The 49,746-nt window shown below is 67.0% G+C and carries 48 protein-coding genes; 23 read left to right on the top strand and 25 right to left on the bottom strand.

What is annotated here, in order from left to right:
- Window positions 1-294: 294 nt before the first annotated feature.
- The 4 genes from DXK93_RS20900 to DXK93_RS20885 form a co-directional block, all read right to left on the bottom strand.
- Entirely contained in the window at window positions 295-1,035 is a 741-nt protein-coding gene (locus DXK93_RS20900) for an aldolase (RefSeq protein ID WP_054451191.1), read from the bottom strand.
- 58 nt (window positions 1,036-1,093) lie between these two features.
- Window positions 1,094-1,498 (bottom strand): YchJ family protein, encoded by a 405-nt coding sequence (locus DXK93_RS20895; protein WP_119451014.1) that lies wholly within the window; start codon window positions 1,496-1,498, stop codon window positions 1,094-1,096.
- Between the two features lie 21 nt (window positions 1,499-1,519).
- Window positions 1,520-1,792 (bottom strand): GNAT family N-acetyltransferase, encoded by a 273-nt coding sequence (locus DXK93_RS20890; protein WP_054451193.1) that lies wholly within the window; start codon window positions 1,790-1,792, stop codon window positions 1,520-1,522.
- Window positions 1,793-1,886: 94 nt separating this feature from the next.
- Entirely contained in the window at window positions 1,887-2,837 is a 951-nt protein-coding gene (locus DXK93_RS20885) for a 3-hydroxyacyl-CoA dehydrogenase NAD-binding domain-containing protein (RefSeq protein ID WP_054451194.1), read from the bottom strand.
- A gap of 119 nt (window positions 2,838-2,956) precedes the next feature.
- Here DXK93_RS20885 and DXK93_RS20880 point away from each other — a divergent pair, with 119 nt between their 5' ends.
- Window positions 2,957-3,589, top strand: coding sequence for a hypothetical protein (locus tag DXK93_RS20880; protein WP_054451195.1), 633 nt, complete (start codon window positions 2,957-2,959; stop codon window positions 3,587-3,589).
- A gap of 46 nt (window positions 3,590-3,635) precedes the next feature.
- Here DXK93_RS20880 and DXK93_RS20875 read toward each other — a convergent pair whose 3' ends face one another.
- Window positions 3,636-5,036 carry an MFS transporter gene (locus DXK93_RS20875; protein ID WP_119451013.1) on the bottom strand — a complete coding sequence of 467 codons (1,401 nt, stop codon included), beginning with the start codon at window positions 5,034-5,036 and terminating at the stop codon, window positions 3,636-3,638.
- A gap of 114 nt (window positions 5,037-5,150) precedes the next feature.
- Here DXK93_RS20875 and DXK93_RS20870 point away from each other — a divergent pair, with 114 nt between their 5' ends.
- Window positions 5,151-6,020 carry a LysR family transcriptional regulator gene (locus DXK93_RS20870; protein ID WP_054451197.1) on the top strand — a complete coding sequence of 290 codons (870 nt, stop codon included), beginning with the start codon at window positions 5,151-5,153 and terminating at the stop codon, window positions 6,018-6,020.
- Between the two features lie 89 nt (window positions 6,021-6,109).
- Entirely contained in the window at window positions 6,110-7,525 is a 1,416-nt protein-coding gene (locus DXK93_RS20865) for an amidase family protein (RefSeq protein WP_119451016.1), read from the top strand.
- Between the two features lie 53 nt (window positions 7,526-7,578).
- On the opposite strand, the gene DXK93_RS20860 is transcribed toward DXK93_RS20865, so the two are convergent.
- From DXK93_RS20860 to DXK93_RS20820, 9 genes are all read right to left on the bottom strand, one after another.
- The gene (locus tag DXK93_RS20860) at window positions 7,579-8,367 is read right to left on the bottom strand and encodes a 2-keto-4-pentenoate hydratase (protein WP_119451012.1); all 789 of its coding nucleotides are present in this window, start codon (window positions 8,365-8,367) and stop codon (window positions 7,579-7,581) included.
- A 4-nt stretch (window positions 8,368-8,371) separates the two neighbouring features.
- On the bottom strand, window positions 8,372-8,749 hold the full coding sequence (locus DXK93_RS20855) for a hypothetical protein (protein WP_175161796.1): 378 nt from the start codon (window positions 8,747-8,749) through the stop codon (window positions 8,372-8,374).
- A gap of 138 nt (window positions 8,750-8,887) precedes the next feature.
- Entirely contained in the window at window positions 8,888-10,168 is a 1,281-nt protein-coding gene (locus DXK93_RS20850; protein ID WP_054451200.1) for a glutamate-5-semialdehyde dehydrogenase, read from the bottom strand.
- Between the two features lie 115 nt (window positions 10,169-10,283).
- Window positions 10,284-11,339 carry a DNA polymerase III subunit delta gene (holA, locus tag DXK93_RS20845; RefSeq protein WP_054451201.1) on the bottom strand — a complete coding sequence of 352 codons (1,056 nt, stop codon included), beginning with the start codon at window positions 11,337-11,339 and terminating at the stop codon, window positions 10,284-10,286.
- Window positions 11,340-12,002: an LPS assembly lipoprotein LptE gene (gene lptE, locus DXK93_RS20840; RefSeq protein WP_054451202.1), complete on the bottom strand. Its 663-nt coding sequence runs from the start codon at window positions 12,000-12,002 to the stop codon at window positions 11,340-11,342.
- Window positions 12,003-12,013: 11 nt separating this feature from the next.
- Window positions 12,014-14,671 (bottom strand): leucine--tRNA ligase, encoded by a 2,658-nt coding sequence (gene leuS / locus DXK93_RS20835; RefSeq protein WP_119451011.1) that lies wholly within the window; start codon window positions 14,669-14,671, stop codon window positions 12,014-12,016.
- 85 nt (window positions 14,672-14,756) lie between these two features.
- On the bottom strand, window positions 14,757-15,977 hold the full coding sequence (locus DXK93_RS20830) for an MFS transporter (protein ID WP_119451010.1): 1,221 nt from the start codon (window positions 15,975-15,977) through the stop codon (window positions 14,757-14,759).
- 41 nt (window positions 15,978-16,018) lie between these two features.
- Window positions 16,019-16,531, bottom strand: coding sequence for a MarR family winged helix-turn-helix transcriptional regulator (locus tag DXK93_RS20825; protein WP_054451205.1), 513 nt, complete (start codon window positions 16,529-16,531; stop codon window positions 16,019-16,021).
- A 154-nt stretch (window positions 16,532-16,685) separates the two neighbouring features.
- Window positions 16,686-17,156, bottom strand: coding sequence for an HU family DNA-binding protein (locus DXK93_RS20820; RefSeq protein ID WP_054451206.1), 471 nt, complete (start codon window positions 17,154-17,156; stop codon window positions 16,686-16,688).
- Between the two features lie 304 nt (window positions 17,157-17,460).
- On the opposite strand from DXK93_RS20820, the gene DXK93_RS20815 reads away from it, so the two are divergent.
- From DXK93_RS20815 to DXK93_RS20800, 4 genes are all read left to right on the top strand, one after another.
- Window positions 17,461-18,621 (top strand): D-alanyl-D-alanine carboxypeptidase family protein, encoded by a 1,161-nt coding sequence (locus DXK93_RS20815; RefSeq protein WP_082400716.1) that lies wholly within the window; start codon window positions 17,461-17,463, stop codon window positions 18,619-18,621.
- A gap of 12 nt (window positions 18,622-18,633) precedes the next feature.
- Window positions 18,634-19,182, top strand: a complete 549-nt coding sequence (locus tag DXK93_RS20810; RefSeq protein WP_119451009.1) for a hemerythrin domain-containing protein — start codon at window positions 18,634-18,636, stop codon at window positions 19,180-19,182.
- Between the two features lie 81 nt (window positions 19,183-19,263).
- Window positions 19,264-20,136 (top strand): phosphonopyruvate hydrolase, encoded by an 873-nt coding sequence (locus DXK93_RS20805; RefSeq protein WP_119451008.1) that lies wholly within the window; start codon window positions 19,264-19,266, stop codon window positions 20,134-20,136.
- 128 nt (window positions 20,137-20,264) lie between these two features.
- Window positions 20,265-22,022 (top strand): SulP family inorganic anion transporter, encoded by a 1,758-nt coding sequence (locus DXK93_RS20800; RefSeq protein ID WP_054451209.1) that lies wholly within the window; start codon window positions 20,265-20,267, stop codon window positions 22,020-22,022.
- A gap of 19 nt (window positions 22,023-22,041) precedes the next feature.
- Here the strand turns inward: DXK93_RS20800 and DXK93_RS20795 are convergent, their stop codons facing one another.
- From DXK93_RS20795 to DXK93_RS20770, 6 genes are all read right to left on the bottom strand, one after another.
- On the bottom strand, window positions 22,042-22,806 hold the full coding sequence (locus DXK93_RS20795) for an ABC transporter ATP-binding protein (protein ID WP_054451210.1): 765 nt from the start codon (window positions 22,804-22,806) through the stop codon (window positions 22,042-22,044).
- Complete coding sequence (locus tag DXK93_RS20790) at window positions 22,803-24,692, bottom strand: ABC transporter permease (protein ID WP_119451007.1); 1,890 nt, start codon at window positions 24,690-24,692, stop codon at window positions 22,803-22,805. The genes DXK93_RS20795 and DXK93_RS20790 overlap by 4 nt, the downstream gene beginning before the upstream one ends.
- A complete protein-coding gene (locus DXK93_RS20785; protein ID WP_054451212.1) occupies window positions 24,692-25,915 on the bottom strand; it encodes an ABC transporter substrate-binding protein in 1,224 nt (407 codons plus the stop codon). The genes DXK93_RS20790 and DXK93_RS20785 overlap by 1 nt, the downstream gene beginning before the upstream one ends.
- 180 nt (window positions 25,916-26,095) lie before the next feature.
- Entirely contained in the window at window positions 26,096-26,263 is a 168-nt protein-coding gene (gene rpmG / locus DXK93_RS20780) for a 50S ribosomal protein L33 (RefSeq protein ID WP_003810296.1), read from the bottom strand.
- 37 nt (window positions 26,264-26,300) lie between these two features.
- Window positions 26,301-26,537, bottom strand: coding sequence for a 50S ribosomal protein L28 (gene rpmB / locus DXK93_RS20775; protein ID WP_006385639.1), 237 nt, complete (start codon window positions 26,535-26,537; stop codon window positions 26,301-26,303).
- A 354-nt stretch (window positions 26,538-26,891) separates the two neighbouring features.
- Window positions 26,892-28,040 carry a Bcr/CflA family multidrug efflux MFS transporter gene (locus DXK93_RS20770; protein ID WP_054451213.1) on the bottom strand — a complete coding sequence of 383 codons (1,149 nt, stop codon included), beginning with the start codon at window positions 28,038-28,040 and terminating at the stop codon, window positions 26,892-26,894.
- Between the two features lie 206 nt (window positions 28,041-28,246).
- On the opposite strand from DXK93_RS20770, the gene DXK93_RS20765 reads away from it, so the two are divergent.
- The 5 genes from DXK93_RS20765 to DXK93_RS20745 all read left to right on the top strand — a co-directional run bounded on the left by DXK93_RS20765 (window position 28,247) and on the right by DXK93_RS20745 (window position 33,871).
- Complete coding sequence (locus tag DXK93_RS20765) at window positions 28,247-29,509, top strand: class I SAM-dependent methyltransferase (protein WP_119451006.1); 1,263 nt, start codon at window positions 28,247-28,249, stop codon at window positions 29,507-29,509.
- A 516-nt stretch (window positions 29,510-30,025) separates the two neighbouring features.
- On the top strand, window positions 30,026-31,027 hold the full coding sequence (locus DXK93_RS20760) for an ABC transporter substrate-binding protein (RefSeq protein ID WP_054451214.1): 1,002 nt from the start codon (window positions 30,026-30,028) through the stop codon (window positions 31,025-31,027).
- Window positions 31,028-31,262: 235 nt separating this feature from the next.
- Window positions 31,263-32,120, top strand: a complete 858-nt coding sequence (locus tag DXK93_RS20755; RefSeq protein WP_054451215.1) for a proline/glycine betaine ABC transporter permease — start codon at window positions 31,263-31,265, stop codon at window positions 32,118-32,120.
- On the top strand, window positions 32,117-33,376 hold the full coding sequence (locus DXK93_RS20750; protein WP_054451216.1) for a glycine betaine/L-proline ABC transporter ATP-binding protein: 1,260 nt from the start codon (window positions 32,117-32,119) through the stop codon (window positions 33,374-33,376). The genes DXK93_RS20755 and DXK93_RS20750 overlap by 4 nt, the downstream gene beginning before the upstream one ends.
- Before the next feature lie 120 nt (window positions 33,377-33,496).
- The gene (locus tag DXK93_RS20745; protein WP_054451217.1) at window positions 33,497-33,871 is read left to right on the top strand and encodes a tautomerase family protein; all 375 of its coding nucleotides are present in this window, start codon (window positions 33,497-33,499) and stop codon (window positions 33,869-33,871) included.
- Between the two features lie 77 nt (window positions 33,872-33,948).
- Here DXK93_RS20745 and DXK93_RS20740 read toward each other — a convergent pair whose 3' ends face one another.
- The 3 genes from DXK93_RS20740 to DXK93_RS20730 all read right to left on the bottom strand — a co-directional run bounded on the left by DXK93_RS20740 (window position 33,949) and on the right by DXK93_RS20730 (window position 36,724).
- Window positions 33,949-34,914 carry a tripartite tricarboxylate transporter substrate binding protein gene (locus tag DXK93_RS20740; RefSeq protein ID WP_119451005.1) on the bottom strand — a complete coding sequence of 322 codons (966 nt, stop codon included), beginning with the start codon at window positions 34,912-34,914 and terminating at the stop codon, window positions 33,949-33,951.
- Between the two features lie 89 nt (window positions 34,915-35,003).
- The gene (locus DXK93_RS20735) at window positions 35,004-35,480 is read right to left on the bottom strand and encodes a MaoC family dehydratase (protein WP_054451219.1); all 477 of its coding nucleotides are present in this window, start codon (window positions 35,478-35,480) and stop codon (window positions 35,004-35,006) included.
- Entirely contained in the window at window positions 35,477-36,724 is a 1,248-nt protein-coding gene (locus tag DXK93_RS20730) for a CaiB/BaiF CoA-transferase family protein (protein WP_119451004.1), read from the bottom strand. The genes DXK93_RS20735 and DXK93_RS20730 overlap by 4 nt, the downstream gene beginning before the upstream one ends.
- A 71-nt stretch (window positions 36,725-36,795) precedes the next feature.
- Between DXK93_RS20730 and DXK93_RS20725 the strand changes: the two genes are divergently transcribed.
- A complete protein-coding gene (locus DXK93_RS20725; protein WP_233564579.1) occupies window positions 36,796-37,692 on the top strand; it encodes a LysR family transcriptional regulator in 897 nt (298 codons plus the stop codon).
- Between the two features lie 8 nt (window positions 37,693-37,700).
- Here DXK93_RS20725 and DXK93_RS20720 read toward each other — a convergent pair whose 3' ends face one another.
- Window positions 37,701-38,693, bottom strand: coding sequence for a tripartite tricarboxylate transporter substrate binding protein (locus tag DXK93_RS20720; RefSeq protein ID WP_119451003.1), 993 nt, complete (start codon window positions 38,691-38,693; stop codon window positions 37,701-37,703).
- A 58-nt stretch (window positions 38,694-38,751) separates the two neighbouring features.
- Window positions 38,752-39,951 (bottom strand): CaiB/BaiF CoA-transferase family protein, encoded by a 1,200-nt coding sequence (locus DXK93_RS20715; RefSeq protein WP_054451348.1) that lies wholly within the window; start codon window positions 39,949-39,951, stop codon window positions 38,752-38,754.
- Between the two features lie 160 nt (window positions 39,952-40,111).
- On the opposite strand from DXK93_RS20715, the gene DXK93_RS20710 reads away from it, so the two are divergent.
- The 10 genes from DXK93_RS20710 to DXK93_RS20660 form a co-directional block, all read left to right on the top strand.
- Window positions 40,112-41,161 (top strand): AraC family transcriptional regulator, encoded by a 1,050-nt coding sequence (locus DXK93_RS20710; protein ID WP_119451015.1) that lies wholly within the window; start codon window positions 40,112-40,114, stop codon window positions 41,159-41,161.
- A 107-nt stretch (window positions 41,162-41,268) separates the two neighbouring features.
- Complete coding sequence (locus tag DXK93_RS20705; protein ID WP_119451002.1) at window positions 41,269-42,801, top strand: class I adenylate-forming enzyme family protein; 1,533 nt, start codon at window positions 41,269-41,271, stop codon at window positions 42,799-42,801.
- Window positions 42,798-43,982 (top strand): lipid-transfer protein, encoded by a 1,185-nt coding sequence (locus DXK93_RS20700; RefSeq protein WP_054451223.1) that lies wholly within the window; start codon window positions 42,798-42,800, stop codon window positions 43,980-43,982. The genes DXK93_RS20705 and DXK93_RS20700 overlap by 4 nt, the downstream gene beginning before the upstream one ends.
- Before the next feature lie 10 nt (window positions 43,983-43,992).
- Window positions 43,993-44,436 carry a MaoC family dehydratase N-terminal domain-containing protein gene (locus DXK93_RS20695; protein ID WP_054451224.1) on the top strand — a complete coding sequence of 148 codons (444 nt, stop codon included), beginning with the start codon at window positions 43,993-43,995 and terminating at the stop codon, window positions 44,434-44,436.
- A 9-nt stretch (window positions 44,437-44,445) separates the two neighbouring features.
- Window positions 44,446-44,865, top strand: coding sequence for a MaoC family dehydratase (locus DXK93_RS20690; protein ID WP_054451225.1), 420 nt, complete (start codon window positions 44,446-44,448; stop codon window positions 44,863-44,865).
- A gap of 19 nt (window positions 44,866-44,884) precedes the next feature.
- Entirely contained in the window at window positions 44,885-45,709 is an 825-nt protein-coding gene (locus DXK93_RS20685; RefSeq protein WP_054451226.1) for an SDR family NAD(P)-dependent oxidoreductase, read from the top strand.
- Between the two features lie 14 nt (window positions 45,710-45,723).
- Entirely contained in the window at window positions 45,724-46,878 is a 1,155-nt protein-coding gene (locus tag DXK93_RS20680) for an acyl-CoA dehydrogenase family protein (RefSeq protein ID WP_119451001.1), read from the top strand.
- Between the two features lie 40 nt (window positions 46,879-46,918).
- Complete coding sequence (locus DXK93_RS20675) at window positions 46,919-48,580, top strand: long-chain fatty acid--CoA ligase (RefSeq protein WP_119451000.1); 1,662 nt, start codon at window positions 46,919-46,921, stop codon at window positions 48,578-48,580.
- Window positions 48,581-48,941: 361 nt separating this feature from the next.
- Window positions 48,942-49,457 (top strand): sigma-70 family RNA polymerase sigma factor, encoded by a 516-nt coding sequence (locus DXK93_RS20665; RefSeq protein ID WP_054451229.1) that lies wholly within the window; start codon window positions 48,942-48,944, stop codon window positions 49,455-49,457.
- The coding region (locus DXK93_RS20660) for a DUF4880 domain-containing protein (RefSeq protein WP_119450999.1) at window positions 49,454-49,746 on the top strand (293 nt) is incomplete at its 3' end. The genes DXK93_RS20665 and DXK93_RS20660, both read left to right, overlap by 4 nt.

Genomic DNA, 49,746 nt, shown 5'->3' with positions numbered 1-49,746 from the left:
ACTCCTTCCCATCCCGAACAGGACAGTGAAACGACTTTGCGCCGATGATAGTGGACGGACGTCTGTGAAAGTAGGTCATCGTCAAGCTTTTATTCCGCAGAACCCCACAGGTAACCCCTGTGGGGTTTTGTCTTTGTGGCGACCGAATGTATTGCGCTCGGGATCTTTCGTGCGATACCACCAGCCGCAATTCCAATGAAAAACCCCTCGCAGGAATATCCTGCGAGGGGTTTTGTTTTTGCGGCGCTCAGGTAAAAGCTTTTGAGCCAAAGCGGTAAAGCCGCTCAAGAGCGGCTAAGGCAGTTGGCGTCGCAAAGCGGCGAAGAACAGTTCGGATTGCAGGCGTTCGCCTTGGACCTGTGCGGCCACCTTGGCCGCCAGGTCAGGGTTGACCGGCAGCAGCGGGCGTCCCGTTGATTGCGCAAGCACCTGGGCGGTACAGGCGCGCTCCAGGAAGAACAGATCGTCATAGGCATAGTCCAGTCTTTCCCCGCAGACTACGACGCCATGGTTGCCGAGGAAGACCACGTCTGCGCCCTGCATCGCATGGGCGATGCGTTCGCCTTCGCTGACGTCCAGCGCCAGGCCGTTGTAGTGTTGGTCGATTGCCAGGCGGCCGTGAAAGCGCATGGCGTTTTGCGACAGCGTGGTGTCGAGCGCGCGATCCGAGGTAAGGGTCAAGGCCGTGGCGTAGGGCATGTGCGTGTGCAGCACACAGGCCTTGCCGGCGATGCGGTGGATGGCGGCATGGATGAACATGGCCGTGGGCTCGACTGCATGCCGGCCGGCGAGCTTGTTGCCTTGGGCATCGATCAGCACGATGTCGTCCGCTTGCACCTCATGCCACATCAATCCGCGGGGATTGAGGAGGAAATGCTCCGAGTCGCCGGGCAGGGCCACGCTGAAGTGATTGCAGACGCCTTCGCCCAGACCATGCGCGGCTGCGGCCCGTAATGCGAGCGCAAGGTCGGCGCGCAGTGCCGCGACAGGTTCTGCGTGAAATAGCGCTTCGGCGTGGCGAGGATCCTGGTTCATGTCTGCCTTTTCTGATGTCTGGGTTTGTTAGGCCTGGTGCGGAACTGCCGGACCAGGATCAGTACAGGTCGCCATCCACATAGAACCACTGGCCGTCTTCGCGCACGAAGCGGCTGAGTTCGTGCAGGCGGTGGGCGCGGCCGGCCTGGCGGCTGCGGGCGACGAATTCCACCGTGGCGTGCTCGGGGTCTTGGCTGCGTGTCTGCTTGATCGCCAGACCCAGCCATTTCAGGCCGGGCGGATTGGGCTCGAGCGCGCTGGGACGGGTGCTGGGGTGCCAGGTCGCCAACAGATAGGGCAGCTTGTCCAGCACGAAGGCGCTGTAGCGCGAGCGCATCAGCGCCTCGGCGGTGGGCGCTTGCATGGCTTGCGGGCCTTCGTGCCAGCGCTCGCAGCATTCGGAATAGGGCTTGGGACCGCCGCAGGGACAGGCTGTGGAAGGGAGCTTGGATTGCTTGGTCACGGTGCGAAATGCCGACAGGGTTCAGGCCAGCAGATCGCTGTACTCAGGGTGGCGGCGAATGTAGGCGTCGGCGTAGGAGCACAAGGGCCGCACTTTCCAACCCCGGGCGCGGGCGTCGTCCAGCGCATATTTGGTCAGCGCAGCGGCGATGCCGCGTCCGCCCACCTGGCTGGGCACGCCGGTGTGCGTGATTGCCATGGTGCTGCCTTGCAACTGGTAGTCGAGCACGCACAGGACGCCATCGACGGTGGCGGTGTAGCGGGAAAGGGCGCTGTCATGTGTTACGGAAATCATATGGAGCAATCCTGCTATGGCAGAGGGCAGGCGCAGTGGCCGGCCGGTATTGAGGGATATGGCGCATTCCAGCCCGCTGCGGGCCGCCGCCGTTTCAGCGCTGCAGTGCTTTCAGCAGTGCGGTGAGTTGCGCATCGCGCTCCTGGACCAGGTCGGCGATGCTGCGCTCGCCTGCTTCGGCGTTGACGCCCGCGATCAGGCGCTGTTGCAGTTCGGGGGTGACTTCCGGCGCGCCGAGATCGTCCCACCAGGTCTGGACTGGGCCCAGCAAGTGGTCCATGAAATTGGCCAGCCCGCCCGCGCCGCCGCCCAGGTTGAAGGTCATGTGCGGGCCGAACAGCGCCCAGCGCAGGCCCGGGCCTTGCGACACGGCGGCGTCGATGTCGGCCACGCTGGCGACGTTTTCGGCCGCCAGGTGTATGGCTTCGCGCCATAGCGCAGCCTGCAGCCGGTTGGCGATGTGGCCGGGGACTTCCTTGTTCAAGCGGATGGGGTACTTGCCCAGGCTGCGGTAGAAGGCGATGCAACGATCGATGGTGTCGGCCGAGGTTTGTTCGCCGCCGACCACTTCGACCAGCGGAATCAGGTGCGGCGGATTGAACGGATGCCCGATGACGAAGCGCGAGGCATGGCGGCACTGCGATTGCAGGCGGCTCATGATGAGGCCGGAGGAGCTGGACGCGACGATGACCTGCGGCGGCAGCACGGCGTCCATGCGCGCAAAGAGGGCAGTCTTGAAGTCTTCGCGCTCGGGCGCGTTTTCCTGCACGAAGTCCGCGCCGGCCAGCGCGGCCTCCAGGTCAGGCTCGAAGCGCAGCGCATCAGCGGAGGCGCCGGGCAGCACGTGTCCAAGTTCCGCCAGCACGGGCCATGCTGCCTGTACGCGGGCGCGCGTCAGCGTTTCGGCGTCGGCGGCGGGATCGCTGACGACGACCTCAAGGCCACGGGCGAGGAACAACGCAGCCCAACTGGCGCCTATGGTGCCGGCGCCGACGATGGCGACGCGGCGGATGGCGGGCGGGTTGGACGTGGCAGGGCTGGACATGCGGGTCTCCTGTGAGCACGGATAGGAGCATTGTGAAGCAAACGCCGGCCCGTTGCCACGCGCATGCCGCGCGGGCAAGATAGCGGCTCCCTTTGACCTCCAGAATCCAGGAGTCCTGCATGAACGCGACGCCAGCCTCCCGATCCGCCGTGCCGTATTTTTGCCAGTGGGAGTCGGCGCATCGGGCCAGCGAAATCATCCAGGGCACGCTGGCCCTGGCCGATGACCCGGCCTGGCGCGGCTCGGGCGCGCGCGACGTGGATGAGTACGCGCGCTGGGCCAGCCACGTCTGCGGCATGGCCTGCCTGAAAATGGTGCTGGCGGCCCGCGACGGGCGGCAGTATCCGACGTTGGAGCTGGCGCGGGGCAGCTTGGCTTACGGCGCCTATACGGTGGAAGGCGAACAGATCAAGGGCATGATCTACGCGCCGTTCGTGCGCTACGTGGACGAGGCATTCGGCCTGGCGGCGCGCGTGCATGTCGATCTGCGCGCGGACGAACTGCCTGGATTGATGTCCCAAGCCGCCTATTTCATGGCGTCGGTGCATCCCTGGATACGCTGGCCCGAGCGGCAACCGCCCAGGAAGGGCGGGCACCTGGTGCTGGTGACTCGCGCAACGCCGGACTCGGTGACCTTCCACAATCCTTCGGGGGAGCCCGGCACGCAGGCCGATGTCGAATTGCCGCTGGCCGTCTTCGACGAATTTTTCGCGGGGCGCGGCGTGGCGATACTCCCCGCCGCGAACGTTTGAGCGCTGCGGCCTTCATGGCCTGTGAAGGCCGCAGCCTTGCCCGCGTTCAGGCATTGCGCGCGCGTTGCAGGTAGCGCCATGCAAGCACGGCAGCGAGCAGATAGCCTGAGGTGATGACGATGTAGGCCGCGGGCAGGCTGGCGCTCCATTGCGGCAGCAAATGCAGGATGGTGCCCATCAGCGCGACGCCTACCAGCGCGCCGGATTGGCGGTTGGCATTCAGGGCGGCGGCGGCGCTGTTGGCGTGGCTCTTGCCCGAGACCTGCATGACCACGCTGGTCATGGCGGGAACGGCGACGCCCACGCCCAGATTGGCCACTGCGACGATGACGGCGAACGGCCAGTAGGCCATGTCCGGCGAGAACATGACGATTCCCGCGGCGCTCATGGCTGCGGCCAACGATACCCCGCCCAGCAGCGCCGCCGGCACGTTCCAGCGCGCCGATACCCGGCTGGACAACAGATTGCCCAAGGAGAACACGGCCAGCATGGGTACCAGCTGCAGGCCGGTCTCCAATGCGTCCGCGCCGCGTGCATGCTGCAGGAACAGGCTGAGCAGGAAGAGCTGGCCGTAGGCTGCCAGATTGATCAGAAAGCCGACGCCGTTGGCTGCCGCGAATTGCGCGGTGGCGAACAGGGCGCGCGGGATGATGGGGTCGGCATGGCGGCGCTCGCGCCGCACCAGCAGCAGGGCGGCGGCCGCGCAGAGGACCACCGTGCCCAGTATGAGGTTGGAGGACCAGCCGTAGGCGTTGCCCTGGATCAGCACGAAGCACAGCGAGGACAAGGCGATCACGCCCAGCAGGTGGCTCAGCGGATTGAGGGCGCGCGGGCGGCGCGCAACCGCCTGGATGCGGCGTCGCGCCAGCCACAATCCGGCCAATCCCAGCGGGATATTGATGAGGAAGATCCCGCGCCAGCCAAATTGGTGGATCAGCACGCCGCCCAGGAGCGGGCCGGCAGCGCCTGCCACCGCCACGATCGCGGACCAGGCGGCCAGCATGCGGTTGCGCACCTGATCGTCGTCGTAGGCATGGGTCAGCAGGCTGAGGGAACTCGGCATGAACAGGGCCGCGCCCAGCCCCTGCAGCATGCGGGCCAGGATAAGCATGTCCGCGTTGGGCGCCAGGCCGCAGAGCAGGGACGCCAGGGTAAAGACGCCCAAACCGGCCAGGTAGATCGTCTTGGCGCCATACCGGTCGGCCAGCGCTCCTGCCACCAGCAGCAGCGCCGCGAAAGTGAGGGTGTAGCCGTCCACGATCCAGACCAGATCCGTCAGGGGAACGGTGAACTGCACTGCGATGCTGGGCAGGGCGACGTTGACGACGGTGACGTCCAGCATCGCCATGACGAAGCCGATGGCCAGCGTGACTAGCGGCAGCAGGCCGGCCGCGGCGGGTTTGGCGGCCAGCGAGGGCGCGGTGAGGTTGGGGCAGGCGGAACTCATGGCTGGTGGTGTGGCGAGGCTGTCGAGGACTGAAGCTTAGACCTCTGTTTTGATGCAAAAAAGCCGAATAATTGCTTTATAGTGATGCAAAAATGCATCCTTAGGGCGAACGCGATGGACTGGGACAACGCCAGGATCTTCCTGGCCATCTACCGGGTGGGAACCCTGCGGGGCGCCGCCGCGCTGCTGCAGATCGACCAGGCAACCGCCGGGCGCAGGCTGGCGGCGCTGGAGTCCTCGCTGGACGCGCGGCTGTTTCTGCGCACGCCGAGTGGATATGTGCCCACGGCGGCCGGCGAACTGGCGTTCGCGGCCGCGGAGCGCATGGAGCAGGCGGCGGACCAATTGCAGCGCCAGATGCAGGGGCTGGATCATCGCCTGTCCGGCGTGGTGCGCGTGGCGACCTCGGAAACCGTGGCCAGCTACTACATCATGGAAGCGGTGCGGCGCGTGCATGCCCAGCACCCCGACATCCGCGTGGTGCTGTCCACGGCCATCCAGATCAGCAACCTGACGCGCCGCGAGGCGGACCTGGCGATACGGAACATCAAGCCGGACAACCCCGATTTGATACACCGGCACCTGACGCGCAAGGAGGTCGGGCTGTACGCTTCGCGCGCCTACCTGGCTGCGCATGGCGAGCCGCGGCCGGGCACTGCGTTCGCGGGGCACACGCTGGTGACGTACCAGCAAGCGGTGCTGCCGGGCTGGTCCGACACGTTTTGCGGCGAGCCCACGGGCAACGGCCGCATCGGCGTGGAGCTGAACTCCGGCCTGATGATTCTCGAGGCGGTCGCGGCCGGGCTGGGCATCGGCGAGGTGCCCACGCACATGGCGCCGGGGTATCCCGAGCTGGTACGTATCTGGCCGACGCGCAGCGAACCCTACGATTTGTGGTTGGTGATGCACGGCGACCTGAACCGCACGGCGCGCGTGCGCGCCGTGGCCGACGCGATAGTCGAGGTCTTCGAGGAGGACGAGTAGCGTTCCGGGCCGGCGGCGGCTTGTGGGCAGGCGCGGCAGGCGCTAAGGTTTGCCTGATCTTCCATGCAACCATGATTCAGGAGTCGCGCGTGTCCGATCTTTGGCGTTTGTCCGCAGTTGAGCTTGCCGCCCGCATCCGCAAGCGCGAGGTGTCCGCCCGCGAGGCCGCGCAAAGCGCGCTGGGCCGGCTGGATGCCGTCAATCCCGCGATCAATGCCGTGGTGGACCACCGCCCGGACGATGTGCTGGCCCAAGCGGCGCAAGTGGATGCGATGCTTGCGCGCGGCGAAGACCCGGGGCCCTTGGCCGGCGTGCCCGTTACCGTGAAAATCAACGTGGACCAGGCGGGTTACGCCACGACCAATGGCGTGAACCTGCAGAAGGATTTGATCGCGGCGGAGAACAGCCCGGTCGTGGACAATCTGTTGCGCGCGGGCGCCGTGATCCTGGGCCGCACCAACACGCCCGCGTTTTCCTTGCGCTGGTTCACCGGCAATGCGCTGCATGGCGATACCTTGAACCCGCGCAATCCGGCGCTGACGCCCGGCGGCTCGTCGGGCGGCGCGGCTGCCGCGGTGGCGGCTGGCATCGGCCATCTGGCGCATGGCACGGATATCGCCGGCTCCATCCGCTATCCGGCCTATGCCTGCGGCGTGCATGGCCTGCGGCCGTCGCTGGGGCGCGTGGCGGCGTACAACGCGGCGCTGCCGGAACGCTCGATCGGGGGACAGTTGACCGCGGTGTCCGGCCCGCTGGGGCGCAGCATCGCAGATCTAAGACTGGGCCTGGCCGCGCTGGCGGCGCGGGATGTGCGCGATCCTTGGTGGGTGCCCGCTCCCTTGGTCGGGGCCGAGACGCCGCGCCGGGCCGCGCTGTGCCTGAATCCGGACGGCATGGACACCCAGCCCGCCGTGGTCAAGGCCTTGCAGGAAGCCGCCCGCCGGCTCAGCGAGGCAGGCTGGACGGTGGATACGCTGGATGCCGTGCCGCCGATGCAGGAGGCGGCGGACCTGCAGATCCGCATGTGGCTGGCCGATGGCTACGACGCCATGGTGGCAGCCGCGGAAAAAGAAGGCGACCGCGGAGCTCTGGTGGCGCTGGCTGGCCAGCGCGACAAGGCGGCGGGGGCCGACCTTGCGAGTTTTTCCGCCACGCTGACGCGGCGGGCTACGCTGACGCGCCTGTGGGAGTTGTTCTTCGCCGAGTATCCCGTGCTGTTGCTGCCCGTGTCGGCCGAGCTGCCGTTCCCTGACAAGCTCGATCTGCAAGGCGATGCGGCCTACGCGCGCATCTGGCGCGCGCAGATGACGCAGATCGGCGTGCCGTTCATGGGGTTGCCAGGCCTGTCGGTGGCGATGGGCAGCGCGATGAGCGAGGCAGGCGCGAGCCCGGTGGGCGTGCAGGTGCTGGCGGGACGCTACCGCGAGGACCTGTGTCTGGATGTGGGGGAAATCATCGAGGCGGGCGCAGCGCCCATCGAGATCGCGCAGCCCGCGGCCCGCTAGTCCGCAAGAGCGGACCAGGCGGGCAGGGGACGGAAGTTCGGTGTGCGGCCGGGCTAGGGCTTGCTGAAGTGCAGGCGCAGGACGCCGAGGTCGCCGTAGGCGAGTTCGAGATCGCGGTTGGCGGGCACGTCCAGGAAGCCGGCATAGGAGCCGGTGATGACGTGCTGGCGGGCGCGTAGTCCCAGACCTTGTTCGCGCAGGAAGTTGGCCAGCCAGTAGAGCCCGGCCTTAGGACGATCGTTCGGGTGGATGCCCGCGTGCTGCTCGGTTTCAACTCCGTCCACGGACAGCGTGATGCTCAAGGCGCCGGGGGCATCGTGCGGGGATGCGATGCGCGGACCCAGTACCAGCCCCTGGTTGAACATATGGTCGGCCAGGAGTTCCGGCAGGCTGGCATGTTCCGGAGCCGCATAACGGCAGCCCAGTACTTCCAAGGCCAGGCGCGCGCCGCCGATGGCCGCGTCCACTTCGGACTCGGTGTAGGGCTCGGGGCGCGCGGGCAGATCCCGGGCAATTTCGAACGCGATCTCGGGTTCGATGCGCACGGTCTGGGTCCGGGCCGCAACAGGGCCGGCTTCGGCGTACGCGATGGTCGAGGCATAGATCGGCGCGACCACGCTTTTCTCGGGCGTGGGCAAGGCGCTCTTCCAGGCGCCGATGTCGTCCTGATGCTTCTCGAGCAGCAGCTGCGCGGTGCGTTGCTGCACGGCGAAGGCCTGGTTCAGCGATTGGGGACGGCAGTCGGCGGGCAGGCGCGGGCCGGCGATGCCGGACTCGCGCGCGGCGACCAGATAGCGGGCCGCCTCGAGGCTGCCGGGATAGTCTTCGATTCTGATCTGCATGGGTTCAAGCTCCCAGGAACAGCATGATCCAGAGCACGATCATGGCGATCAGGCCGAGCCAGCACGAGCCCCAGAAGCCGACGATCGGCCATTTCAGCGATAGCGGCGTCTTCTTCGGATCGACGTGGGAGAGCAGGTCGTTGGCGTTGCCGATCAGCCAGAAGCGCGTGCCGGGAAACATCAGGCGGAAAAAGTAATCCAGCATGATGGACGCCTGGATCGCAAGCGGATACTGATTGAATTGACGGTGCTGCAGGTACGGGTGCTTCAATTTGGCGTTGATCTGCTTGCTCTTGAAGAACAGCACGACGCCGCTGAGCGTGCATGTGATGAAGCACAGCAGGAAGAGGCTGAAGGCCATGGCCATCGCGGGTGAGTACATGGGGATCTCAGGAAGACGCGGCGCGCCGCGTTCGGATGAAAAGAATGCCTGCGAAAAACTGCTGGCCGTATTGTAGAAGGCTTGCCGCGGCCCCGTGTTCAGGGCCGCGTCAGTCTGCGTGCAGTCGGAGGCTCGGGATCAGCCGCGCACCTGGCCTTCGCCGCTGAGCACCCACTTCAGCGTGGTCAGGCCTTCCAGGCCGACCGGGCCGCGCGCGTGCAGGCGGTTCGTCGAGATGCCGATCTCGGCGCCCAGGCCGTATTCGAAACCGTCCGCAAAGCAGGTCGGCAGGTTGACGTACACCGAGCTGGAGTCGACCTCGCGCTGGAAGCGCTGTGCGGCGGACAGGTCCTCGGTGACGATGGCGTCGGTATGGCCCGAGCCCCAGCGCGCGATGTGCTCGATGGCGTCGTCCAGCGTGTCGACGATGCGCACCGCCAGGATGGGACCCAGGTACTCCGTGGCCCAGTCTTCTTCCGTGGCCGGTTTGGCGTGGGGCAGCAAGGCCAGCGTGCGGGGGCAGCCGCGCAATTCGACGCCGTGCTCGGTGAGGGCCGCGGCCAGGCTGGGCAGGATGGAAACGGCGGCGACCGCGTCGACCAGCAGCGTTTCCATGGCGCCGCAGATGCCGTAGCGGTAGGTCTTGGCATTGAAGGCGATGGCGTGCGCCTTGTCCGGATCGGCCGCCGCGTCGATATAGACGTGGCAGTTGCCGTCCAGGTGCTTGATGAGCGGCACGCGCGCCTCTTGCGACAGGCGGGCGATCAGCCCCTTGCCGCCGCGCGGCACGATGACGTCGATGTGCTCGGTCATGGTGATGAGCTTGCCGACGGCGGCGCGGTCGGCCGTGGCGACGACCTGCACCGCGTCCTGCGGCAGCCCTGCGGCGGCCAGGCCGGTCTGCACGATGCGGCCCAGCGCGATGTTGGAATGCAGGGCTTCGCTACCGCCGCGCAGGATGGCGGCGTTGCCGGACTTCAGGCACAGCGCGGCCGCGTCGATGGTCACGTTGGGGCGGGATTCGTAGATGATGCCGATCACGCCCAGCGGCACGCGCATCTGCGCCACGCGCATGCCGTTGGGGCGTACGCTGGTGGCGGTGATGCTGCCGATGGGATCAGGCAGGGCGGCGATCTGGCGCAGGCCCTCGGCCATGTGCGCCAGTGTCTTGTCCGACAGGGTCAGGCGGTCCAGCAGCGCCGGCTCCAGGCCGTTGTTGCGCGCTGCGGCCAGGTCTTTTTCGTTGGCGGCCTTGAGTTCGTCGTGGCTGGCGGCCAGGGCGTCGGCCATGGCGAGCAGCGCCTGGTTCTTGGCGGCGCCGGTGGCGCGCATCATGGCGCGCGAGGCGCGGCGGGCGTTTTCGCCCAGGGTGAGCATGGCTTGTTCGATGGAGGACGTGGACATGGCAGCGTCGATCATGAGGATGGGGCGGCGCGGACGCCACCTGGAGATTCAGTGTATATCCGGCCGCGAGGCCGGGCGAATGCCAGCGCATGGGCTGGCGCGGGAGGCGAAGGCGGCGGCTATGCCGCCTTCACGGTCGTCCGCCGGCGGCGGCGACACGCAGCGCGAGCCGCGTCATTTCTTCCCAGGGATCGGACAGGCGTCCTGGCACCGACAGGCCCTTGATCAGGCGATCGACCTCATGGGCATGCTGCACGGCGGCCGGCCACACGTTCGGCTGCACCCGGTTCAGCGCCTGCAACGCCAGCCGCTCGTGCGCGCCGAAAATGCGCAGGCGGCGCATCAGGCCGTTGACGTCCTGGCCCAGGGCGCGCGCTTCGGCGATGCGGGCCAGCAGGCGGATTTCCTCGCCGACCGCCCATAGCACCAGCGGCAGCGCTTCGCCTTCGGCGCGCAGGCCGTCGATCATGCGGATGGTGCGGCCGGTGTCGCCGGCGAGCATGGCGTCGCGCAGGCCGAAGACGTCATAGCGCGCCACGTTCAGCACCGCGCGCTCCACGTCCTCCGCGGCCAGCTGGCCTTCGGGGTAGAGCAGGCCCAGCTTCTGGATTTCCTGGTGGGCGGCCAGCAGATTGCCTTCCACCTTGTCGGCCATCCATTGCAGGGTGGCGCCGTCGGCGCGCTGGTTCTGGCGCGCCAGCCGCATGCCGACCCAGGCGGGCAGGCGGCCGCGTTCGATGTTGGCGATGTCGACCATCATGCCGCCGCGGCTTAGGGCCTGCACCCAGCGGCTTTCGCGGGTGGCCTTGTCCAGGCGCGGCAGGGCGATCAGCACGAGCGTGTCCGGATCCGCCTGCTTCTCGGCCTGTTCGGCCAGCTTGGCCAGGGTGTCGGCGCCGGACTTGCCAGGCTTGCCCGTCGGGATCTTGATTTCAAGGATGCGGCGGTCGCCGAACAGCGACACGCTTTGTGTGGCGGCGGTGACCGAGCTCCAGTCGCTGCGCGCGTCCATGACCATGGACAGGCGGTCGGTGTAGCCCGCGTTACGGGCCGCGGCGCGCAGCGCGTCCACGGCCTCGGTCACGAGCAGGGGTTCGTCGCCGGACACCGTGTAGAGCGGCGCCAGGCGGTTGCCTGGCCGCTGCAGGTGCTCGGCCAGGCGATCCGCGTCCAGGGGCTGTGCCATTTAACGCAGGATGGCCGGATCGGTGGTGGACGGCGTCTGCCACGGCGCGGGCGTGCGCTTTTGTTCCGGCGTGGTCGGGTCGTACAGCGGGGTCTCGCCGTCTTCCGCGCGCTCTTCGGCATTCTCGAATGCATGGCGCACTTCCGGCGCGGTCATGCGGCGCAGCAGGCGGGATACCAGGTCGCGCTGCATGGCCCGGTACAGCGTTTCGATCTGGCCTTGCTTGGCTTGCACCACCTGGTCGTCATAGGGCATTTCGCGGTAGATCGACAGCGTGGTGTCCGGGATCAGGGCGCGGCCCTTGGCATCGATGAGGCGGAACGTGTAGTTGATGCCGAGTTCGTATTCCTCGACACGGCCTTGGGCGTTCAGCGACACCTCTCGCAGGGTGCGAGTGTCGGCGACCTGCTGCAGGATGGCTTGCGCCTCCTTGGGGGTCGACACGAGCTTGGTGTTCGGCGAGGCCGCGCGCAGCGCGCGGCGCACGTCGGCGCCGAACTGCGTGGTGTCGGAAATGCCGACATACAGCGTATCGAACGGCATCGGCGTGACGCCACGCAAGGCGAAGCCGCAAGCGGAGAGCAGCATGAACAGCGCCAGGCAGGCGCCGCGCAGCAGCCAGGACTGGCGGGGGGAGTGCGTTTGTTGCCCGGCGAAGTGCATGCTTGACCTCATCAGCCTACGACGTTGACCAGTTTGCCCGGAACCACGATGACGCGCTTGGGCGGACGGCCTTCCAGGAAGCGGGCGACCTCTTCCTGGGATGCCGCGAGCTTTTCGATGTCTTCCTTGGCGGCCTTGGCGGCCACGCGGATGGAGCCGCGCAGCTTGCCGTTGACCTGGAGCATCAGCTCGATCTCGTCGGCGACCAGCGCCGCCTCGTCCACGTGCGGCCAAGGCGCGTCGAGCAGGTCGCCCAGCTCGTGGGCGTAGCCCAGATCGCGCCACAGGTGCCAGGTGATGTGCGGCACCACGGGATACAGCACGCGCAGCAGCACGCCCAGCGTTTCGGCGTAGGCGGCGTCCGCGGCTGCGCCTTCGGGCAGCTTGGCGTCGTCGATGGCGTTGAGCATCTTCATGCACGCCGACACGACGGTGTTGTACTGGATGCGCTGGTAGTCGTAGTCGGCTTGCTTGAGCAGGCCGTAGACCTCGCGGCGCAGATCCTTGACCGGGGCCGGCGCCTGCGCCCAGTCGGCGCCATGGGCCAGGCCGCGCGCGATGGCCTCGCGCTGGCCGTAGCTGATGGACCAGAGGCGGCGCAGGAAGCGGTTGGAGCCTTCGACGCCAGAGTCCGACCATTCGAGGGTCTGTTCCGGCGGGCTGGCGAACATGACGAACAGGCGGGCCGTGTCCGCGCCCAGCGTGTCGATCAGCGATTGCGGGTCGACGCCGTTGTTCTTGGACTTGGACATCGTGCCCACGCCGCCGTAGGTGATGGCGGAGCCGTCCGACTTCAGCTTGGCGCCGACGATGGCGCCGCGGTCGTCGTAGACGTTTTCGACGTCTTCCGGCCAGAAGTACTCGATGCCGCCCTGCGGCGTCTTGCGCGAGTAGATATGGTTCAGCACCATGCCCTGGCACAGCAGCTTGGTGAAGGGCTCGTCGAAGTTGAGCAAGCCCATGTCGCGCATGACCTTGGTCCAGAAGCGGGCGTACAGCAGGTGGAGCACCGCGTGTTCGATGCCGCCGATGTACTGGTCCATCGGCATCCAGTAGTCGTTGCGTGCGTCGACCATGGCGTTATCGTTGCCCGGCGAGGTGTAGCGCATGAAATACCAGGACGAGTCCACGAAGGTGTCCATCGTGTCCGTTTCACGGCGCGCCGGCTTGCCGCACTTGGGGCAGGAGCAGGACAGGAACGCCTCGTTCTTGGCCAGCGGATTGCCGCTGCCGTCCGGGATGAGGTCGTCGGGCAGGACCACCGGCAGGTCTTTTTCCGGAACCGGGACCGGGCCGCAATCCGCGCAGTGGATGATGGGGATGGGGGTGCCCCAATAGCGCTGGCGCGAGATGCCCCAGTCGCGCAGGCGCCAGGTGGTCTGCTTTTCGCCCAGGCCTTGCGCGCCCAGGTCGACGGCGATGGCGTCGACCGCTTCCTTGTGGGAGAGACCGTCGTACTTGCCCGAATTGATGGTGCGTCCGGCTTGCTTGTCGCCGTACCACTCCTGCCAGGCATTGGTGGAGTATTCCTTGCCGGCCACGTCCACGACCTGCACGATGGGCAGGTCATATTTCTTGGCGAAGGCGAAATCGCGCTCGTCATGCGCCGGCACGCCCATCACGGCGCCGTCGCCGTAGGTCATGAGCACGTAGTTGCCGACCCAGACCTGAACTTCGGCGCCCGTGACCGGGTGCGTGACGTACAGGCCCGTGGGCATGCCTTCCTTTTCGCGCGTGGCCATTTCGGCCTCGGTCGTGCCGCCCAGCTTGCATTGTTCGATGAAGGCGGCCAGTTGCGGATTGGAGAGCGCGGCCTGCGTGGCCAGGGGGTGTTCCGGCGCCACGGCGCAGAAGGTCACGCCCATGATGGTGTCGGCGCGGGTGGTGAAGACGTACAGCTTGCCGTCCTGGATCAGCTGGCCGTCCTGGCCGGTGATCTTGTGCGGGAAAGCGAAGCGCAGGCCCTCGGACTTGCCGATCCAGTTTTCCTGCATCAGGCGCACGCGCTCGGGCCAGCCGGGCAGATCGTTCTGGACGGCGCCCAGCAGTTCGTCGGCGTAATCGGTGATGCGCAGGTAGTAGCCGGGGATCTCGCGCTTTTCGACCAGCGCGCCCGAGCGCCAGCCGCGGCCGTCGATGACCTGTTCATTGGCCAGCACGGTCTGGTCCACGGGGTCCCAGTTGACGACCTGGGTCTTGCGGTAGGCGACGCCCTTTTCCAGCATCTTGAGGAACAGCCACTGGTTCCACTTGTAGTACTGGGGATCGCAGGCGCACATTTCGCGCGACCAGTCGATCGCCAGGCCCATCGCCTTCATCTGCTTCTTCATGTAGGCGATGTTGTCGTACGTCCACTTCGCCGGCGGCACCTTGGACTTGATGGCGGCGTTTTCCGCCGGCATGCCGAAGGCGTCCCAGCCCATGGGCATCAGAACGTTGTAGCCGCGCATGCGCAACTGACGGGCCATCATGTCGTTGATGGTGTAGTTGCGCACGTGGCCCATGTGCAGCTTGCCGCTGGGGTAGGGCAGCATGGAGCAGGCGTAGAACTTCGGCTTTTCGGAGCCGTCGGCGTTCTTGGCGTGTTCGTGGACCAGGTAGACGTCGCGCGCCTGCCAGTCTTGGTGGGCGGCTGCTTCGACGGTATTGGGGAGGTAACGTTCCTGCATGGGCTCGTGCACGATGGCAAAAAAAGGGTGAGCCGCCTCGCCGCGCGGGCGCGGAGGCGGCCAAAACCCCTGATTATAGGAGGTGCTAGGCGCGGGCAGGGGACGGAGCCGTTTCGGGGATGCGCGCGCTGGGCGCCAGGGCGCCATAAGCCAGCGTAATCACCCCGAGGACGGCGCCCGCCGTGACCACGCCGGGCCAGCCAAAATGGGCGTACAGCCAGGACGATACCAGCGAACCGGATGCGCCGCCGATGAAGTAGCTGGTCATGTAGCCGGCCGTCAGCCGGCTGCGCGCTTCGGGGCGCAGGCGGTAGAGGGCGCTGCTGTTGGTGACGTGCACGCCCTGGATCGCGAGATCCTGCACCAGGATGCCCACCAGCAGGGCCAGCACCGACACCTGGCCGAAGGCGATCAGTCCCCAGGAACCCAGCAGCAACAGCAGTCCGACGCGGGTGGCGAGGTTGCCCAGGCCGCGATCGGCAAGGCGGCCGAAGCGGTTGGCGGCGTAGGCCCCTGCGGCGCCCGCCAGGCCGAACAGGCCGATGGTGGTGTTGCTGTATTGATAGGGCGGGCTGGCCAGCAGGAAGGTCAGCGGCGTCCACAGCATGCTGAAGGCCGCGAACAGCAGGCCGCCCAGCAGCGAGCGGGCGCGGAACAGCGGTTCCTCGACGAACATGCGCAGGATGGAGCCCAGCAGGCGCGGGTAGCTCAGCCCGGCCGGACTCTGGTGGCGCGGCAGCAGGCGCCACAGGGCCGCGGACATGATCAGCATCAGGATGGCCGCCACCCAGTACACGGTGCGCCAGTTGCCCACGTCGGCGAGCGCGCCGGCGACGGTGCGGGCCAGCAGGATGCCCAGCAGCAGTCCGCTCATGACGGTGCCCACGGCCTTGCCCCGCTCATGCGGCGCGGCCAGCGTCGCGGCGAAAGGCACCAGGATCTGGGCCACCACGGACAGCATGCCCGTCAGCGCCGTGCCCAGGATCAGCACGCCGATATTGGGGGCGAAGGCGGAAATCAGCAGACCGCCCGAGGACAGCAGGTTCATCAGCACGATCAGGCTGCGGCGCTCGAACATGTCGCCCAGGGGCACGAGCAGCATCAGGCCCACCGCATAGCTCAGCTGCGCGGTGGTGACGATGCTGCCCGCCGTGGCGCTGGACAGCGAGAATTGCTCGCTGATCGTATGCAGCAGCGGCTGCGCGTAATAGTTGCTGGCGACGGCGAGGCCGGTCGCGACCGACATCAGCAGGAGGATGGGCGCGGTCAGGACCGGCGTCTGGGAGGACTGGGTAGCGGAAGTCATGGATCGGGATCGGGGATGATGGCTGCGGAAGTGGGCTCGGCTCAGGCGCCGATGCCGCCAGGCGTTTCCTGGTCCTGCTTGATCAGCAGCTTCCTGAGGAGGCCGGCCAGTTGCTTGCGCTCGGCTGCGGACAGCGGTTCAAGCAGTTCATTGAGGTCCTTCAGGTAGTCCTTCAGCACCAGCTTGATGGTGCGCAAGCCTTCGGCCGTGAGCGACACGATGACGCCGCGCCGGTCTTCCGGATTGGGGCTGCGCGTGAGCAGGCCGGCCTGCTCCAGGCGGTCGAGCCGGTTGGTCATGGCGCCGGAGGTCAACAGCAGGGCCTCCACCAGCTTCTGCGGATTCAGCGCGTAGGGCGAGCCGCTGCGGTACAGCGTGGCCAGCACGTCGAATTCGCCCTGGTGCAGGTCGTAGTTGCGGAAGCTGCGGTTCACGTTGCGCGCGGCCAGCGCGTTCAGACGGAACACACGGGTGACGACGGACATGGCGGCGAAGTCCTGGGCGGGACATTCGGCGGTCCATTGGGAGATCACCAGATCGACGAGGTCATTCATGGGTGCATGGGATTTGTTTTTACGTGAAGTATCTTAACATGAAGATAAATTGGAAAAAGCCGACCTATGCGTCGTGCAGGCCGGCCGCGGCAAAAAAGAAGGGCCCGCCTCTTGCGAGGCGGGCCCTTCCGGCTTGACCGGAACTACGCGCGAATTACTGCGCGGCGTCCTTCAGCTTCTTGAGCGGGCGAACCTTCACCTTGACCGAAGCCGGCTTGGCGGGGAACCAGCGCTCTTCACCGGTGAACGGATCCTTGCCGAAGCGCTTGGCCTTGGCCGGAACCTTCTGCACGGCAACCTTGAACAGGCCGGGCAGCGTGAATTCGCCAGCGCCCTTCTTGTCCACGGAGCCCAGCACCGAGGTTTCCAGGCTGGCCAGGACGGCCTTGACCGACTTGGCTTCAACGCCCGATTGCTCAACGATGTAGGCGATCAGCTGGGTCTTGTTCAGGGCGGCCTTGATGGCCTTGGGGGCAGCAGCGACCTTCTTGGCGGCGACGACCTTCTTGACGGCCGGCTTTGCAGCGGGCTTCACAGCGGGTTTGGCAGCAGTTGCCTTCTTTGCGGGCGCCTTGGCGGCGGGCTTGGTGACTTTCTTGGCAGGAGCTTTTGCTTTCGTGGCCATGGTCAAAATCCGTATGTTGAGGTCATGGAGCAGCGCGCGCCGGGTATCGGCGTTTGACGCTACGCGGCCGATGATAGCGGAAGAGTGGCGATTAATGCGGTTTTCTAGCGGGTTTTTGGCCCTTGTTTGTTGTTTTCGACACAGAAAGTGCTTTGTAGAAGGGCTCCAGCAAGATGTCGTGACATTCATCGCGCATCTTTTCAGATGCCTGCGGCACTGAACCAACTGCGCCGGGCATGTTCCAATTGCGTGCCCTGCGCGAGACCCGCGCGGGAAAAACCAAGCATGGAAGCGAAGCAGTCATATGTTGATGAAGAAGTTGGCGGCGAGCCTGATCGTCGCGGCCGCGTGCATGTCGGGCGCCGTGGCGCAGACGGTGCCCGCGCCGGCCCTGTCGGCCAAGGCCTGGCTCTTGCTGGACGAGACCAGCGGACAGGTGATCGCGTCGCATGCGGCGACGACCCGGATCGAGCCCGCGTCCCTGACCAAGATCATGACGGCCTATGTCGTGTTCGAGGCGCTCAGCAAGAAAGAGCTGTCCGCGGCGCAAATGGTCACGGTGTCGACCCGCGCCTGGAAGGTGCCGGCGGGCAGCTCGAAGATGTTCCTGGAGCCGGGCTCGAAGGTGTCGGTGGACGATCTGCTGCGCGGCCTGATGATCCAGTCGGGCAACGACGCGGCCATCGCGCTGGCCGAAGCCGTGTCGGGCAGCGTCGAGGCCTTCGTGGCGCGGATGAACGACACCGCCGCCAGGCTCGGCCTGCACGCCACGCATTTCGCCAGCCCGCACGGCTTGCCCGATCCGGGGACCTACTCCACCGCCAGCGACCTGTCCATGCTGGCCACGCGTTTCATTCGCGATTATCCGCAGCTCTACAGGACCTACGATTCGGCCAAGCAGTTCACCTACAACAAGATCACGCAGCCGAACCGCAACCGCCTGCTGTGGCTGGATCCCAGCGTGGACGGGCTGAAGACCGGGCATACCGAATCGGCCGGCTATTGCATCGTCGCCACCGCGCAGCGTCCTAATGGCGCTGACCAGCGCCGCCTGATCACGGTGGTGGTGGGCACGGCGTCGGACAAGCTGCGCACGCAGGAAAGCCGCGAGTTGCTGGAGTGGGGCTTTCAGGGGTTCAATACCATCAAGCTGTACGCGCGCGGCCAGGCAGTCGCCACGCCCGAGGTATGGAAGGGCGAGCAGGACAGCCTGAAGGCCGGATTCGCGCGCGATGCCTACGTGACGGTGCCTGCGGGCGCCAAGGTCGAACCGGTCTGGACACCGCAGGATCCGCTGATTGCGCCGATCGCGGCCCAGTCCGCAGTGGGCGAGGTGCGTGTGCTGGTGGACGGCAAGCCCGCCATGCAGTTTCCGGTGGTGGCACTGGAACCGGTGGCCGAGGCCGGATTCGCGGGACGCGCGTGGGATTCCATCCGCTTGTGGTGGCGTGGCCACGCCGGATAACGGAGGTGTGCGATGGCGGTGAGCTTTCCTGGAGGCCCGGCCCCGGCGCCGGGCGCGGATGATCCCTTGGCTTTGCTGTCGGCCTGCCATGGCCGCATTTCCCGCCAGTGCGCGACCTTGGGGCGTCTTGCCGCGCACCTGCCGGTGCATGGCAGCGACGCCGCGGCTCAAACCGCGGCGGCCAGCGTCATGCGCTACTTCGATACCGCGGCCGCACACCATCACGAGGACGAGGAAGAGGACCTGTTTCCGGCCTTGATCGAATCCATGGCCGGCTCTGACGCCGTCTGTCTGCATGCGCTGGTGGACGGCCTGATGGCCGAGCACCGGCAGTTGGCGCGGCGCTGGGAGCCCTTGCGCCAGGCGCTCGCCGAGATCGCGGCGGGCCGCCAGGCCGAGCTGCCCGCCAGCCAGGTGCAGGATTTCTCCGATGCCTACGCCGCGCATATCCAGCGTGAGGAAAGCGAACTGCTGCCGATGGCGGCGCGGCTGATCCCGGACGATACGCTGGCCGGGATCGGGCAGGCCATGAAGGCGCGACGCGGCGGCGAGGCCGGCTGACGTTTCGGGCAAGGCGGGGATTGGCGCTACGATGGCCGCAGCCGGCGCGCGGCGCGCCGGGTTTTTGCCTACGTGTCCGCCATGACCAGAAACGCCCGTTTCCGCCAGAAATTGCAGGATCCCGTCTTGATGCACGCCATGTCGGCGCACAACCCGCTGTCCGCCAGGCTGGCGGCCGATGCCGGGTTCGACGCCATCTGGGGCAGCGGCTTCGAGCTGTCGGCCAGCTACGCCGTGCCCGATGCCAACATACTCTCGCCCTCGCAGCACCTGGACATGATGCGGGCGATCGCCGCCGCGGTGGACGTGCCCGTGATTGCCGACATCGACACCGGATTCGGCAATGCCATCAATGTCTCCTACATGGTGCCGCAGTACGAAGCCGCGGGCGTGTCGGCGGTGGTGATGGAAGACAAGACCTTTCCCAAGGACACGAGTCTGCGCGCGTCCGGCAGGCAGGAGCTGGTGCGGATCGAGGAGTTCCAGGGCAAGATCGAAGCCGCCTGCAGCGCCCGCCGCGATGCGGATTTCTGCGTGATCGCCCGGACCGAGGCGCTGATCGCGGGCGCCGGCGAGCAGGAGGCCTTGGCCCGTGCGCGCGCGTATGAAGCTGCGGGCGCGGACGCCATCCTGATCCATTCCAAGCAGAACACGCCCGACGAGATCCTGTCGTTCATCGCGGCATGGCAAGGCCGCGCGCCGCTGGTGCTGGTGCCCACCGCCTATCCGCAACTGCGCGAAGCCGATATCCAGGCGCTGGGCAAGGTCGGCCTGGTCATCTATGGCAATCACGCCATCCGCGCCGCGGTGGGGGCGATGCGGGACGTGTTCGCCCGCATCCGCAGCGATGGCGGCATCCATCAGGTGGATGCGGCGCTGCCGGCGGTCAAGGAAATCATCGCGCTGCAGGGCGATGCCCATATGCGGGAGCTGGAGCGCCGTTACCTCAAGTAAGCGGGACGCGTTGCGCGCGAGGGGCGCTAGCGATTACGCTAGACGACCCGCCGCCCGCCCTGTGCGCCGCAGGCGGAACCAATCAGAAAGCAGATGCCGAGGGACAAGAAAGAATGATGCAGGGGGGGATGAGCGTCGCGCGCCGGTTGTTCGGCTCGTGGGTGGACGAGGTCAATGCGCGGACCTTGCGCGCGGATGCGACGGCGGGCTTGCTGGGCGCCTTGCTGGTGTTGCCGCAGGGCGTGGCGTTCGCCATGCTGGCGGGCCTGCCGCCCGAGTACGGCCTGTATTCCGCCATCGTTCCCTGTATCGTCGCGGCGCTCTTCGGGTCCAGCCGCCATGTCATGTCGGGCCCGACCAATGCCAACTCGTTGGCGCTCTATGCGGTGTTGACGCCGCTGGCGGTGGCCGGCAGCCAGGGCTACATCCAGCTGGCGCTGGCCGTGACCGTGCTGGTCGGGCTGATGCAATGGCTGGTGGGCACGCTCAGGCTGGGCTCGCTGGCGCACTTCATCTCGCCGTCGGCGCTGTTCGGTTTCACCAGCGGCGCGGCGCTGCTGATCGCCGTGCATGCGCTGAAGGACGCGCTGGGCATGCCGTCGCCGGACGCGCACGGCGCGGGCGCCTTGCTGGCCAGCCTGGCCGCGAATCTGGCGCAGGTGCACTGGGGCGCCTTGCTGGTGACCCTGACCACCCTGGCCGTGGCGCTGCTGGTGCGGCGTCTGGACAAGCGCAAGCCCTACATGTTGGCGGGCCTGGCGGCGGGCGCGCTGGCAGCCGCGGGCTTCAACGCGCTGACCGAAGGCGCGCCGGTGTCAGTGCTGGGTGCGCTGGCCCAACCTTGGCCGCCTTTCCATATTCCCAGCGTCGATTGGCGCGCCTTGCCCGAACTGCTGAGCGTGGCCTTCGCGCTGACCATCGTGGCGCTGGCGCAGTCCATCTCCATCGCCAAGGCCGTGGCCACGCGTTCGGGCCAGCGCATCGACGCCAACCGCGAATTCGTGGGGCAGGGGCTGTCCAATATTGTGGGCGGCTTTTTCTCCTGTTACCTGTCTTGCGGGTCGCTCAACAGGTCCATTCCCAACTACGAGGCTGGCGCCAAGACGCCGCTGGCGTCCGTGTTCTCGGCCTTGCTGCTGGTGGCGCTGGTGGCCCTGTCCGCGCCGCTTTTGGCCATGATTCCGCACGCGGCGATTTCCGGGCTGCTGCTGCTGGTGGCCTGGACCCTGTTCGACATTCCGCGCTGGCGGCAACTGATCCGCACCCAGCGCGGCGAAGCGATCATCGCCGCCGCCACGCTGGCTGCCACCATCACCATACGCATGGAAGTGGCGATCCTGCTGGGCACGGTGTTGTCGCTGATGGTCTACCTGCACCGCACCTCGCGGCCGGCGATGCGCACCATGGGCTTCGACTCGCGCGGCTTGGAGCGGCGCTTCGTGGTGTTGGAGCACGCGCCGGATGCCTTGCCGGAGTGCCCGCAACTGAAGCTGCTGCGCATGGAAGGGTCGGTCTATTTCGGCGCTGCCACGCACGTGGCGCAGCGCCTGCATGAGCTGCGCGCGGCGCCCGGCGCGCCGCGCCATCTGCTGGTGATGGCCAAGAGCATGAATTTCATCGACATGGCGGGCGCGCAGGTCTGGGAAGACGAACTGGCCGCCAGGCGGGCCATGGGAGGCGATCTGTACTTCCACCGCCCGCGGCCGGAAGTGCTGGACATGTGGCGTCGCACGGGTTTCCTGCAGCGGCTGGGCGAGGACCATATCTTTCCCGACAAGGCGACGGCGCTGCATACGATCTACGCCAAACTGGACCGCGGCATTTGCGAGGGATGCCAGGCCAAGATCTTCTGGGAATGCCAGCCCAACGGGCTGAGGAACGACTGAGGCCGCGTGCGCGGCCGGCTCAGGCCGGCTGCGGCGCTTCCGTGCCCAGATAGGCCGCGCGGACCCGCTCGTCGGCCGCGATCGTTGCGGGTTCGCCCTCGGCCAGCAGGCTGCCGCGCACCAGCACCGCGATGCGATCGGCGTGCTTGAACACAACATCCAGGCTGTGCTCGGTGAACAGGACCGCAATGCGCTGGGTGTCCGCCAGCGTGCGCGTCAGCCGCATCAGCGCATGGCGTTCATTGGTGGCCATGCCCGCCGTGGGTTCGTCCATCAGCAAGAGGCGCGGCTGGTGCGCCAGCGCCATCGCCAGCTCCACCCGCTTGACGTCGCCGTAGGCCAGCGTGCCGCAATGCTCCTGCGCCTTGTCCGCCATCTGCACCTGCGACAGCAGCGACATGGCCTCCTCGGCCGCGTGCCGGGTGGCCCGGCGCCACGGATTCAGCAGCAGCCGGTCGCGCGACAGCAGCGCAGTCTGCACGTTCTCGCGCACCGTCATGGAGCGGAAGGTGGCCGCGGTCTGGAAGGTGCGTCCCACGCCCAGCCGGCAGATCTTGCCTGCCGACAGGCCCACCAGTTCGCGGCCGTCCAGCAGGACGGAGCCCGAGTCGGGCCGCAGCTGGCCACCCAGCGCGTTGAAACAGGTGGACTTGCCGGCGCCGTTGGGGCCGATCAGCGCCAGCATCCGGCCCGCTTCCAGCGTGAAGGACACGCCGGCCAGCGCGTCGATGCCGCCGAATGATTTGCGCAGGTCCCGGACTCGCAGCAGGGGGGCGGTGTTCATGCGCGCCTCCTGTTCCAGCTTGCGGCCAGGCGCGCGGCAGCGCCTGCCAGCCCCTCGGGAAACGCCATGACCAGGGCCAGGATGGCCAGCCCCAGCACCGCGTGCCAGTACTCGGTGCTGCGCGCGGCGGCATCCTGCAGCCAGGTGTAGGACGCAGCGCCAACGAGCGGGCCGGCCAGCGTCTGCAACCCGCCCAGCAGCACCATGACCAGTCCGTCCACGGAGCGGCTCACGGCCAGCGTGTCGGGCGCGATGCTGCCCTTGGAAAATGTGTAGAGCGAGCCCGCCAGGCCGGCGGCGAAAGACGCGGCCACGAAGCCCGCCCATTGCACGCGCCGCGTGTCCATGCCCAGCGCCTCGGCGCGCAGGGCCGAATCGCGCACGCCGCGCAGCGCATAGCCCAGCGGCGAGAACGCCAGGCGGCGCAGCCAGGCGATGCCGGCCACGCACAGCGCCAGCGTCAGGTAATAGAACCAGGGGCCCTGGGCGAGCCAGGCCGATGGCCACAGCCCGATCAGGCCGTTGCTGCCGCCCGTCACGTCATCCCATTGATAGGCCAGCGCCCAGAGGATCTGCGCCACCGCCAGGGTCAGCATCGCCAGGTACACGCCCGACAGGCGCACGCAGAACCAGCCGAACAGCAGGGCGCCGAGCGCCGCGGCGAAGGGGCCGAGCAGCAGCGCCGCTTCCATCGGCACGGCCGCCAGCTTCAGGAGCAGCGCGGCGCCGTAGGCGCCCAGGCCGAACCAGGCGGCATGGCCAAACGAGGTCATGCCGGCCAGCCCGGTGAGGAAATGCAGGCTGGCGGCAAACAGCGCGGCGATCAGGATTTCGGTCAGCAGGATGCCCAGATAGGGGCTGTGAGCGGCCGCCACCGGCGCCAGTACCAGGAGCGCCAACAGCGCGCCATAGGCCAGCCGCAGGCCGCGGCCGGCCGGCGCGATGGGGCGCTCCGGGGCGGCGGTGTGGGATGCCGGCTCGGGCGGTTTGCCCAGCAGACCCCAGGGCCGCACGACCAGCACCACGGCCATCACGGCGAATTCCGCCAGCAGCGTGAGCTTGGACAGATTGAAGAGCCAGGGGCCGATCTGCACCTGTCCCAGGAACACGAACAATGCCTTGACCGAGCAGATCAACAAGGCGGCGAGGAAGGCGCCGGGAATCGAACCCAGGCCGCCCACCACCACCACCACGAACGCGCTGGCGATGATCTCCAGGTCCAGGCCCAGGGTGGCGGGTACCCGCGGCGCGGCCAGCGCGCCGCCCAGGCCGGCCAGGAACGCGCCCAGGGTGAATGCCGAGGTGAACAGCCAGGCTTGATTCACGCCCAGCGCGGCCAGCATCTTGCGATTTTCCGCCGCGGCCCGCAGCAGCCGGCCCCAGCGCGTACGCATCAGCAGCAGCCAAAGCAGGCCCAGTACCACGGGGCCGGCGGCGATCAGCAGCAGGTCGTATTCGGGATAGCGCCGGCCCAGGATCTGCACGGCGCCAGACAGGCCGGGGGCGCGCGCTGCGAACAGGTCTTCGGGGCCCCAGATGGCCAGCGCGGCGTCGCCGATGATGAGCACCAGTGCAAAGGTCGCCAGCAGCTGGAACAGTTCAGGCGCCTGGTACAGGCGCCGCAGCACCAGCCATTCGGCGGCCGCGCCGATAAGGCCCGTGGCCAGCGCCGCCAGAAGCAGCCCGGCCCAATAGCCGGCGCCGTCGCCGAAGTGGTTGGTGAAGGTCCAGGCCAGGTAGACGCCCAGCATGTAGAACGAGCCGTGGGCGAAGTTCACCACGCGCGTGACGCCGAAGATCAGCGACAGGCCGGCGGCGACCAGGAACAGCGCGCTGGCGTCCGCCAGCCCATTGAGCAGCTGCAGCAGCAGCCCTGACAGGCTCATCAGTGCGCCGGACGCATCTTGCGCACTTGCTCGTCAGGCGGCTGCAGGCGTGCGCCGTCGATATAGGCGAAGTCCTTCATGATGCCCTTGCCGTCTTCCACCGCGGTCACGCCCACGTACACGCCCATGGTCGACTGGTGGTCGATCTTGCGGTATTGGATGGGGCCATAGGGCGTGTCCACCTTCAGGCCGGCAAACGCGTCGACCAGTTTTTCGGTGTCCACTTCGCCCGCAGCCTTCAGGCCCTGGGCGATGGACATGAGGGACGCATAGCCCACAACCGAGCCGACCTTGGGCGTTTCGTTGTAGCGCTTCTTGTAGGCTTCGACGAACGTGGTGTTGGCCGGGGTGTCGATGGCGTACCAGGGGTAGCCCGTGACGATCCAGCCGGTGGGCGTGTCGGCGCCCAGCGGTTCCAGGTATTCGGGTTCGCCAGACAGCACCGACACCACGGCGCGGTTCTCGAACAGGCCGCGGGTATTGCCCTCGCGCACGAAGCGCGTCAGGTCGGCGGCGAACAGCACGTTGAAGATCGCGTCGGGCTTGGCGTCGGCCAGGGCCTGCACCACGGCGCCGGCATCGACCTTGCCCAGCGGCACGGCCTGCTCGGCGACGAACTCCACGTCGGACTGGAACGAGGTCATCATGGCCTTGAAGGTGGCCACCGCGGACTGCCCATACTCGTAGTTGGGGTAGACGATGGCCCAGCGCTTCTTGCGCAAGGCCAGCGCCTTGGGGGCCAGCGCCGCCACGTGCATCCAGGTTGAGGGGCGCAGACGGTAGGTGTAGCGGTTGCCGTCCTGCCAGGTGATCTTGTCGGTGAGAGGCTCGGCCGCCAGGAAGAACACCTGCTGCTGTTTGGCGAAATCCGTCAGCGCCAGGCCGGTATTGGAAAGGAATCCGCCGAACAGCAGCTCGACCTTTTCGCGGGCCAGCAATTCCTGGGCCGCGCGCACCGAATCGCCGGGGTTGCCGTTGTCGTCGCGCGAGATCACTTCCAGCTTCCTGCCCAGCACGCCTCCGCCGGCGTTGACCTCTTCCAGCGCCAGCTGCCAGCCCTTTTTATAGGGGCCAAGAAAGGCGGGTATCGCCTTGTAGCTGTTGATCTCGCCGATGCGGATGGGCGGCTCCTTGTCCTTGGCCGAGGCGGCGGGAGCCAGCGCCAGGGCCAGGAGTGCCGGCGCCACGGCGCGGCGCAGCAGGGTAAGGCAGGGACGGAACATGTCAGGTATCGCGTGGAGAGGGAATCTGGCGCCAGCAGGCGCGGCGGATGACAGCGGCCCAATTGGAACATGGGCCTTCGCCCCGGGGCAATAGACAAGGCGCCCCATGCGGCGCTCGCCAGAAATGAAAAAAGGCCCTGCGGTGCAGGGCCTTTTCGACTTGCGGGAAAACCGGCTGAATTACTTCAGCTTGGTTTCCTTGTAGTCAACGTGCTTGCGAGCGACCGGATCAAATTTCTTGATCAGCATCTTCTCGGGCATGTTGCGCTTGTTCTTGGTGGTCGTGTAGAAATGACCCGTGCCGGCAGTCGACTCGAGCTTGATCTTTTCGCGGATACCTTTGGCCATGTCGTGCTCCTAGTATGTAGATTGGCGGGGAGGCTGATTAAGCCAGTTCGCCGCGGGCACGCATTTCGGCCAGCACGGCGTCGATGCCGTTCTTGTCGATCGTGCGGATGGCCTTGGCCGAAACACGCAGGCGGACCCAGCGGTTTTCGCTTTCAACCCAGAACCGGCGCGATTGCAGGTTGGGCAGGAAGCGACGCTTGGTCTTGTTGTTCGCGTGCGAAACATTGTTGCCCACCATCGGGCCTTTGCCGGTCACTTGGCATACGCGTGCCATGGATGCACCTCTTTAGGTCGTTCTTTTGTCGCGCATCGCTTGGGGGGTAGACAGGGTTTCAGCCGCCGGGCTGTAGAGGCGCTTGCGCTGCCTTTGCCGGCCACCCAGTCTTAGTGGATGAGGGGGGATCGGAGTGGCTGTTAAAGCCCGTCTGGTCCGCCCCAGTGCTTATACCCGCTGCCTGCCACCCGCGGAATTCTTGGAAGAATCTCTGGGATTTCCTAAGAAAATCGCCAGACGTTGCGCGGTTGGGGTCAGAGTGCTGAACTACAAAGCATAGTAGTCCGGCACGGGAAACTTCATGTGAAGACTTAGATTCTAATACGAAAAGCCTAAATAAATCAAGCGGCCAGGCTACTTGGTGTGCGATTGCGCCACGCGGCCCGAGATCCAGGACAGGCAGGCGCAGGCCGCCAGCGTGGTCGTCAGGGGCAGGGCGCTGTCGGTCTGCCAGGCGCTGACGGCGAAACCGGCCAGCGCGCCGCAGGACAATTGCAGCGTCCCCAACAGCGCGGAAGCCGCGCCCAGCCGCTTGCCCTGGTCCGCCAGCGCCAGCGCCGCCGAGTTGGGATTCACGAAGCCCTGGCTGCCCATGTAGCAGATCAGGCACAGCATCAGCAGGGGCAGGGTCATCCAGCCGCCCAGCGTCAGCGCGACCGCCGCCAGGCTGGCGCAGGCCAGCGAGGTCAGGGCGCGGCGCTGCAACTGGCGCGGCGTGTAGGTGCGCAGCAGGCGCGCGCTGATCTGCGAGCAGACGATGAGCGACAGCGCGTTGGTGCCGAACAGCAGGCCGTAGTACTGGGGCGGCACGCCGTAGAGTTCGATGAAGACGCGCGGCGAGCCGATGATGTAGGCGAACATGCCGGCCTGGCCGAAACCGCCGGCCAGGCTGTGCGCCATGAAGCCGCGATGCGCGAACAGGTCGCGGTAGTTGCGCAGGATGGTTTCCCAGCGCAGGGGCACCACGCGTTCAGGCGCCAGCGATTCCTTCATGATCAGGATCACGGCAGCCATCAACATCGCGCCGCCGGCCAGCATGACCCAGAACAGGCTGCGCCACGAGGTGATGGCAAGCAGTTGGCCGCCCGCCAGGGGCGCGAGAATGGGGGCCAGGCCCATGATGAGCATCAGCAGCGACATGGCGCGCGCGGCTTCATGGGTTTCGTAGTGGTCACGGATGACCGCGCGCGGGATCACAATGCCGGCGGCCCCGCCCATGGCCTGCACCACGCGCCAGCCGGTCAGCGCTTCCACCGACCCCGACAGCGCACAGCCCAGCGAAGCGATCATGAACAGCGTCAGCCCCACCAGCAGCGGCGGCTTGCGCCCGTAGCGGTCGGCCATCGGGCCATAGAACACCTGCGCCATCGCCAGGCCGATCAGGTAGGCGGCCAAAGTGCGTTCGACGTCGCCGCGCGACACGCCCAGGTTCGCCGCGATCGTGGGGAACGCGGGCAGGTACATATCGATGGCGAACGGACCGATTGCGGTCAGCGCGCCCATGAGTATCAGCCAGCCAGGCAGGCCGCTGCGAAAAGACTGTGATGGGGGCATGTGGATTGCGGGGTAGCGCAGTGACAGGGCCCGGATGCGGTTTGTTGCACGGTTTGGGCCAAGTAAACGACTGTATCACGGGCAACCTTACAAGCAAATTGCAAGTTTTTTCCGATAAAGTCATTGCGGTCCGTACGTATTCCAGAGGAGAAGTCGTGAATCCTTTGTTGTCTGTTGTGGAACGCAAACTCCAGGCCCTGCCGGTCCCGGTCCAGCTGGTTCTGCCCGACGGCGCCGTGCTGGGGCCGCCCGAACCCCGCGTTCGTTTCGTCACGCACGACAAGACTGCGCTGGCGCACCTGGCCGAAGGCGCAGTGGGCGTGCTGGGGCAGGATTACGTGGAAGGCCGCATCGACATCGAAGGCAATATGCGCGATGTGATGGCCGCGGCGTCGGCGCTGCTGCCGGGCTCGCCGGTGGACGCGGCGCGCGGCGGCTGGCTGACCGAGCTGGTGCGCAAGGTGGTGTCGGTCTGGCGCCATTCGGTCGAACGCGACGCCAAGCAGATCGAATTCCACTACGACCTGTCGGATGATTTCTACGCGCTCTGGCTGGATCCGCGACGGGTCTATTCCTGCGCCTACTACCGTGAACCGGGCATGACGCTGGCCCAGGCCCAGGAGGCCAAGCTGGACCACATCTGCCGCAAGCTGCGCCTGCGCGCAGGCGAGCGGTTCCTGGATGTGGGGGCGGGGTGGGGCGGCCTGCTGCTGTGGGCTGCCGAGAATTACGGCGTGGACGCCACCGGCATCACGCTGTCGCGCAACCAGCATGCCCATGTCAGCAAGCTGATCCAGGAGAAGGGGCTCGCAGGCCGGGTCCGCATGGAACTGCTGGACTACCGCAAACTGGACGAATCCGCGCCCTACGACAAGATCGCGTCGGTCGGCATGTTCGAGCACGTGGGCCGCGCCCAGCTCGAGGGCTACTTCGCCAAGCTGCGCCGCCTGCTCAAGCCGGGCGGACTGATCATGAACCATGGCATTACCGCGGCCGGCGTCTACAACGCCGAGCTGGGCAACGGCATGGGCGAATTCATCGAGAAGTACATCTTCCCGGGCGGCGAATTGACCCACGTCAGCGTGGTGATGGAAACCCTGACCAACGGCGGGCTGGAAGAAGTGGACGTGGAAAACCTGCGGCCGCATTACGCGCGCACCCTGTGGGCCTGGAGCGATGCGCTGGAGGCGCGCCTGCCTGAAGCGGCGCGCATCCTGGGCGGCGAGCAGGGCGAGCGTTCGCTGCGCGCCTACCGGCTGTACCTGGCCGGCTGCGCCATGGCGTTCGAGCACGGCTGGATCGCGCTGCACCAGATCCTGGGCCAGCATCCGGCGACAGGACGCGCCGATGAGCTGGACGATCCTCCGGACCTCGCCTACCCCTGGCGCCGGGACTACATGTACGCCAAGAACGAGTAGCGGTCAGCGGGTGTCCGCAGGATGGCCGGTTTCAATGGGTTTGACACCGGGAAGTGGGCCGAAACGCGTCCGCCCACTGGCCGGAAGCGCGATTTCCGGCCGATTCGAAACCGCTAAAGCGTATGGATATGAATTTATTATTTACTGAATGTATCTTTGCGTCTGAATCAAAATCCCCTAGGGAAAGCTGCTGTTTCACTCCTTGCGATTGCGGGTAATCCCGGACCGTTTTTTCCGGAAATGTATCTGATTCATTCCAGGGTGGGGTTGGGCTGAGCATCAATTTCGTTTAAGATGCTGGCTTCTTCGTTCAGTTTGTTCACTTTCTGTGGGTTTTCAAAAACTGCGTTTTTGAAGCTCCTGTCTTGCAAGATGCCGCACCCTCGCGGACCGTCTTGTTGCTAGTGTCGGTTTGTATTGGCGGTTCTGCCCGTCTTCCGCACAACCCCCTTAGCTCCATGGCACCTCCGGGCCCAAGCCTGGCGTGTGTCCCTGAACCTATGGAGGCAAAAGCCAATGCGTTTTACCCCTGTCAAGACCCTGGCCGCCGCGGCTGTGTTCTTCGCCTTCGCCGGTGCGGCCCAAGCCGCCGACGCCGTCCAGTGCGAAATCAAGCGCCCGGTCAATTTCGGCGCGATGAACTGGGAATCCAATCTGGTCCTGGTCGACGTCGAACGTTTCATCATGGAAAAGGGCTACGGTTGCAAGACCGAGACCTTGCCGACCGAAACCCTGCCCGCCCTGGCTGCGCTGGAGCGCGGCGACCTGGATATCAATACCGAGATCTGGCTGAACAGCGTCGCCGACCCCTGGGACCGCGCCGAGAAGACCGGCAAGGTCAAGCGCATCGGCGATCTCTACATGGGCGCCGAGGGCTGGTACATCCCGCGTTACACGGCGGAGCGCCTGCCCGAATTGAAGTCCGCCGCCGACCTGCCGAAGTTCAAGGACAAGTTCAAGGATCCGGAAGAGCCCGGCAAGGGCCGTTTCTACGGCTGCCCGGCAGGTTGGGGCTGCGAGATCACCAGCAACAACCTGTTCCACGCCCTGAAACTGGACGACAGCTACACCCTGTATTCGCCCGGCACGGGCGCGGCGCAGAAGGCGGCCCTGATGTCGGCCTACAAGCGCAAGCAGAACGTGGTCTTCTACTACTGGTCGCCCACGCCGCTGGTGGGTTCCATGGACCTGGTCAAGCTGGACATGCCGCCCTACGACGCCGAAAAGCACAAGTGCCTGACGTCGCCCAAGTGCGCCAAGCCCGAACCCAGCGCCTATCCCGACAATCCCGTCTTCACGGCGGTGAACACCAAGTTCTCCGAGGAAGCGCCCAAGCTCACCGAATTCCTGTCCAAGGTCTCGGTGCCGCTGCCGGTGATCAACGAAACCCTGGCCCACATGGAAGAGTCCGGCGATGAAGCCAACGCCGTGGCCAAGTGGTTCCTGAAGAACAAACCCGACGTCTGGACCAAGTGGGTCCCCGCCGACGTCGCCGGGCGCGTCCAAAGCGCGCTGTAACCCGCCATGTTCCTGGCTGCGCGCCGTCGCGGTGCGCTCCGGCCCTTCACGGGGCCGGATTTCTTGGCCAGGATGGCCGCCGGCCGGGCGCTCGCGCCCGGACCGAGATGCGCTGGCGCTGCCGGGATGGCCGGCCGTTTTCTAGCTGGAAGCCGCAAGCTTGCGCCGCATTGCCCGATTCCTGGGCATGCGGTCGCGGTCCGGGCGGTGAGTGCGCCAGAATGGAGTAGAACGAATGTTTCCTGAAATTATTCCCGCCCGGCAGGTCCGGGGGGCGATCGACGGCTTTGTCGATCACTTGGTCACCAACTATGCCGACACGCTGGAGACTCTGTCCCAGCCCGTGCTGCATGCCCTGGTGTGGCTGGAGCAGCTGCTGCGCAATTCGCCCTGGTGGGCGGTGGTCGCGGTGACGATCGCGATCGCCTGGGGCGTCAGCCGCCGCATCGGCCTGAGCCTGGCGATGGGCGCGCTGCTGTGCGTGATCGGCGTGCTGGGCCTGTGGGACGCCGGCATGCAGACGCTGGCGCTCATGATCATGGCGGCCGGCCTGTCGGTGATCATCGGCATCCCGCTGGGCGTGCTGATGGCGCGGGTCAACTGGCTGCGCTCCATCATGCTGCCGGTGCTGGACGTGATGCAGACCATGCCCAGCTTCGTGTACCTGATTCCCGTGGTCATGCTGTTCGGCCTGGGCAAGATCCCGGCCATCATCGCCACCGTGATCTATGCCGTGCCGCCGCTGATCCGCCTGACCGACCTGGGCATCCGCCTGGTCGATCGCGAAGTGCTGGAAGCCTCGCGCGCCTTCGGCGCCAATCCGCGCCAGCAGCTGTTCGGCGTGCAGTTGCCGCTGGCCTTGCCCAACATCATGGCCGGCATCAACCAGACCACGATGATGGCGCTGTCGATGGTGGTGATCGCCTCGATGATCGGCGCGCGCGGCCTGGGCTATGAAGTGCTGCTGGGCATCAACCGCCTGGAAGTGGGCCGCGGCCTGCTGGCGGGCTTGGGTATCGTGGTGCTGGCCGTGCTGTTCGACCGGATCACGCAATCGTATGGACAGCGCATGCGCATGGGAGGCCAGCGATGAGCAAGATCGAGGTCAAGAACATCTACAAGGTCTTCGGGCCGCACCCGAAGAAATGGCTGGAAGCCGCCCAGGGCGGCATGAGCAAGGAACAGCTGCTGGCCGAAAGCGGCCACACGCTGGGCCTGCGCGACATCAGCCTGTCGATCGAAGAAGGCAGCATCTACGTCATCATGGGCCTGTCGGGTTCCGGCAAGTCCACGCTGATCCGCCACTTCAACCGCCTGATCGAACCCAGCGCCGGCCACATCCTGGTCGACGGCGTGGACGTGGTCAGCCTGAACAAGCGCGACCTGGAAGTCTTCCGTCAAAAGAAGATGAGCATGGTGTTCCAGCGCTTTGGCCTGTTCCCGCACCGCACCGTGCTGGACAACGCCGCCTACGGCCTGACCGTGCAGGGCGTCGGCCGCGCCGAACGCGAAAAGCGCGCCCGCGAGTGGCTGGACCAGGTGGGCCTGTCGGGCTTCGAGAACCAGTACCCGCACCAATTGTCGGGCGGCATGCAGCAGCGTGTCGGCCTGGCCCGGGCGCTGGCCACCGACGCCGAAATCCTGTTGATGGACGAGGCCTTCTCGGCGCTGGATCCGCTGATCCGGCGCGAGATGCAGGACCAGTTGCTGCAGTTGCAGGCCAAGCTGAACAAGACCATCGTCTTCATCACCCATGACCTGGACGAAGCCCTGCGCCTGGGCAACCGCATCGCCATCCTCAAGGACGGCGAACTGGTGCAGGAAGGCACGCCGGAAGACATTCTGCTGAATCCGGCCAATGACTACGTGCAGTCCTTCCTGCAGGACGTGAACCGCACCAAGGTGCTCAACGCCACGCACGCCGTGAATCCGGCGCGCCTGACCCTGACCATGCGTTCGCGTCCCGCCCATGCCATGGACCGCATGCGCGCCCTGAGCTACGAGTACGCGCCGGTGCTGGACGGCAAGCGGCTGGCCGGCGTGCTGACCGCCGAGGCCGCCACGCGTGCCATCGAGGAAGGCGCGCGCGACATTTCCCGCTACGTCGAGGATCTGGCTTCCGTGCCCGCCACCGCTGGCCTGGGCGAGGTGCTGGCCCAGCTGGTGCACAGCGACCAGCCGGTCGCGGTGACCGGCGAAGACGATGAGTTCATCGGCATGCTGTCGCGCAAAAAGGTGGTGGAGCTGGTGACGCCGGCCCTGGCCGAAACCGCGCCTGCGGCGGAAGCCGCCGCTGCCGTCGACGCGCAGGAGCAGTCCGAACCCGAGCGCCGCGACCAGGCGGCCTGACAGGGAGAAACCCTAATCCGGATCGAGGCCGCGCGGCCGTCAGCGCGGTCCTGATCCGGATATGATGGTTTGCCGGCCGCCTGGGCCGGTTTCTCCTTTTTCGGAACATCGGAATCAGTCATGCCTATTTTGAATGTCCAGATCATGGAAGGCCACACGGCCGCCCAGAAGGCCGCGTTGCTGCAGGCCGCATCCAACGCCGTCGTCGAGAGCATCGCGGCGCCGCTGCCCAGCGTGCGCATCGTGCTTCAGGAAGTGCCGGCGGCGCATGTGATCGTGGGCGGCGAAATCGGCAAGGCCATGGCGCGCGTCGACGTCGCGCTGATCTCCGGCCGCGACGAAGCCAAGAAGGCCGCGCTGATCGCGGCGCTGAACCAGGCGGTGTGCGCCAGCATCGGCATCTCGGGCCAGGACGTGCGCGTGCTGCTGCGCGACGTGCCAAATACCGACATGGGCGCGGCCAACGGCATCACGGCCAAGGCCAACGGCCGCTGAGCTTTGCCGTCCGCCTGGCAGCTCAGACAGAAGCGCCCGCGATTCGCGGGCGTTTTTGCATCTGCCTTCAGCAACCGTCAGTCCAGCTTCACGTTGGCGGCCTTCACCACCTCTCCCCACCGCGCGATTTCGCTCTTGATGTAGGCGGCATATTCCTGCGGCGTGGATCCCAGCGCCTGCGCGCCTTGCGCCTTGAGCTGCCTGGTCATTTCAGGCGATTGCAGCGCGCGCCGGATTTCAGCGTTCAGCTTGTCGATGACCGGCGCGGGCGTGCCCGCCGGCACCACCACGCCTTGCCAGGCGCCCATCTCGAATCCGGGCGCCACCGTTTCCGCCACCGTCGGCACGTCGGGCAATTGCTCGCTGCGCGCGCCGCTGGTCACGGCCAGCGCGCGCAGCTTGCCTTCGCGGATGAAGCCCAGCGAATCGTTCAGCGTATTGGTCATGAGCTGCACCTGCCCGCCGACCAGATCCGTCATGGCCGGGGCGCTGCCGCGATAGGGGACGTGCACCGCATCGATTTCGAGCGAGCGCAACAGCAACAAGGCGCCCAGGTGCGTGACGTTGCCGGCGCCGGCCGACCCATACGACAGCTTGCCGGGATGCTCGTGCGCATATTGCACGAAGGTCCGGGTGTCCGGCGCCGGCACGGACGGATGCACCAGCAGCACCAGCGGGATCACCGCCGTGGACGACACCGGCGCGAAGTCCTTGACCGGATCGAAGGCCAGCGACCGGTACAGATTGGGGCTGAGCGCGATGGAGGAGGTGTTGTACAGCACGGTGTAGCCATCGGGCTTGGCGGCAGCCGCGTACTGCATGCCGATGTTGCCGTTGGCGCCGCCCTTGTTCTCGACCACGACGGTCTGGCCCAGCTGGTCAGTCAGCTGCTTGGCCAGCACCCGGGCGACCAGGTCGGTCGGCCCGCCAGGCGGGAAGGGCACCACCATGGTGATGGGGCGTTCGGGCCAGGCTGCGTGGGCGCTGGCGGCGGCGCCCAGCGCGAGAATGGCGAGGCTGCCTGCCAGCAGTGCTTTCTTCATTGCTTGTCTCCTTGTGCTGTTCTTGTGACGCGGATCGCGTCCCGGCGCCAGCGCCCTCTACGGGGGGCGCTTGATCGCCTGATGATGGTTCAGGGCCTGCCGGCCAGCATGCGGGTGGCCGTGTATGCCATTACCGGCTTGCCGTGCTGGTTGCGTACTTCGATGACCGAGGCGACCACCGCCCGGTTGTGCTGCGAGGTGGGACGTATGCTCGTGACTTCGATCTCCGCCCAGATGGTGTCGCCCGCGACCACGGGCGCCAGCATTTTCTTGTGGACTTCCAATAGCGCCAGCCCGGTGCCTTGCACCATGCCCTGCATGATCAGCCCCTCGATCAGGCCGTAGGTCAGGCCGCCGGGGGCGGGGCGTCCCTGGATCGCGCCGTGGGCATACGTGGCGTCGATGAAGATCGTCTCCAGCATGCCGGTCACGCTGATGAAGTTGACGATGTCGGTCTCGGTCACCGTGCGGCGGAAGGTCTGAAAGCGCTGGCCCACGGCCAGGTCCTGCCAGTAATAGCCCTGGCCAAGCTGCTTGATATCGTCGGCGTTGCGGTCTGCGGTCATGCGGAGTCCTTGCGGTTGTTCGGGGTTGAGGGATGCGCGTCGCGGGCTGCGCCCGATTCCAGAAGCCCGGCGATCTGGGCTTCGTCCAGGCCGGCCTGGCGCAGCACGTCCAGCGTGTGTTCGCCCAGGCGCGGCGGCATCGCGGGCGGCACATGGGAATGCTGCAGACGCACCGGGTTGCGGGGAAAGCGGTAGCGGCTGCCGGAGGCGCTGTCGAGCGGCGCGAAGAAGTCCACGCTTTGCAGGTGCGGGTCGGCCTCCAGGTCCTGCAGGCGGTTGATGGGCGCGGCGGGGATTTCCAGGCGCGCGCACAGCGCCAGCCAGTAGGCGGTATCGCGCCCGGCCACGATGCCGGCCTGCAGTTCGTAGAGCGTTTCGATGTGCCGCGTGCGCGACGCGATGTCGGTAAAGCGCGCGTCCTGCGCCAGATCGTGGCGGTCCGCGGCGATGAAGAAGTCGTGCCAATGGGCGTCGGTGTAGGGCATCAGGCAGACATGGCCGTCGGCGGTCTTGCAGGGCTTGCGCCAGGGCGTGAGCACGCGCGGATAACCGGCCTCGCCGGGCTCGTCGACCAGGTGCCTGCCGTAGTAGTGCTCGACCAGCGCGTAGGACGCCATGCATTCGAACATGGGCACTTCCAGCTGCTGGCCCGCGCCGGTGCGCTCGCGCTGGAACAGCGCGGCCAGGATGGCGTGCGCCGCGATCAGTCCGCAAGTCTTGTCGGCGGCCACGGTGGGCAGGTAGCGCGGTGCGCCGGTCTGGCGGTCCACCAGGTCGGCCAGGCCCGACAGCCCCTGGATGATGTCGTCATAGGCGGGCTGGCCGTCGTAGGCGCCGCCCGCGCCGAAGCCGTACAGGCCGGCGTAGACCAGGCGCGGGTTGCGCGCGCATAGCGTGTCCGGATCCAGTCCCAGCGCGGCCATCTTGGCGGGGCGCATGCTGTGCATCAGCACGTCGGCCTGGTCCGCCATCGTCAACAGCGCCTGGCGCGCCGCGGCCTGCTTCAGGTCCAGCACGATGCTGCGCTTGTTACGGTTCAGGCCCAGGAAGATGGCGGCCAGCCCGGGTTCCTGGGCGGGGCCGGTATGCCGCGTCGAATCGCCCGCAGGCGATTCCACCTTGATCACGTCGGCGCCGTAGTCGGCGAGTATCTGCGAGGCATAGGGGCCGAACACCACGGACGTCAGGTCCAGGATGCGCACGCCGCCCAATGCGCTGGCTTGGGATAGGGGAGTGGCTGTCATGGCGGAAATCCTATCGGCCGTCGGCATACGCGTCTAATATGGCGTAGGTATTGGGCGATATGGAATTTGTTATGGCTATCGATTTGCGGCAGCTCCGGCAGTTCGTCACCATCGCGGAGTTGGGCAGCTATCGGCGGGCCGCAGACACGCTGCACATTGCGCAACCGGCGCTGTCGGTCTCGATCCAGAAACTGGAACACGCGGTGGGCGCGCCGCTGCTGGTGCGCGGCCCCAAGGGCGTGACGCCGACGCCGGCGGGACAGGCATTGATGGCGGACGCGCGCCGTGCGCTGTTCCACGCCGACCAGGCGCGCCAGGCGGCCCGCCGCGTTGCGTTGGGCGAGTGGGGCACGCTGCGGCTGGGGTTTGTGGGTTCTGCCACCTACATGCTGCTGCCGCGCTGCCTGCCGGCCTTCCGGGCGCAGTATCCGGACGTGCAGCTGGACCTGCGCGAGGACAGCACGGTCGGCCTGGTCGCAATGCTGCGCGCCAACGATATCGATGCGGGCCTGGTGCGCGGTCCGCTGGCGGAAGACGCAGCGCTGGATTCCTGGGTGGTGGAGCGCGACGATCTCATCCTGGCCCTGCCGGCAGGGCATCCGTTGGCCGCGGGCGGGCCGGTCAGCCTGGAGCGTGCCCGCGCCGAGAACTTCGTGCTGTATTCGCCCCTGAAGGTGCCGGGTTTGCACGGCGTGGCGCAGGCGCTATGCCTGAAGGCGGGATTCTCGCCGCGCATCAGCCAGGAGGCGATACAGGTGCAGACGCTGATCAGTCTGGTCGCCAGCGGCATGGGCCTGGCGCTGGTGCCGGGCGTGACGCGCGCGTATTCCACCCCGCACGTGGCCTTCGTGCCGCTTAACGACGCCGACGCGCATGATGCGCTGTCCCTGTCGCTGGTGACACATCGCGACACGTCCTGCGCATCGGTGCTGCGCCTGCGCGACTGCATGCTGAACCCTGCGGGCTGAGGTCGCGGCTACGTCTTCAGGCCCAGTTCGGCCACGAATCTCTTTTCTTCCGCGACCTGCCGGACCGCGAAGTCGGTGTAGGCGGAGCTGTCCATCAGCATGTGCGGCTGGTCGGCGGTTTCCAGCGCGCGGTTGTATTCCGGATCGCGGGACGCGCGGTGGAATGCCTGCTGCAAAATGCGCGTGACCTCGGGATCCATGCCCTTCGGTCCGGCGATGCCGACTGGATTGGCCGCGACGATGGGATAGCCCAGTTCCGTCAGCGTGGGCACGTCGGGCACGCGTTTGGCGCGGGTTTCACCCAACACCGCGAGCAAGCGCGCCTTGCCGGTGTCTATCATCGGCCCCCAGCCCGCATCCGAGATCATCTGGATATGGCCGCCCAGCAGCGCGGTGGTCTCTTCGGCCGCGCCCTTGTAGGGGATGAAATTGAAGCGCGTGTTCGTCAGCCGCGACAGGCGCTCGATCGCGATGCGCCCCGAGCCGCCGGTGCCGGTGCCGCCGTAGCTGATCTTGTCGGGATGGGCGCGCGCGTCGGCGATCATCTCGTCCAGCGTGCGCCAGGGCGAGTCCTCGCGCACCACGATGGCGTACGAGTAGGCGGTCATGCAGGCGACGTAGGTGAAGTCCTTGAGCGGGTCGTAGTTGACCTGCTGCAGAAAGGGGTAGCGGAACAGCGTGCCTACCACCACCGACACGGTATAGCCGTCGGGTGCGGCGGTCTGCGCCATGGCCGCCGGGCCCAGCGTGCCGCCTGCGCCCGGCCGGTTGGCAATCACGACCGTCTGGCCCAGTTCGCGCGAGGCAGCGATCGCCAGCGCGCGCATCTGGGTGTCCGTCGCGCCGCCCGCCGGAAACGGCACGATGAGCGTGACGGGGCGGGCCGGAAAGCCCGAGGCGCTGGCCTGACGCGGCAAGGCCAGCGTGGCGGGCAAGGCCGCACCCAGCTTGAGCAGGCTGCGGCGCAGGGGCGAGGGAAGGCTGCGATGTGGATCTTTCATGATTGTCTCCGTCCTGGTTATGGTCGCTTGGGTGGCGGGCGGGGCTGGCCGTATGTGCCTACAGCGCAATGCCGCGCCCGATCAGGCTGGCGACGTCCGGCTCGCTGTAGCCGGCCTCGCGCAGGATCTGATCGGTGTGTTCGCCCGGCAGCGGAGCCTGGCGATGTATGGCGAACTGGAAGCCCGACATCTTCACCGGGCTGGCCACATGGGTGTTACGGCCATAGACCGGATGCTCGGTCTGCAGCGGCATGCCGCGGGCGACGAACTGCGGATGCGTCAGGCCCTCCGCCAGCTTGAGCACGGGCGACACGCAGCAGTCGGCGCCTTCAAACAGTTCCAGCCAATGCGCCAGCGGCCGGGATCCGAAGATCTGCTGCAATTCGCGGCGCACGCGCTCCTGCTGCGCCGCGTCGCCGTCGCGGTGCAGCGGCGCCAGATCGGGGCGATCCAGCCGCCGGCACAGCGTTTGCCAGAATTTCAGCTCCAGCGCGGCGACTGCCAGATAGCGCCCGTCCGCAGCGCGGTACTGGCCATAGCAGGCCAGCCCGCCGGACAGGGTATCCGCGCCCGCCGGCCGCGTGTCGCCGCGGGCATTGAGCGTGGCCAGCGGCACGACGGCGCCGGCCAGCAGGCCGTCGGCAATGGCGATATCGATGTACCGTCCGCGCCCGCTGCGCTGGGCGTCGTACAGCGCGGCCAGGATGCCCATTACCGCCGTAAGCGAACCTCCAAGTATGTCGGCCACGGGCAGGTTCGACAGCGCCGGCAGATCGGGCCCGCAGCCCATCTGGTCGGCGACACCGGCGCAGGCCGCATAATTCAGGTCGTGGCCGGCGGCGTCGCGCTGCGGACCGTCCTGTCCGTAGCCCGTGATGCTGCAGTAGACCAGCCGGGGATTGTGGCGCGCCAGGGTGGCGTAGTCGGCCTGCAGCCGCGCGGCCACGCCTGGACGGAAACTCTCGATCACCACGTCCGCGCCGCGCGCCAGCGCGGCCAGCGCCGCCTGTCCCTCGGGATGCTTGAGATCCAGCCGCAACCCGCGCTTGTTGCGGTTGCAGATGGCGCGCAGGGGCGGCGGCGCATAATCGCCCGCCTGCGTATCCTCGATCTTGATGACGTCGGCACCCAGGTCGGCCAGGTATTGCGCGCCCAACGGGCCGGGCAGCAGCCGCGACAGATCCAGGATCCTGACGCCCGCGAGCGGGGCGGTGTTCGGTGTATCCAAAGAGGGACTCCCGTAAATACGAAGTGGCATGCCCATTCGGGGTTCGGGCCAGTCTAGGCGCGGCTTTCCGGCTGACCAATGGCGGATTCGCTGATTGCGCTTGGCGAGAATGCTCACGCCGGCCATTCCTGTGCGCGCAGGCTTTGGCTACCATCGATCCATCGGCGTACGCCGGCCGCTGGATATCCTCATGACCCATCACACCATCGCCGTGGGACATATCGCCCAGATCCTGCAAGGCGCGCGCAGCCGGGGCGTGGACGTGGACCGGGTCCTGACGCGCGCCGGCGTGCCGCCGTCCCTGCTGCAGGCGCCGATGGCGCGGGTATCGCAGGCGCAGCTCGCACAGATCATGCGGACGCTGCGCCGCGCCACCCGGGACGACTTCCTGGGCATGGGCCAGCATCCGGTTCCCATGGGGGCGTTCGACCATGCCTGCCGGCTCGCGCTGCGGGAAGACACGGTGGGGCAGGCGCTGCGCGTGGCGTTCCGCTACTACCACGGCGTGCTGCGGGATTTCACCGCCCGCTTGTGCGTGAGTGGCGAGCGGGCGCGCATCGTGCTCGACTCGCGCGCGCCCAGCAGCTGTGCGCGCTGGTATGGCGAACGCTCCTTTCTATTCTTCACGCTGGGCGTGGCCAACTGGCTGGCGGCGCGGCGCATTCCCATCCTGGGCGTGGACTACAGCAGCGGCGCACGCAGCGCCGATGCGCACAGGCTGTTCTACGCGCCGGTGCGCTATGGCCAGCCGGTGACGGGCCTGTGGCTGGAGTCGCGCTGGCTGGCCTTGCCGGTGGTGCAGAACGAACAGACGCTCAAGCCGTTTCTGGCCAATGCGCCGTTCGACCTGTTGGTGAAGTACCAGGACCGCACCACCCTGACCGATCGCATCCGCCGCCTGTTGCGCAACGATCTGTCCAGGGAGTTGCCGTCGCTGATCCAGGTCAGCGCGCAACTGGCGATGACGCCGCAGACGCTGCGGCGGCACTTGCGTGAAGAGGGGCAGGGCTTCCAGGCCCTGAAGGATGACTTGCGGCGCGATGCCGCAGTCGAATACCTGGGCCGCCACGATCTATCCCTGATGGACATCGCCGAGCGTCTGGGCTTTTCCGAACCCAGCACCTTCCACCGCGCCTTCAAGAAATGGACCGGCGTGTCGCCGGGAGAATACCGCCGCAACCGCCTGGTCTGCGGCCCCGAAGGCCGGCAAGCCGCTGACACTTTTCGCCTATCGGTTTGACGCCTGCGGCCATTGCCGCGATCCGGCCCCAAGGAGGAAGCTAGGGGCTCGAGGACGAACGCACGCTGTTCCGCGCAAGGAGCACGGCGCCGCAGGAGACGAGCACCATGTATCTGACACAAGGCCTGCATCGTGCAGGCGGGCTGCACCCCGGCAAGATCGCGCTGTGCGAAGACGCACGGCGCTGGACCTACGCGGCGCTGATCGATTGGACCGCGCGCAAGGCCGCCGTGCTGCGCGGCCATGGCGTGCTGCCGGGCGATCGCGTAGCGTTCTGGGGCGCCAACGGCGCGGACTATGTGTCGTGGATCCTGGCGTGCTGGTGGCTGGGGGCGGCCGTGCTGCCTTTGAACACGCGCTGGAGCTGCCCAGAGCTTGCGCAGGCACTGGCCGACTGCAGTCCGCGCCTGCTGTTGGTGGACGAGACCATGGCCCCGCGCATGGCCGATGTGGACGTTCCTGCCAGCACGCAGCCGCTGTCCGCCGACGTGCTGGAAGCGCACGCCGCCGCGGCCGCGCCGCTGGACGATGTCCGTGCGGGCGGCGATGCGCTGGCCGCGATCCTCTTTACCGGCGGCACGACCGGCGCGCCCAAGGGCGCCGTGCTGACGCACGCGAACCTCTGGAGCGCTGCGGTGGCCAGGATGGCTACGGTCCCCACGCCGCCCGACAGCCGCACCCTGCTGGTCGCGCCGCTATTCCATGTTGCCGGATTGGGTCGATTGATCGGACAGTTTGTCGCGGGCGCATCGGTGGCGGTCCAGCGCGGCTTCCAGCCCCGCGCGGTGTTGCAGGCCCTGCAGGACGACGGCGTAACCGAAGTGCTGCTGGTGCCCAGCATGATCCAGATGCTGCTGGACGAACCCGGATTCGCGCAGTACCGGCTGGACGGCGTGCGGCGCGTGATCTGGGGCGCCTCGCCGATTTCCCGGGCGTTGCTTGACCGGGCGCTGGCGGCCTTTCCGCAAGCAGAGTTCGTGCATGCCTACGGCATGACCGAAACCGCCGCCACCGTCGCTATCAATGCAGACGTGCGCCAGGGCGGCGCGCGCACCGAATCGGCGGGACGGCCTGCGGTAGGCGTGGAGACGCGCATTCTCGCGCCCGATGGCAGCGAGGCGGCGCCCGGCGCCGTTGGCGAGCTGTCGGTGCGCGGGCCCATGGTGATGCAGGGTTACTGGAACCGGCCTGAAGAAACGCGTCGCGCGTTCGACGGGGACTGGTTGCTGACGGGCGACGCAGCCCGCCAGGACGAGGATGGATACCTGTACATCGTCGACCGCCTCAAGGACATGATCGTCAGTGGCGGCGAAAACGTTTACGGCGCTGAAGTGGAAGGCGTGCTGGCCCGCCACGCGCTGGTGGCGCGCTGCGCGGTCATCGGCGTGGCGCACGCGCGCTGGGGCGAGGCTGTGCACGCGGTAATCGTGCCGCATCCAGGCATGGCCGCCGACGCCGACGCCCTGGACAGGCATTGCCGCCTGCAGCTTGCCGCCTACAAATGTCCCAAGACCTACGAGTTCCTCAGCGAATTGCCCATGTCGGCCGCCGGCAAGGTGCTGAAGTCCGTGCTGAGACAAGACCATGAATCCAGGCGCGCGGCCGTCGCCGCGCCCGCTCATCAGGAGAGTCAGACATGAATCGGAAAGTATGGGTGGCAGGGGTCGGCATGATTCCTTTCAGCAAGCCCGGCGCCAGCGAGGCATATACCGTGATGGGCGCGAGCGCCGTGCGCCAGGCCCTGCGGGACGCGGGGCTGCAATACGACGCGGTCCAGCAGGCCTACGCCGGCTATGTCTACGGCGATTCGACCGCTGGCCAGGCGGTGGTCTACGGCGTGGGGCTGAGCGGCATTCCGGTGTTCAACGTCAACAACAATTGCGCAAGCGGTTCGTCGGCCCTGTTCCTGGCGCGGCAGGCGGTGGAAAGCGGGGCGGTGGAGTGCGCCCTGGCGGTGGGCTTCGAACAGATGGTGCCTGGCGCGCTGAAAGGCGTGTACGAGGACCGCCCGTCGCCACTGCAGGACTTCGTCCTGGCGATGAGCGAAATGCAGGGCTATGACACGGCCAAGCCGCGCGCCGCCCAGTTCTTCGGCGGCGCGGGCCGCGACTACATGAAGGAGCACGGCATCGGCGCCGACGTCTTCGCCCGCATCGCGGTCAAGGCGCGCCAGCATGCCGCGCGCAATCCTTACGCCGTGTTCCGCCAGCCGGTCACGCTGGACGAGGTGCTGTCCGCGCCCATGATCTTCGATCCGCTGACGCGCCTGCAATGCTGCCCGCCGACCTGCGGCGCGGCGGCCGCCATCCTGTGTTCGGACGAGTTCGCGCGCCGCCACGGCCTGGCGCCCGCCGTCAGCATTGCCGCGCAGGCCATGACGACGGACACGCCGTCCACCTTCGGCGCCGGCGACATGCGCAAAGTGGTGGGCTTTGACATGACGCGGGCCGCAGCCGACCAAGTCTATGAGGCCGCCGGTATCGGCCCTGACGACGTGGACGTGGTCGAGCTGCACGACTGCTTCACCGCCAACGAGCTGATCACCTACGAAGGCCTGCGCCTGACGCCCGAGGGCAGCGCCGAGAAGTTCATCCTGGAAGGCGACAACACCTACGGCGGCAAGGTCGTGACCAATCCATCTGGCGGCTTGCTGTCCAAGGGCCACCCGCTGGGCGCAACCGGCTTGGCGCAGTGCACCGAGCTGGTGTGGCAACTGCGAGGCCAGGCGGACTTGCGCCAGGTCGAAGGCGCCAGGCTGGCGCTGCAGCACAACCTGGGATTGGGCGGCGCCTGCGTGGTGACGCTGTACCAGGCGGCCTGAGGAGAACGCAATGCTCGATACCAGCCATATCGGCGCCGCCTTGCCGGCGTTCAACGCGACCGTGGAGGCAGGCCGCCTGCGCTTCTTCGCGAAGGCCACCGGCCAGGACGACCCGGTCTACACCGACGAAGCCGCCGCGCGAGCAGCCGGCTACCCGGGACTGCCGGTGCCGCCGACCTTCTTCTTCTGCCTGGAAATGGACAGCCCCCGGCCCGCAGCCATGCGTGAACTGCTGGGCATAGACATAGCGCGGGTGCTGCACGGCGAACAGGGGTTCGTCTACCACGCCATGGCGCATGCCGGCGACGAATTGCGCTTTGAACCGCGCATCGCCGACATCTACGCCAAGAAGGGCGGCGCGCTGGAGTTCGTCGTGCGCGAAACCCGGGTGACCGACGCCGAGGGGCGCCTGGTCGCCGAACTGCGCGCGACGACCGTCGTGCGCAACGCCTAGGAGACAGGAATGACTGCGGCCATGAATCATGACGCCAGGGCCGGCGACGAGCTGCCCGGTTTTACCGCGGGGCCGATCAGCCGATTGGGGCTGGCGCTGTATTGCGGTGCCTCGGGCGACCACAACCCGATACACGTGGACCTGGATTTCGCGCGAGCCGCCGGCATGGACGACGTCTTCGCCCACGGCATGTTGTCGGCTGCCTATCTGGCCCGGCTGCTGACGAACTGGGCGCCGCAATCGGCGTTGCGCGAGTACGCCGTGCGCTTCGTGGCGATCACGCACGTGGGTGACGAGGTCCGCTGTTCCGGCAGCGTGGTGGAACGCTTTGAAGCGCAGGGAGAAACCCGCTTGCGGGTAGAGCTGCACGCGCGCAGCCAGACCGGCGAACTGCGCCTGAGCGGCGTGGCAGTGCTGGCAATTCAGTAGCCCAGGAAAGGAGAGAACGATGGGTACATTGGAAGGCAAGGTCGCGCTGGTTTCGGGCGCGGGACGCGGCATCGGGCAGGAGATTGCGCTGAAGCTGGCGCGCGAAGGCGCCAACGTGGTGGTGAACGATCTGGACGCGGGGCCTGCGGAAGAAACCGTGGCGCTGATCCGCAAGGCGGGCGGCCAGGCGCAGGCCTGCGCGGGCAGCGTGATCGAAGCGGGCTTTGCCGAACGTTTCGTCGGCACCGCCGTGGACACCTATGGCGGCCTGGACATCATCGTCAACAATGCCGGCTACACCTGGGACAACGTGATCCAGAAGATGACGGACGAACAATGGGACGCGATCCTGGCGGTGCACCTTTCCGCGCCGTTCCGCATCCTGCGGGCGGCCTCCAGCTTCATCCGGGTCGCGGCCAAGGCCGAAGCGGAACAGGGCAGGGAAGTGTTCCGCAAGGTCGTGAACATCTCGTCGACTTCCGGAGTCATGGGCAATGCCGGCCAGGCCAACTACTCGGCCGCCAAGGCCGGCATCAACGGGCTGACGCGCGCATTGGCCAAGGAATGGGGCCGCTACAAGGTAAACGTCAATAGCGTGGCCTTCGGGCTGATCAAGACGCGCCTGACCGAAGCGCCGGCCGACGGTGATGCCACGCTGGATATCGAAGGCCGGCAGATCAAGGTGGGCGTCAATCCGCAAGTGCTGAAGAACGCCGAAAGCCTGATCCCCATCGGCCGCGCCGGCACGCCGGCGGAAGCCGCAGGTGCGGTGTACCTTTTCTGCCTGCCCGAGTCCAACTACGTCAGCGGCCAGGTCCTGGTCGTCGGCGGCGGCCGTCCTTGAAAGGGGGAAGCGCTATGGACACGCCACGGCAAGGCTGGATGGATGCGGACCTGACGCTGTTCCAGGATTCGACGCGCCGCCTCTTCGAAAAGGAGTTCGTGCCCGACGAAGAGCGCTGGCGCAAGCAGCAGCACGCGGACCGCGAGGTCTGGAACAAGGCGGGCCGGTTGGGCCTGCTGTGCGTGAGCATGCCCGAGGCCTATGGCGGGGGCGGAGGCAACTTCGCGCACGAAGCCATCGTGGCGGCGGAGCAGGCGCGCGCCATGGTGCACGGCTTCAGCAACAACGTGCACAGCGCCATCCTGGCGCATTACATACTGAACTACGGCACGGAAGAGCAGAAGCGCCGGTGGCTGCCACGCATGGCCACGGGCGAACTGGTGGGCGCCATCGCCATGAGTGAGCCGGGAGCCGGGTCCGACCTGAAGAGCGTGCGCACCACCGCCGTCAAGCAGGGCGAGCAGTATGTCCTCAATGGCTCCAAGACCTTCATCACCAACGGCTTGCACGCGGACCTGGTCTGCGTGGTCGCCAAGACCGATCCCCAGGCGGGGGCCAGGGGCGTGTCGCTGATCATGGTGGAAACGCAGGACCTGCCGGGATTCAGGCGCGGGCGGTTGCTGGAGAAGCTGGGTCAGAAAAGCCTGGACACGGCGGAGCTGTTCTTCGATGGCGCGCGCGTGGGCGAGGACTGCCTGCTGGGTGGCGTCGAGGGCCGCGGCTTCGCCCAGCTCATGCAGCAGCTGCCGCGCGAACGGCTGCTGATCGCGGTGGGCGCCGTGGCCACCATGCGTCGCGCCATCGAGGAAACCCTGGCCTACGCGAGCTCCCGGCAGGTCTTCGGCCAGGCGCTCATCGAACTCCAGAACACGCGCTTCAAGCTGGCCGAGTGCGAGACAGTCGCCACCATTGCGGCGCGTTTCGTCGACGATTGCATCGAGCGCCAGCTGGCGGGCACGCTGGACCTGTCCACGGCGGCCATGGCCAAGTGGTGGACCACGCAGATGAACTGCCAGGTGATCGACGAATGCCTGCAATTGCACGGCGGCTACGGCTACATGCTTGAATACCCGATAGCCAGGCTGTACGCGGATGCGCGGGTCGGCAAGATCTACGGCGGCTCCAACGAGATCATGAAGGAAATCATCGCGCGCGCCATGACCGCCTGAGGCGCATGGCGGACAGTCAGAACAACGATGAGGAGACAAGATGCACCAAGCGCATTATCGGTACTGGCCCAAGGGGCTGCCGAAGGAGATCAGCCCGCCGCAGTCTAGCCTGTACTTCAACCTGGAGGCGTCCGCCACGCGCTATCCGGGCAAGGCCGCCATCGTGTTCTACGACACCGTGCTGGACTACGCGCGGCTCAAGCGCGAGGTCGACGCCATGGCCGGCTACCTGCAGCACAGCGCGGGCGTGAAGGCAGGCGACCGCGTCCTGTTGCTGAGCCAGAACTGTCCGCAGTTTGTCATCGCGTACTACGCGATCCTGCGCGCCGAGGCGGTGGTGGTGCCGGTCAATGCCATGAGCACGCCGGACGAATTGGCGCATTACCTGGCGGACAGCGGTGCCCGCGTGGCCTTCGCGGCCCAGGAACTGTGCGCGCGGCTGGACGGCTTCGCCGCTGACGGACGCCTGGAGCGTGTCATCGTCCACACCTATTCGGATTATTTGCAGGGACCGGCTCCTGATGCGCCCGAATGGGTCGCCGCGCCCAGGCGCGCACCCGATGTGCGCGGCGGCGTGCCCTGGTACGGCGCGCTGGCGGTCAACGTACAGCCGTTGCCGCACCGGGCCGGGTCGAAGGACCTCTGCCTGCTGCCTTATACCTCGGGCACCACCGGGCGGCCCAAGGGCTGCCGCCATACCCACGGCACCATGAATGCATCCCTGGCCGGTTCGCAGCTATGGCGCGGCCTCACCTCCGAAGCGGTCATCATGGGCGTGGCGCCGATGTTCCATCTGTTGGGCATGCAGAGCTGCATGAATACGCCCATCCTGCTGGGCGCCACGGTGGTGGTACTGCCGCGCTGGGACCGCGAAGTGGCCGGGAGGCTGATGGCGCGTCATCGCGTCAGCGTCTGGGCCGCGCCGCCCGCGATGGTCGTGGATTTCTTCGCGCAACCCGGCATCGAAAAGCTGGACCTGTCCAGCCTGGCGCAGCTATGCGGCGGCGGAGCCCCCATGCCCGAGGCGGTCGCTGCCATGTTGGCCAGCCGCTACGGCATCACCTACAACGAGGCCTATGGGCTGACGGAAACCGCCTCGTTCCTGCACTGCAATCCGCTGGACCGCAACAAGCGCCAATGCATAGGCGTCCCCACCTTCGGCGTGGACACGCGGATCGTGGATCCGGCCACGCTGGTTGAACTGCCCCAGGGCGACACCGGCGAACTCGTCACGCGCGGCGCGCAGGTCATGCTGGGGTACTGGAACAATCCGCAGGCCGATGAGGAAGCCTTTTTCATGCTGGACGGGCAGCGCTATTTCCGCACTGGCGATTTGGGCCGCGTGGACGAAGACGGCTATTTCTACGTGACCGATCGCCTGAAGCGCATGATCAACGCATCCGGCTACAAGGTCTGGCCGGCGGAGGTCGAGAACGCGCTGTACGAGCATCCGGCAGTCCACGAGGCCTGCGTGATCGGAGTGCCGGATGCCTGCCGCGGCGAAACGGTGAAGGCTCTGCTGGTGTTGCGCGACGAGGCGCGCGGCAGCGTGCGCGAAGAAGATGTGATCGCCTGGGCGCGGACGCGCATGGCTGCCTACAAGGCGCCGCGCGTCGTGGAGTTCGTGGAGGTTTTGCCTAAGTCCAGCACGGGCAAGATCCTGTGGCGGCAGCTGCAGGAGGAGGGCAAGACGGCGGCCTAGCTCGGCGTGTCCGGCAGCTCAGGGGCCGGCGGTGGACTCCCAGCCTTGCTCCGCCAGCCCTTTGAGCTGGCGGCCAATCTCCACGGGAAGGGGAAGACGATGGTCGAGCTGTTCTGCGCGCCTGTCATGGCCAGCGTGCTCAGACAGCGCAGCTGTACCGTTTCCGGTTGTTGCGCAGCACGACCGCCCCCGCACCCTGTTCATGCGCTGTGGCCAGGCCGCGGGTGACGTAGTCCGCCGTAGCGGGGCCAACGATGCCGTATTCAGAAACGTGCGCGGGCAGGAGATTGCCGGTGAGTCGGTTTGTGGCGATAATTGCGATTAATTCCCATTATCGAAGTAATCCGACCACGTCCTCGCCATGTCTCCCCCCGACCCGACTTCCGCCGTCGCCGTGCAGCGCATCTACGACGCGCATCACGGCTGGCTGTTCGGCTGGCTGCGCCGGCGGCTGGGCAACAGCGCCGACGCCGCCGACCTGGCCCAGGACACGTTTGTCGGGTTGCTGAGCAGCTATCGCCGGCGCGCCATGCCGGAGTTGCAGGAGCCGCGCGCCTACCTGACCACCATCGCCAAGCGCTTGATGGTGGACCTGTACCGGCGCCATGCGCTGGAGCAGGCCTACCTCGACGCCCTCGCGGCCATGCCGGCGCGGCATGCGCCGTCGGAAGAGCAGCGCCTGATGGTGCTGCAGACGCTGCGCGAGGTGGACGCCTTGCTGGCGGCCCTGCCGGACAAGGCCCGGATCGCATTCCTGCTGTCGCAACTCGACGGCCTGACGTACGAGCAGATCGGCGTCGAGATGGGGGTGAGCGTGCGCACGGTCAAGCGCTACATGGCCGAGGCCTTCAAGCATTGCATCCTGGCGGCGTCATGACGGCAGCGACGGACGCCATCGATCCGAAGATCGCGGGCGAAGCCGCGGATTGGCTGGTGCGGTTGCATTCGGGGCGCTTCTCCGATGCGGACAAGCTGGCCTGTGAGCGTTGGCGCCAACGCAGCCCCGAGCACGACCGCGCCTGGACCCGGGCGCAGGCTGTCCTGGCCAAGTTCGGCGGCTTGCCGCCGGGGCTGGGGCGGGCCGCCATGAACGCGGACGCAACGCGACGCGCGGGTCTGCGGGTGCTGGCGGGGCTGATCGTGGGGGTGCCGGCGGGCTGGCTGGC

Origin of the sequence: Achromobacter sp. K91, assembly GCF_003576205.1 — a bacterium.
Lineage (GTDB): Bacteria > Pseudomonadota > Gammaproteobacteria > Burkholderiales > Burkholderiaceae_B > Achromobacter > Achromobacter aegrifaciens.
This window is presented reverse-complemented; position numbering and strand designations above follow the sequence as displayed.

Bases quoted from the DNA above. Each gene is read 5' to 3' on its own strand.
- DXK93_RS20900 (WP_054451191.1), bottom strand. From the start codon at position 1,035: ATGAACCAGGATCCTCGCCACGCCGAAGCGCTATTTCACGCAGAACCT.
- DXK93_RS20890 (WP_054451193.1), bottom strand. From the start codon at position 1,792: ATGATTTCCGTAACACATGACAGCGCCCTTTCCCGCTACACCGCCACC.
- DXK93_RS20885 (WP_054451194.1), bottom strand. From the start codon at position 2,837: ATGTCCAGCCCTGCCACGTCCAACCCGCCCGCCATCCGCCGCGTCGCC.
- DXK93_RS20880 (WP_054451195.1), top strand. From the start codon at position 2,957: ATGAACGCGACGCCAGCCTCCCGATCCGCCGTGCCGTATTTTTGCCAG.
- DXK93_RS20875 (WP_119451013.1), bottom strand. From the start codon at position 5,036: ATGAGTTCCGCCTGCCCCAACCTCACCGCGCCCTCGCTGGCCGCCAAA.
- DXK93_RS20870 (WP_054451197.1), top strand. From the start codon at position 5,151: ATGGACTGGGACAACGCCAGGATCTTCCTGGCCATCTACCGGGTGGGA.
- DXK93_RS20860 (WP_119451012.1), bottom strand. From the start codon at position 8,367: ATGCAGATCAGAATCGAAGACTATCCCGGCAGCCTCGAGGCGGCCCGC.
- DXK93_RS20855 (WP_175161796.1), bottom strand. From the start codon at position 8,749: ATGTACTCACCCGCGATGGCCATGGCCTTCAGCCTCTTCCTGCTGTGC.
- DXK93_RS20850 (WP_054451200.1), bottom strand. From the start codon at position 10,168: ATGATCGACGCTGCCATGTCCACGTCCTCCATCGAACAAGCCATGCTC.
- holA (WP_054451201.1), bottom strand. From the start codon at position 11,339: ATGGCACAGCCCCTGGACGCGGATCGCCTGGCCGAGCACCTGCAGCGG.
- lptE (WP_054451202.1), bottom strand. From the start codon at position 12,002: ATGCACTTCGCCGGGCAACAAACGCACTCCCCCCGCCAGTCCTGGCTG.
- leuS (WP_119451011.1), bottom strand. From the start codon at position 14,671: ATGCAGGAACGTTACCTCCCCAATACCGTCGAAGCAGCCGCCCACCAA.
- DXK93_RS20830 (WP_119451010.1), bottom strand. From the start codon at position 15,977: ATGACTTCCGCTACCCAGTCCTCCCAGACGCCGGTCCTGACCGCGCCC.
- DXK93_RS20825 (WP_054451205.1), bottom strand. From the start codon at position 16,531: ATGAATGACCTCGTCGATCTGGTGATCTCCCAATGGACCGCCGAATGT.
- DXK93_RS20820 (WP_054451206.1), bottom strand. From the start codon at position 17,156: ATGGCCACGAAAGCAAAAGCTCCTGCCAAGAAAGTCACCAAGCCCGCC.
- DXK93_RS20815 (WP_082400716.1), top strand. From the start codon at position 17,461: ATGTTGATGAAGAAGTTGGCGGCGAGCCTGATCGTCGCGGCCGCGTGC.
- DXK93_RS20810 (WP_119451009.1), top strand. From the start codon at position 18,634: ATGGCGGTGAGCTTTCCTGGAGGCCCGGCCCCGGCGCCGGGCGCGGAT.
- DXK93_RS20805 (WP_119451008.1), top strand. From the start codon at position 19,264: ATGACCAGAAACGCCCGTTTCCGCCAGAAATTGCAGGATCCCGTCTTG.
- DXK93_RS20800 (WP_054451209.1), top strand. From the start codon at position 20,265: ATGAGCGTCGCGCGCCGGTTGTTCGGCTCGTGGGTGGACGAGGTCAAT.
- DXK93_RS20795 (WP_054451210.1), bottom strand. From the start codon at position 22,806: ATGAACACCGCCCCCCTGCTGCGAGTCCGGGACCTGCGCAAATCATTC.
- DXK93_RS20790 (WP_119451007.1), bottom strand. From the start codon at position 24,692: ATGAGCCTGTCAGGGCTGCTGCTGCAGCTGCTCAATGGGCTGGCGGAC.
- DXK93_RS20785 (WP_054451212.1), bottom strand. From the start codon at position 25,915: ATGTTCCGTCCCTGCCTTACCCTGCTGCGCCGCGCCGTGGCGCCGGCA.
- rpmG (WP_003810296.1), bottom strand. From the start codon at position 26,263: ATGGCCAAAGGTATCCGCGAAAAGATCAAGCTCGAGTCGACTGCCGGC.
- rpmB (WP_006385639.1), bottom strand. From the start codon at position 26,537: ATGGCACGCGTATGCCAAGTGACCGGCAAAGGCCCGATGGTGGGCAAC.
- DXK93_RS20770 (WP_054451213.1), bottom strand. From the start codon at position 28,040: ATGGGCGCGCTGACCGCAATCGGTCCGTTCGCCATCGATATGTACCTG.
- DXK93_RS20760 (WP_054451214.1), top strand. From the start codon at position 30,026: ATGCGTTTTACCCCTGTCAAGACCCTGGCCGCCGCGGCTGTGTTCTTC.
- DXK93_RS20755 (WP_054451215.1), top strand. From the start codon at position 31,263: ATGTTTCCTGAAATTATTCCCGCCCGGCAGGTCCGGGGGGCGATCGAC.
- DXK93_RS20750 (WP_054451216.1), top strand. From the start codon at position 32,117: ATGAGCAAGATCGAGGTCAAGAACATCTACAAGGTCTTCGGGCCGCAC.
- DXK93_RS20745 (WP_054451217.1), top strand. From the start codon at position 33,497: ATGCCTATTTTGAATGTCCAGATCATGGAAGGCCACACGGCCGCCCAG.
- DXK93_RS20740 (WP_119451005.1), bottom strand. From the start codon at position 34,914: ATGAAGAAAGCACTGCTGGCAGGCAGCCTCGCCATTCTCGCGCTGGGC.
- DXK93_RS20735 (WP_054451219.1), bottom strand. From the start codon at position 35,480: ATGACCGCAGACCGCAACGCCGACGATATCAAGCAGCTTGGCCAGGGC.
- DXK93_RS20730 (WP_119451004.1), bottom strand. From the start codon at position 36,724: ATGACAGCCACTCCCCTATCCCAAGCCAGCGCATTGGGCGGCGTGCGC.
- DXK93_RS20725 (WP_233564579.1), top strand. From the start codon at position 36,796: ATGGCTATCGATTTGCGGCAGCTCCGGCAGTTCGTCACCATCGCGGAG.
- DXK93_RS20720 (WP_119451003.1), bottom strand. From the start codon at position 38,693: ATGAAAGATCCACATCGCAGCCTTCCCTCGCCCCTGCGCCGCAGCCTG.
- DXK93_RS20715 (WP_054451348.1), bottom strand. From the start codon at position 39,951: ATGCCACTTCGTATTTACGGGAGTCCCTCTTTGGATACACCGAACACC.
- DXK93_RS20710 (WP_119451015.1), top strand. From the start codon at position 40,112: ATGACCCATCACACCATCGCCGTGGGACATATCGCCCAGATCCTGCAA.
- DXK93_RS20705 (WP_119451002.1), top strand. From the start codon at position 41,269: ATGTATCTGACACAAGGCCTGCATCGTGCAGGCGGGCTGCACCCCGGC.
- DXK93_RS20700 (WP_054451223.1), top strand. From the start codon at position 42,798: ATGAATCGGAAAGTATGGGTGGCAGGGGTCGGCATGATTCCTTTCAGC.
- DXK93_RS20695 (WP_054451224.1), top strand. From the start codon at position 43,993: ATGCTCGATACCAGCCATATCGGCGCCGCCTTGCCGGCGTTCAACGCG.
- DXK93_RS20690 (WP_054451225.1), top strand. From the start codon at position 44,446: ATGACTGCGGCCATGAATCATGACGCCAGGGCCGGCGACGAGCTGCCC.
- DXK93_RS20685 (WP_054451226.1), top strand. From the start codon at position 44,885: ATGGGTACATTGGAAGGCAAGGTCGCGCTGGTTTCGGGCGCGGGACGC.
- DXK93_RS20680 (WP_119451001.1), top strand. From the start codon at position 45,724: ATGGACACGCCACGGCAAGGCTGGATGGATGCGGACCTGACGCTGTTC.
- DXK93_RS20675 (WP_119451000.1), top strand. From the start codon at position 46,919: ATGCACCAAGCGCATTATCGGTACTGGCCCAAGGGGCTGCCGAAGGAG.
- DXK93_RS20665 (WP_054451229.1), top strand. From the start codon at position 48,942: ATGTCTCCCCCCGACCCGACTTCCGCCGTCGCCGTGCAGCGCATCTAC.